This window comes from Mesorhizobium sp. M1334 (assembly GCF_040317995.1).
Classification (GTDB): domain Bacteria; phylum Pseudomonadota; class Alphaproteobacteria; order Rhizobiales; family Rhizobiaceae; genus Mesorhizobium.
This window is the reverse complement of sequence record NZ_JAMYLM010000005.1, coordinates 110422-164320: the sequence shown is the minus strand read 5'-3', so window position 1 is coordinate 164320 and position 53899 is coordinate 110422. Positions and strand designations below refer to the sequence as shown.

At 62.2% G+C, this 53899-nt stretch carries 61 protein-coding genes and 1 pseudogene (1 of these 62 cut by a window edge); 35 read left to right on the top strand and 27 right to left on the bottom strand.

Annotated features, from left to right (window positions below; genetic code table 11):
• Nucleotides 1–169 precede the first annotated feature (169 nt).
• The 8 genes from NKH17_RS12295 to sufA all read left to right on the top strand — a co-directional run bounded on the left by NKH17_RS12295 (nucleotide 170) and on the right by sufA (nucleotide 8117).
• Nucleotides 170–1348 (top strand): cysteine desulfurase family protein, encoded by a 1179-nt coding sequence (locus tag NKH17_RS12295; protein ID WP_352896654.1) that lies wholly within the window; start codon nucleotides 170–172, stop codon nucleotides 1346–1348.
• A 187-nt stretch (nucleotides 1349–1535) separates the two neighbouring features.
• Nucleotides 1536–3053: a Fe-S cluster assembly protein SufB gene (sufB, locus tag NKH17_RS12290; RefSeq protein ID WP_254817626.1), complete on the top strand. Its 1518-nt coding sequence runs from the start codon at nucleotides 1536–1538 to the stop codon at nucleotides 3051–3053.
• A 295-nt stretch (nucleotides 3054–3348) separates the two neighbouring features.
• Nucleotides 3349–3690, top strand: coding sequence for a GIY-YIG nuclease family protein (locus NKH17_RS12285; RefSeq protein ID WP_352703036.1), 342 nt, complete (start codon nucleotides 3349–3351; stop codon nucleotides 3688–3690).
• Nucleotides 3691–3792: 102 nt separating this feature from the next.
• Nucleotides 3793–4548, top strand: a complete 756-nt coding sequence (gene sufC / locus NKH17_RS12280) for a Fe-S cluster assembly ATPase SufC (protein WP_352896656.1) — start codon at nucleotides 3793–3795, stop codon at nucleotides 4546–4548.
• A gap of 43 nt (nucleotides 4549–4591) precedes the next feature.
• Nucleotides 4592–5860 (top strand): Fe-S cluster assembly protein SufD, encoded by a 1269-nt coding sequence (sufD, locus tag NKH17_RS12275; protein WP_352896658.1) that lies wholly within the window; start codon nucleotides 4592–4594, stop codon nucleotides 5858–5860.
• Between the two features lie 124 nt (nucleotides 5861–5984).
• The gene (locus NKH17_RS12270) at nucleotides 5985–7226 is read left to right on the top strand and encodes a cysteine desulfurase (protein WP_352477506.1); all 1242 of its coding nucleotides are present in this window, start codon (nucleotides 5985–5987) and stop codon (nucleotides 7224–7226) included.
• Between the two features lie 5 nt (nucleotides 7227–7231).
• Nucleotides 7232–7627, top strand: a complete 396-nt coding sequence (locus NKH17_RS12265; protein ID WP_352477345.1) for an SUF system Fe-S cluster assembly protein — start codon at nucleotides 7232–7234, stop codon at nucleotides 7625–7627.
• A gap of 109 nt (nucleotides 7628–7736) precedes the next feature.
• Nucleotides 7737–8117: a Fe-S cluster assembly scaffold SufA gene (gene sufA / locus NKH17_RS12260; protein ID WP_006206001.1), complete on the top strand. Its 381-nt coding sequence runs from the start codon at nucleotides 7737–7739 to the stop codon at nucleotides 8115–8117.
• 35 nt (nucleotides 8118–8152) lie between these two features.
• Here sufA and NKH17_RS12255 read toward each other — a convergent pair whose 3' ends face one another.
• Nucleotides 8153–8650, bottom strand: coding sequence for a GFA family protein (locus NKH17_RS12255; protein ID WP_352477346.1), 498 nt, complete (start codon nucleotides 8648–8650; stop codon nucleotides 8153–8155).
• A 90-nt stretch (nucleotides 8651–8740) separates the two neighbouring features.
• Between NKH17_RS12255 and NKH17_RS12250 the strand changes: the two genes are divergently transcribed.
• Nucleotides 8741–9064 carry a TfoX/Sxy family protein gene (locus NKH17_RS12250; protein WP_254817632.1) on the top strand — a complete coding sequence of 108 codons (324 nt, stop codon included), beginning with the start codon at nucleotides 8741–8743 and terminating at the stop codon, nucleotides 9062–9064.
• A 34-nt stretch (nucleotides 9065–9098) separates the two neighbouring features.
• On the opposite strand, the gene NKH17_RS12245 is transcribed toward NKH17_RS12250, so the two are convergent.
• A complete protein-coding gene (locus NKH17_RS12245) occupies nucleotides 9099–10031 on the bottom strand; it encodes a carbohydrate kinase family protein (RefSeq protein WP_352896660.1) in 933 nt (310 codons plus the stop codon).
• A 278-nt stretch (nucleotides 10032–10309) separates the two neighbouring features.
• Here NKH17_RS12245 and recA point away from each other — a divergent pair, with 278 nt between their 5' ends.
• The 3 genes from recA (at nucleotide 10310) to NKH17_RS12230 (ending at nucleotide 15171) form a co-directional block, all read left to right on the top strand.
• On the top strand, nucleotides 10310–11407 hold the full coding sequence (gene recA / locus NKH17_RS12240; RefSeq protein ID WP_023674696.1) for a recombinase RecA: 1098 nt from the start codon (nucleotides 10310–10312) through the stop codon (nucleotides 11405–11407).
• A gap of 259 nt (nucleotides 11408–11666) precedes the next feature.
• Nucleotides 11667–14333 (top strand): alanine--tRNA ligase, encoded by a 2667-nt coding sequence (gene alaS, locus NKH17_RS12235; RefSeq protein ID WP_352896662.1) that lies wholly within the window; start codon nucleotides 11667–11669, stop codon nucleotides 14331–14333.
• Between the two features lie 58 nt (nucleotides 14334–14391).
• On the top strand, nucleotides 14392–15171 hold the full coding sequence (locus NKH17_RS12230) for a PhzF family phenazine biosynthesis protein (RefSeq protein ID WP_352971114.1): 780 nt from the start codon (nucleotides 14392–14394) through the stop codon (nucleotides 15169–15171).
• 276 nt (nucleotides 15172–15447) lie between these two features.
• On the opposite strand, the gene NKH17_RS12225 is transcribed toward NKH17_RS12230, so the two are convergent.
• Nucleotides 15448–16074 carry a glutathione S-transferase family protein gene (locus tag NKH17_RS12225; protein WP_352896666.1) on the bottom strand — a complete coding sequence of 209 codons (627 nt, stop codon included), beginning with the start codon at nucleotides 16072–16074 and terminating at the stop codon, nucleotides 15448–15450.
• 9 nt (nucleotides 16075–16083) lie between these two features.
• Complete coding sequence (locus NKH17_RS12220) at nucleotides 16084–17295, bottom strand: NADP-dependent isocitrate dehydrogenase (protein ID WP_352896668.1); 1212 nt, start codon at nucleotides 17293–17295, stop codon at nucleotides 16084–16086.
• 205 nt (nucleotides 17296–17500) lie between these two features.
• On the opposite strand from NKH17_RS12220, the gene NKH17_RS12215 reads away from it, so the two are divergent.
• From NKH17_RS12215 to NKH17_RS12200, 4 genes are all read left to right on the top strand, one after another.
• Nucleotides 17501–18367, top strand: a complete 867-nt coding sequence (locus NKH17_RS12215; protein WP_352477353.1) for an RNA methyltransferase — start codon at nucleotides 17501–17503, stop codon at nucleotides 18365–18367.
• 45 nt (nucleotides 18368–18412) lie between these two features.
• The gene (locus NKH17_RS12210) at nucleotides 18413–19090 is read left to right on the top strand and encodes a hypothetical protein (RefSeq protein WP_352896672.1); all 678 of its coding nucleotides are present in this window, start codon (nucleotides 18413–18415) and stop codon (nucleotides 19088–19090) included.
• A 159-nt stretch (nucleotides 19091–19249) separates the two neighbouring features.
• A complete protein-coding gene (gene murI, locus NKH17_RS12205) occupies nucleotides 19250–20062 on the top strand; it encodes a glutamate racemase (protein ID WP_352477507.1) in 813 nt (270 codons plus the stop codon).
• A gap of 76 nt (nucleotides 20063–20138) precedes the next feature.
• Nucleotides 20139–20327 (top strand): DUF3008 family protein, encoded by a 189-nt coding sequence (locus NKH17_RS12200; protein ID WP_023674705.1) that lies wholly within the window; start codon nucleotides 20139–20141, stop codon nucleotides 20325–20327.
• A 90-nt stretch (nucleotides 20328–20417) separates the two neighbouring features.
• On the opposite strand, the gene NKH17_RS12195 is transcribed toward NKH17_RS12200, so the two are convergent.
• Nucleotides 20418–20630 carry a hypothetical protein gene (locus tag NKH17_RS12195; protein WP_023674706.1) on the bottom strand — a complete coding sequence of 71 codons (213 nt, stop codon included), beginning with the start codon at nucleotides 20628–20630 and terminating at the stop codon, nucleotides 20418–20420.
• A gap of 379 nt (nucleotides 20631–21009) precedes the next feature.
• On the opposite strand from NKH17_RS12195, the gene rpsD reads away from it, so the two are divergent.
• From rpsD to NKH17_RS33405, 4 genes are all read left to right on the top strand, one after another.
• Nucleotides 21010–21627 carry a 30S ribosomal protein S4 gene (rpsD, locus tag NKH17_RS12190; protein ID WP_254817640.1) on the top strand — a complete coding sequence of 206 codons (618 nt, stop codon included), beginning with the start codon at nucleotides 21010–21012 and terminating at the stop codon, nucleotides 21625–21627.
• A gap of 152 nt (nucleotides 21628–21779) precedes the next feature.
• Nucleotides 21780–22667, top strand: a complete 888-nt coding sequence (ttcA, locus tag NKH17_RS12185; protein WP_023674708.1) for a tRNA 2-thiocytidine(32) synthetase TtcA — start codon at nucleotides 21780–21782, stop codon at nucleotides 22665–22667.
• Nucleotides 22657–23484 carry an inositol monophosphatase family protein gene (locus NKH17_RS12180; RefSeq protein WP_352896675.1) on the top strand — a complete coding sequence of 276 codons (828 nt, stop codon included), beginning with the start codon at nucleotides 22657–22659 and terminating at the stop codon, nucleotides 23482–23484. Before ttcA ends, NKH17_RS12180 begins: the two co-directional genes overlap by 11 nt.
• Nucleotides 23369–23941, top strand: a complete 573-nt coding sequence (locus tag NKH17_RS33405; protein ID WP_502895581.1) for a UCP034077 family protein — start codon at nucleotides 23369–23371, stop codon at nucleotides 23939–23941. Before NKH17_RS12180 ends, NKH17_RS33405 begins: the two co-directional genes overlap by 116 nt.
• Before the next feature lie 18 nt (nucleotides 23942–23959).
• On the opposite strand, the gene NKH17_RS12170 is transcribed toward NKH17_RS33405, so the two are convergent.
• Both NKH17_RS12170 and grxD read right to left on the bottom strand, forming a co-directional pair.
• A complete protein-coding gene (locus tag NKH17_RS12170; RefSeq protein ID WP_254817732.1) occupies nucleotides 23960–25159 on the bottom strand; it encodes a multidrug effflux MFS transporter in 1200 nt (399 codons plus the stop codon).
• 207 nt (nucleotides 25160–25366) lie between these two features.
• A complete protein-coding gene (gene grxD / locus NKH17_RS12165; protein WP_023674712.1) occupies nucleotides 25367–25702 on the bottom strand; it encodes a Grx4 family monothiol glutaredoxin in 336 nt (111 codons plus the stop codon).
• Between the two features lie 162 nt (nucleotides 25703–25864).
• Between grxD and NKH17_RS12160 the strand changes: the two genes are divergently transcribed.
• Nucleotides 25865–26671, top strand: a complete 807-nt coding sequence (locus NKH17_RS12160; protein WP_352477360.1) for a phosphodiester glycosidase family protein — start codon at nucleotides 25865–25867, stop codon at nucleotides 26669–26671.
• Nucleotides 26672–26683: 12 nt separating this feature from the next.
• Here NKH17_RS12160 and NKH17_RS12155 read toward each other — a convergent pair whose 3' ends face one another.
• From NKH17_RS12155 to NKH17_RS12145, 3 genes are all read right to left on the bottom strand, one after another.
• Nucleotides 26684–26917: a BolA/IbaG family iron-sulfur metabolism protein gene (locus NKH17_RS12155; protein ID WP_023674714.1), complete on the bottom strand. Its 234-nt coding sequence runs from the start codon at nucleotides 26915–26917 to the stop codon at nucleotides 26684–26686.
• 86 nt (nucleotides 26918–27003) lie between these two features.
• Nucleotides 27004–29241, bottom strand: coding sequence for a phosphoribosylformylglycinamidine synthase subunit PurL (gene purL / locus NKH17_RS12150; protein WP_352804903.1), 2238 nt, complete (start codon nucleotides 29239–29241; stop codon nucleotides 27004–27006).
• Nucleotides 29242–29389: 148 nt separating this feature from the next.
• Nucleotides 29390–30802 (bottom strand): aminotransferase-like domain-containing protein, encoded by a 1413-nt coding sequence (locus NKH17_RS12145; RefSeq protein WP_352506428.1) that lies wholly within the window; start codon nucleotides 30800–30802, stop codon nucleotides 29390–29392.
• Nucleotides 30803–30894: 92 nt separating this feature from the next.
• Between NKH17_RS12145 and NKH17_RS12140 the strand changes: the two genes are divergently transcribed.
• Nucleotides 30895–31140: a DUF1127 domain-containing protein gene (locus tag NKH17_RS12140; protein WP_352738039.1), complete on the top strand. Its 246-nt coding sequence runs from the start codon at nucleotides 30895–30897 to the stop codon at nucleotides 31138–31140.
• Between the two features lie 14 nt (nucleotides 31141–31154).
• Here NKH17_RS12140 and NKH17_RS12135 read toward each other — a convergent pair whose 3' ends face one another.
• Genes NKH17_RS12135 through purC form a run of 6 tightly spaced genes read right to left on the bottom strand, consistent with a single transcriptional unit; the run spans nucleotide 31155 to nucleotide 34658 of the window.
• Entirely contained in the window at nucleotides 31155–31796 is a 642-nt protein-coding gene (locus tag NKH17_RS12135) for a Pr6Pr family membrane protein (protein ID WP_352738041.1), read from the bottom strand.
• 4 nt (nucleotides 31797–31800) lie between these two features.
• Nucleotides 31801–32211 (bottom strand): hypothetical protein, encoded by a 411-nt coding sequence (locus NKH17_RS12130; protein ID WP_352896679.1) that lies wholly within the window; start codon nucleotides 32209–32211, stop codon nucleotides 31801–31803.
• A 2-nt stretch (nucleotides 32212–32213) separates the two neighbouring features.
• Entirely contained in the window at nucleotides 32214–32879 is a 666-nt protein-coding gene (locus NKH17_RS12125; protein WP_352477367.1) for a glutathione S-transferase family protein, read from the bottom strand.
• Nucleotides 32880–32910: 31 nt separating this feature from the next.
• Nucleotides 32911–33579: a phosphoribosylformylglycinamidine synthase subunit PurQ gene (gene purQ / locus NKH17_RS12120; protein WP_023674723.1), complete on the bottom strand. Its 669-nt coding sequence runs from the start codon at nucleotides 33577–33579 to the stop codon at nucleotides 32911–32913.
• A 1-nt stretch (nucleotide 33580) separates the two neighbouring features.
• Nucleotides 33581–33823: a phosphoribosylformylglycinamidine synthase subunit PurS gene (purS, locus tag NKH17_RS12115; RefSeq protein WP_254817733.1), complete on the bottom strand. Its 243-nt coding sequence runs from the start codon at nucleotides 33821–33823 to the stop codon at nucleotides 33581–33583.
• 40 nt (nucleotides 33824–33863) lie between these two features.
• Nucleotides 33864–34658 (bottom strand): phosphoribosylaminoimidazolesuccinocarboxamide synthase, encoded by a 795-nt coding sequence (purC, locus tag NKH17_RS12110; protein WP_023674725.1) that lies wholly within the window; start codon nucleotides 34656–34658, stop codon nucleotides 33864–33866.
• A 270-nt stretch (nucleotides 34659–34928) separates the two neighbouring features.
• On the opposite strand from purC, the gene NKH17_RS12105 reads away from it, so the two are divergent.
• Entirely contained in the window at nucleotides 34929–35249 is a 321-nt protein-coding gene (locus NKH17_RS12105; protein ID WP_352506423.1) for a DUF1476 domain-containing protein, read from the top strand.
• 118 nt (nucleotides 35250–35367) lie between these two features.
• Nucleotides 35368–36141: an HpcH/HpaI aldolase family protein gene (locus NKH17_RS12100; RefSeq protein WP_352506422.1), complete on the top strand. Its 774-nt coding sequence runs from the start codon at nucleotides 35368–35370 to the stop codon at nucleotides 36139–36141.
• Here NKH17_RS12100 and NKH17_RS12095 read toward each other — a convergent pair.
• Nucleotides 36138–36686, bottom strand: a complete 549-nt coding sequence (locus NKH17_RS12095) for an RBBP9/YdeN family alpha/beta hydrolase (RefSeq protein WP_352649238.1) — start codon at nucleotides 36684–36686, stop codon at nucleotides 36138–36140. The two genes, NKH17_RS12100 and NKH17_RS12095, sit on opposite strands and share 4 nt — an antisense overlap.
• Nucleotides 36687–36957: 271 nt before the next feature.
• Between NKH17_RS12095 and NKH17_RS12090 the strand changes: the two genes are divergently transcribed.
• A complete protein-coding gene (locus tag NKH17_RS12090) occupies nucleotides 36958–37770 on the top strand; it encodes a VOC family protein (protein ID WP_352896682.1) in 813 nt (270 codons plus the stop codon).
• Between the two features lie 5 nt (nucleotides 37771–37775).
• Here NKH17_RS12090 and NKH17_RS12085 read toward each other — a convergent pair whose 3' ends face one another.
• Genes NKH17_RS12085 through NKH17_RS12070 form a run of 4 tightly spaced genes read right to left on the bottom strand, consistent with a single transcriptional unit; the run spans nucleotide 37776 to nucleotide 40952 of the window.
• Nucleotides 37776–38348 (bottom strand): RBBP9/YdeN family alpha/beta hydrolase, encoded by a 573-nt coding sequence (locus NKH17_RS12085; RefSeq protein WP_254817654.1) that lies wholly within the window; start codon nucleotides 38346–38348, stop codon nucleotides 37776–37778.
• On the bottom strand, nucleotides 38348–39655 hold the full coding sequence (purB, locus tag NKH17_RS12080; protein WP_352477371.1) for an adenylosuccinate lyase: 1308 nt from the start codon (nucleotides 39653–39655) through the stop codon (nucleotides 38348–38350). Before purB ends, NKH17_RS12085 begins: the two co-directional genes overlap by 1 nt.
• A 59-nt stretch (nucleotides 39656–39714) precedes the next feature.
• Entirely contained in the window at nucleotides 39715–40215 is a 501-nt protein-coding gene (locus NKH17_RS12075; protein ID WP_352477372.1) for a hypothetical protein, read from the bottom strand.
• 11 nt (nucleotides 40216–40226) lie between these two features.
• Entirely contained in the window at nucleotides 40227–40952 is a 726-nt protein-coding gene (locus NKH17_RS12070; RefSeq protein ID WP_352896684.1) for a DUF2259 domain-containing protein, read from the bottom strand.
• A gap of 245 nt (nucleotides 40953–41197) precedes the next feature.
• On the opposite strand from NKH17_RS12070, the gene NKH17_RS12065 reads away from it, so the two are divergent.
• On the top strand, nucleotides 41198–41452 hold the full coding sequence (locus NKH17_RS12065) for a DUF2171 domain-containing protein (RefSeq protein ID WP_254817658.1): 255 nt from the start codon (nucleotides 41198–41200) through the stop codon (nucleotides 41450–41452).
• Between the two features lie 47 nt (nucleotides 41453–41499).
• On the opposite strand, the gene NKH17_RS12060 is transcribed toward NKH17_RS12065, so the two are convergent.
• Both NKH17_RS12060 and NKH17_RS12055 read right to left on the bottom strand, forming a co-directional pair.
• Entirely contained in the window at nucleotides 41500–42519 is a 1020-nt protein-coding gene (locus NKH17_RS12060) for a P1 family peptidase (protein ID WP_352477511.1), read from the bottom strand.
• A gap of 14 nt (nucleotides 42520–42533) precedes the next feature.
• Nucleotides 42534–43607 (bottom strand): branched-chain amino acid ABC transporter substrate-binding protein, encoded by a 1074-nt coding sequence (locus NKH17_RS12055; RefSeq protein ID WP_352477374.1) that lies wholly within the window; start codon nucleotides 43605–43607, stop codon nucleotides 42534–42536.
• A 180-nt stretch (nucleotides 43608–43787) separates the two neighbouring features.
• Here NKH17_RS12055 and NKH17_RS12050 point away from each other — a divergent pair, with 180 nt between their 5' ends.
• The 6 genes and pseudogenes from NKH17_RS12050 to NKH17_RS12025 all read left to right on the top strand — a co-directional run bounded on the left by NKH17_RS12050 (nucleotide 43788) and on the right by NKH17_RS12025 (nucleotide 48114).
• Nucleotides 43788–44282, top strand: a complete 495-nt coding sequence (locus NKH17_RS12050) for a flavin reductase (RefSeq protein ID WP_254817660.1) — start codon at nucleotides 43788–43790, stop codon at nucleotides 44280–44282.
• A gap of 67 nt (nucleotides 44283–44349) precedes the next feature.
• Nucleotides 44350–44445: pseudogene (locus NKH17_RS12045) on the top strand (AAA family ATPase); the annotation flags it as partial.
• Between the two features lie 62 nt (nucleotides 44446–44507).
• Nucleotides 44508–44846, top strand: a complete 339-nt coding sequence (locus NKH17_RS12040) for an XdhC family protein (protein ID WP_352477376.1) — start codon at nucleotides 44508–44510, stop codon at nucleotides 44844–44846.
• 6 nt (nucleotides 44847–44852) lie between these two features.
• Nucleotides 44853–45557, top strand: a complete 705-nt coding sequence (locus NKH17_RS12035) for an XdhC family protein (protein WP_352477377.1) — start codon at nucleotides 44853–44855, stop codon at nucleotides 45555–45557.
• Nucleotides 45554–47164, top strand: a complete 1611-nt coding sequence (locus NKH17_RS12030) for an NTP transferase domain-containing protein (RefSeq protein WP_352896687.1) — start codon at nucleotides 45554–45556, stop codon at nucleotides 47162–47164. The genes NKH17_RS12035 and NKH17_RS12030 overlap by 4 nt, the downstream gene beginning before the upstream one ends.
• Nucleotides 47165–47256: 92 nt before the next feature.
• Entirely contained in the window at nucleotides 47257–48114 is an 858-nt protein-coding gene (locus NKH17_RS12025; RefSeq protein ID WP_352477380.1) for an alpha/beta hydrolase family protein, read from the top strand.
• Here the strand turns inward: NKH17_RS12025 and NKH17_RS12020 are convergent.
• Complete coding sequence (locus NKH17_RS12020) at nucleotides 48111–49148, bottom strand: DUF1176 domain-containing protein (RefSeq protein WP_352477381.1); 1038 nt, start codon at nucleotides 49146–49148, stop codon at nucleotides 48111–48113. The two genes, NKH17_RS12025 and NKH17_RS12020, sit on opposite strands and share 4 nt — an antisense overlap.
• Before the next feature lie 123 nt (nucleotides 49149–49271).
• On the opposite strand from NKH17_RS12020, the gene NKH17_RS12015 reads away from it, so the two are divergent.
• A complete protein-coding gene (locus NKH17_RS12015; RefSeq protein ID WP_352896689.1) occupies nucleotides 49272–49778 on the top strand; it encodes a DUF1993 domain-containing protein in 507 nt (168 codons plus the stop codon).
• Nucleotides 49779–49829: 51 nt separating this feature from the next.
• Here NKH17_RS12015 and NKH17_RS12010 read toward each other — a convergent pair whose 3' ends face one another.
• Nucleotides 49830–49994, bottom strand: a complete 165-nt coding sequence (locus tag NKH17_RS12010; RefSeq protein WP_023674744.1) for a hypothetical protein — start codon at nucleotides 49992–49994, stop codon at nucleotides 49830–49832.
• A 385-nt stretch (nucleotides 49995–50379) separates the two neighbouring features.
• Between NKH17_RS12010 and NKH17_RS12005 the strand changes: the two genes are divergently transcribed.
• Both NKH17_RS12005 and NKH17_RS12000 read left to right on the top strand, forming a co-directional pair.
• On the top strand, nucleotides 50380–51447 hold the full coding sequence (locus tag NKH17_RS12005; RefSeq protein ID WP_352477383.1) for an aldo/keto reductase: 1068 nt from the start codon (nucleotides 50380–50382) through the stop codon (nucleotides 51445–51447).
• Between the two features lie 48 nt (nucleotides 51448–51495).
• Nucleotides 51496–52761, top strand: a complete 1266-nt coding sequence (locus tag NKH17_RS12000) for a cysteine desulfurase-like protein (protein WP_352477384.1) — start codon at nucleotides 51496–51498, stop codon at nucleotides 52759–52761.
• An 18-nt stretch (nucleotides 52762–52779) separates the two neighbouring features.
• On the opposite strand, the gene NKH17_RS11995 is transcribed toward NKH17_RS12000, so the two are convergent.
• Nucleotides 52780–53811: a histone deacetylase family protein gene (locus NKH17_RS11995; RefSeq protein WP_352477385.1), complete on the bottom strand. Its 1032-nt coding sequence runs from the start codon at nucleotides 53809–53811 to the stop codon at nucleotides 52780–52782.
• Nucleotides 53808–53899, bottom strand: the 3' end of a protein-coding gene (locus tag NKH17_RS11990; RefSeq protein ID WP_352477386.1) for a GNAT family N-acetyltransferase. Its footprint extends 421 nt past the window's final position; the window shows 92 of its 513 coding nt (coding positions 422–513); the start codon falls outside the window, past its right edge; the stop codon is at nucleotides 53808–53810. Before NKH17_RS11990 ends, NKH17_RS11995 begins: the two co-directional genes overlap by 4 nt.

Below are 53899 nucleotides of genomic sequence, written 5' to 3'. Positions count from 1 at the left end.
GAGCGTCTTTCTAGAAGCTAGTTTAGAATTGTTCAAAACTGGGCTGCCAAAACTGTGGCTCGGCCACCCGCGCCGCAAGCCGCGTAAATAGGACGTCTTGCCTTGCAATTTCAAGGAAATAACGCGCTATCTTCGCGGAACGGCTTTTGAAGGGACCAGTTGGACGGAAATGGCCGGAGCACGCGCCTATCTCGACTACAATGCCAGCGCGCCGCTGCTTGCCGCCGCGCGCGCGGCGGTGGTCGCTGCGCTCGACGTCGCCGCCAACCCGTCCTCCGTGCATGCCGAGGGCCGCGCTGCGCGGCGGCTGATCGAGGATGCCAGGCGCAAAGTGGCGCGACTGGTCAACGCCAGGGCCGCGCATATCGTATTCACCTCCGGCGCGACGGAAGCGGCCTCGACGCTGCTGGCGCCGGACTGGCAGATGGGGCGCGGTGCTGTCCGTATGAGCCGGCTCTATGTGTCCGAGGCCGATCATCCTTGCCTGCTGAACGGCGGGCGTTTCCCAGCGGCACAGGTGACACGGATCGGCGTGGACGCCGACGGCGTCGTCAGGCTCGACGTTTTGGCCGAGGCTCTCGCCCAGCATGACAAGGCCGAAGGCTTGCCGCTGGTGGCCATCCACGCTGCCAACAATGAAACCGGCGTGATCCAGCCGGTCGGCCGCATCGCCGAAATCGTCAAGGCGGCGGGTGGCATCCTGGTTGTCGATGCCGTGCAGGCAGCCGGCCGCATTCCGCTCGATATCTCGGCGGGTTACGGTGATTATCTGATTCTTTCCTCGCACAAGATCGGCGGCCCCAAGGGCGTCGGCGCAATGGTCGCGGCGTCGGATCTGATGATGCCGAAGCCGCTGGTCAGCGGCGGTGGCCAGGAAAAAGGCCATCGCGGCGGCACCGAAAACCTGGCGGCGATTGCCGGGTTTGGTGCGGCCGCTAGCGAAGCGTCTGCCGGCTTGCAAACGATCGAAGCGGTGCGGCAGCGTCGCGACGAAATCGAGGCGATCGTTAAAACGCTTGTTCCGGACGCCGAAATCTTCGGGACCGGCGCTGCAAGGCTTGCCAATACCACATTCTTCGCTATTCCCGGCATCAAGGCCGAGACGGCGCAGATCGCCTTCGACCTTGCCGGTGTGGCGCTGTCGGCCGGATCGGCCTGTTCGTCGGGCAAAGTCGGGCCGAGTCACGTGCTGAAAGCCATGGGTTACGGCGATAGCGTTGGCGCGTTGCGCGTGTCCATCGGCCACGCGACCAGCGCCGAGGATATCGAGCTGTTTCGCGCGGCGCTGGCGACGATCGTTGCACGGCAAGCCGGTAGGGAAAAGGCGAACAGGGAAAAGGCCGCCTGAGCGCGGCGAAGGAATATTTGGGCCTTGTGGCCTGGTAGAGCCGTGCGTTCGAATTTGGCCGGGTGAATTTCCGGCATGAACGCACTATATGAAACTTACGCCGCCGCGGGTGCCCAAGGGTGCTCGTTCGCGGTGCCATAGTTTGAAAACTGCCGGGCCTTGACCCCGGCGTGGATGGAGAACGCTGATGCCTGCTGTGCAGGAGACGATCGATCGAGTTCGAAAGATCGATGTCGACCAGTATAAATACGGATTCCAGACCGAAATCGCGATGGACAAGGCCCCCAAGGGCCTGAGTGAAGACATTATCCGCTTCATTTCGGCCAAGAAGGACGAGCCGTCCTGGATGCTGGAATGGCGCCTGGAAGCCTATCGCCGCTGGCTGACGCTGGACGAGCCGAAATGGGCGCGCGTCCACTATCCCAAAATCGATTTCCAGGACATTTATTATTACGCGGCGCCCAAGAGCACGCCCGGCCCGACTTCGCTCAGCGAGGTCGATCCCGAACTGCTGAAGGTCTACGAGAAGCTCGGCATTCCGCTCAGGGAACAGGAAATTCTCGCCGGCGTGCAGAAGACCGATGCCTCGGAACTCGAGGAAGCCAGCGACAACGTCTACAAGTCCGGCCGCGTCGCCGTCGATGCGGTGTTCGATTCCGTCTCGGTCGTGACCACTTTCAAGAAGGAACTGGCGCAGGCCGGCGTCATCTTCTGCTCGATCTCGGAAGCGATCCGCGAGCATCCGGAGCTGGTGAAGAAATATCTCGGCTCGGTGGTGCCGACCACCGACAATTTTTACGCCACCCTGAATTCGGCCGTGTTCACCGACGGTTCGTTCGTCTTCGTGCCCAAGGGCGTGCGTTGCCCGATGGAATTGTCGACCTATTTCCGCATGAACGAGAAGAACACAGGCCAGTTCGAGCGCACGCTGATCATCGCCGAGGAGGGGGCTTACGTCTCCTATCTCGAAGGCTGCACGGCGCCGCAGCGCGACGAGAACCAGCTTCACGCCGCGGTGGTCGAACTGATCGCGCTCGACGATGCCGAGATCAAATATTCGACGGTGCAGAACTGGTATCCCGGCGACGCCGAGGGCAAGGGCGGCATCTATAATTTCGTCACCAAGCGCGGCGACTGCCGCGGCCATCGGTCGAAGATTTCGTGGACGCAGGTCGAGACCGGTTCGGCCATCACCTGGAAATATCCGAGCTGCATCCTGCGCGGCGACGATTCCAGCGGCGAGTTCTATTCGATCGCCGTCTCCAACGGCTACCAGCAGGTCGACAGCGGCACCAAGATGATCCATCTCGGCAAGAACACGTCGAGCCGCATCATCTCCAAGGGCATTGCCGCCGGCTTCTCGCAGAATACCTATCGCGGCCAGGTCTCGGCGCACCGCAAGGCGACCAACGCCCGCAACTTCACCAACTGTGACTCGCTCTTGATCGGCGACCAGTGCGGCGCGCACACCGTGCCCTACATGGAAGCCAAGAATTCGACCGCACAGTTCGAGCATGAGGCGACGACGTCGAAGATTTCCGAGGATCAGAAATTCTACGTCATGCAGCGTGGCATTCCGGAAGAAGAGGCGATCGCGCTGATCGTCAACGGTTTCGTCAAGGACGTCATCCAGCAGCTGCCGATGGAATTCGCCGTCGAGGCGCAGAAACTGATCGGCATCAGCCTCGAGGGGAGCGTTGGGTGATGAACTCTGGCTTTGCGTGGTCATCTGTGAGCTTGGCACCATCATCTCCGGATTTGGCGCCGTCATCCTCGGGCTTTGCGCCGACGTTACTGAGTTTCGCTCCGTCATCCTCGGGCTTGTCCCGAGGATCTACCGGCCTCTCAATACGGATCGCGCCACACCTCTGTTGGACAGCGGATCCTCGGGACAAGCCCGAGGATGACGGAGCGAAACTCAGTAACGTCGGCGCGAAGTTCAAAGATGACCGCACAAATTTTAAGGATGGCGGTGCCTTGCGTAGGTCGTCAGCAGGAAAATGACCGGCTTTGTTTACATGATGTCCGATAAGCCGCGTGGAGTTATCTACACTGGCGTAACCAGTGATTTGCATGCGCGAGTGTGGGAACACCGTAATGATGTGCACCGGGGTTTTACCTCGAAATACAAGGCAAAGAATCTGGTTTGGTTTGAGCGGCACCCGAACATCGTTCTCGCGATTCAGCGCGAAAAGTCTTTGAAGCGCTATCTCCGCGAATGGAAGACGAATCTGATTGAAGGTCTAAACCCGACTTGGCTGGATTTGTATGAGAGCATTGATGAGATTGAGAATGTCTATCAGCCTCATCCGAGCACGATGATGTGGAGTAACTACAATTAAAAGACCGGTGGATGTTTGAGTACTGCGGCCGGGCGCCGAAGCCTTGGGGCAGTTGTTAAATCGAGTTTAGCCGGGCAGACGGCTACGGATAGGACGAATGGAATGCTTGAAATCAGAAACCTCCATGCCCGTATCGTCGATGACGGCACCGAGATCATCCGCGGCCTGAATCTTTCGGTGAAGGCCGGTGAGGTCGCTGCCATCATGGGGCCGAACGGCTCGGGAAAATCGACGCTGTCCTATATCCTTGCCGGGCGCGAGGATTATGAGGTCACCGAGGGCGACATCCTCTACAACGGCCAGTCGATCCTCGACATGGATCCGGCCGAGCGCGCTACCGCCGGCATCTTTCTCGCCTTCCAGTACCCGATGGAGATACCGGGCGTGGCGACGATGGAATTCCTGAAAGCTGCGATGAACGAGCAGCGCAAGGGGCGCGGCGAGGAACCGCTGAAAATCCCGGAATTTCTGAAGCGCGTAAAGGAAGCTGCCGCCTCGCTCAACATGGACATGGCTATGCTGAAGCGGCCGCTCAATGTCGGCTTTTCCGGAGGCGAAAAGAAGCGCGCCGAGATCTTGCAGATGAAGCTGCTCGAGCCGAAGCTTTGCGTCCTCGACGAGACCGATTCCGGCCTCGATATCGACGCGCTGAAGATCGTCGCGGACGGCGTCAACACGCTGCGCTCGCCGGACCGCGCGATCGTCGTCATCACCCACTACCAGCGCCTGCTCCAATACATCGTGCCCGATACGGTGCACGTGCTCTACAGGGGACAGGTGATCAAGTCGGGCGACAAGTCGCTGGCGCTCGATCTCGAGGCCAATGGCTATGCCGGCGTGATCGGGCAAGCCGCGTGAGATGCCAGCAGGCCCGGAAGGCAAGCCAAACAAGGCGATACTGATGAATATGCACACGACACCCCAGCGGACACCGGCCGAAACGGCGCTGATCGACGCCTTTGGCGAGCGGCTGTCGCTGCTGCCCGGCGACGGCGCGGTGATGCTGAAGCGCGACGACGCCATCGAGGCGATCAAGAGCGGCCTGCCGACGCGCCGGGTCGAATCCTGGCACTATACGGACCTGCGCCGGCTGCTGATTTCGGTGCCGGACTTCGAGCCGGCAGCGGTCGCGAAAGCCATTGCGCCGATCGTCGAGGGCTCCAGCGTTTTGCCGGTGCTGAACGGCGTTTCGAGTATGAAACTGCCCGATATCGAAGGCGTTGCCGTGCAGCGCCTGTCGGAGAAGCTGACCGACGGCAGCGCAGCATCGGGGCTTGAGTCTTATGGCAGCGACGACGCCATCGGCGCGCTCAACACCGCCTTTGTCGCCGACGGCTATTTCGTCGACATCGCCGACGGTGCTCAACTGGATAAGCCGGTCGAATTGCAGAATTTGCAGGCCGGCGGACAGTCGCATGTGCGGCTGACCGTCCGCGTCGGCACCGGCGCCAAGGCTGTCGTCGTCGAGCGCCAGACGGGCGAGGGGGCGGCACTGGTCAGCTCGGTCAGCCAGCTTGTGGTTGGCGAGGGCGCCGAAGTGACATGGCTGGTCGTGCAGGAGCAGCCGGATACGGCGACGCATCTCGCCCAGTTCAAGGCGCATCTCGGCAAGAACGCGAAACTGACGCTGTTCGTCATGAATGCCGGCGGTAAGCTTGTCCGCCAGGAGGTCGTTGTGAAGACGACCGGCGAGGGCGCCGAATTCACGCTGCGCGGCATCAACCTTTTGGCCGGCGACACCCATACCGACGTCACCATGGTGCTCGACCATGCCGTGCCGCACACCGCCTCGACCGAAGTCATCCGCAACGTGGTGACCGGCAGAGCGCGCGGCGTTTTCCAGGGCCGCATCAATGTCCACCAATATGCGCAGAAGACCAACGCCAAGATGGCCTGCAACACGCTGCTTCTGTCGGATGACGGCGAGTTCTCGACCAAGCCGGAGCTTGAAATCTTCGCCGACGACGTCGTCTGCGGCCATGGCGCGACCGTCACCGAGATCGACCACGGCCATCTGTTCTATCTGATGGCGCGCGGCATCGACGAGAAGACCGCGCGCGGCCTGCTGGTCAAAGCCTTCGTCGCCGAAGTGATCGAGGAACTGGACGACGAGGCCATCGTCGAGGCGCTGGAAGCACGGCTCGACAACTGGTTCGTGGCGCACGGGTGAGTGGCTTAAGATTCCGGCGTCATCCTCGGGCTTGTCCCGAGGATCTGCCGCGTGGGACCAGGAACTGGCAAAATCCGAGGGCTAGTAGATCCTCGGAACAAGCCCAAGGATGACGGTCGAGACGATGGACCAGAAAGTCGAAAACATTCCTTACGACGTCGAGGCGATCCGCCGCGACTTCCCGATCCTGTCGCGGCAAGTCTACGGCAAACCGCTGGTCTATCTCGACAATGGCGCCTCGGCGCAGAAGCCGCAGGCCGTGCTCGACGCTATCCAGCACGCCTATTCCCAGGAATATGCCAACGTCCACCGCGGCCTGCATTTCCTGTCCAATGCCGCGACCGACGCCTATGAGAAGGCGCGCGAGACGGTGCGCCGTTTCCTCAACGCACCGAGCACCGACAACATCGTCTTCACCTCGAACACCACGGCGGCGATCAACACGGTCGCCTACGGTTTCGGCATGCCCAATATCGGCGAAGGCGACGAGATCGTGCTCTCGATCATGGAGCACCATTCCAACATCGTGCCGTGGCATTTCATCCGCGAACGGCAGGGCGCGAAACTGGTCTGGGTGCCGGTCGACGATCTCGGTGTCTTCCACATCGAGGAATTCGAGAAGCGGCTGACCGACCGCACAAAACTGGTTGCCATCACCCATATGTCGAACGCGCTGGGCACGGTGACGCCGATCAAGGAGATCGTGCGCATTGCCCATGCCCGCGGCATTCCGGTGCTGGTCGACGGCAGCCAGAGCGCCGTGCACATGCCGATCGACGTGCAGGACCTCGACTGTGATTTCTTCGTCCTCACCGGCCACAAGCTTTATGGCCCGTCGGGCATCGGCGTGCTCTACGGCAAGAAGGATATTCTGGAGCGCATGCGCCCGTTCATGGGCGGCGGCGAGATGATCGAGGAGGTGACGCAAGACATCGTCACCTACAACGACCCGCCGCACCGTTTCGAGGCCGGTACGCCGCCGATCGTGCAGGCGATCGGGCTTGGTGCTGCGCTGGAGTACATGGAAAAGATCGGCCGTGAGCGCATCGCAGCGCACGAGGCCGATTTGAAGGACTATGCGCATCAGCGACTGCGCGCCATCAACTCGCTGCGCATCTTCGGCGATGCGCCTGGCAAGGGCGCCATCATCTCGTTCGAGCTGCAGGGCATCCACGCTCATGACGTGTCGATGGTTATCGATCGGCAGGGCGTGGCGGTCCGCGCCGGCACGCATTGCGCCCAGCCGCTGTTGAAACGCTTCGGCGTAACATCCACATGCAGGGCATCGTTCGGCATGTATAATACCAGGGCCGAAGTCGACGCTTTGGCCGATGCGCTGGAGAAGGCGCGAAAGTTCTTCGGGTGACGATTATGGATGATGCCAGCCACACCGCCGAGAGCACAGTTCCGGATTCCACCACCAACGCGGCGGTTTCCGGGTCAACGATTCCTGCCGACGAACTGGCGCGGCTGACCGACGATATCGTCTCGGCGCTGAAGACGGTCTACGACCCGGAAATCCCGGCCGACATCTATGAGCTCGGCCTCGTCTACAAGATCGACATCGAGGACGACCGCTCGGTCAAGATCGACATGACGTTGACTGCACCCGGCTGCCCGGTGGCCGGCGAAATGCCGGGTTGGGTGGAAAATGCCGTCGGCGCCGTCGAAGGCGTTTCCGGTGTCGAGGTCAACATGACCTTCGACCCGCCCTGGTCGCCTGACCGCATGTCGGAAGAGGCACAGGTGGCGGTTGGCTGGTACTAGCATCCGACCAGACAGAGACTGGCGCACTTGCGCCGGGTACAAAACTTCACCATTTTAGGTGAGGAATCATTCGGCAGGCCTTGAACCTGCAAGAATGGAGAAGGAAAACATGGGACGCTTTGCCGTCATCACGATGACCGAAAAGGCCGCCGACCGGGTGCGCGAGATCGTCGCCACGCGTGAAAACGCGCATGGCATTCGCCTTGGCATCAAGAAGGGCGGCTGTGCCGGCATGGAATATACGGTCGACCTGGTGACCGAACCCAACACCAAGGACGATCACATCGAGCGCGACGGCGCCCATGTCTATGTCGCGCCCGAAGCAGCACTTTTCCTTTTCGGCACCGAGATGGATTTCGAGCAGACGACGCTGCGCACCGGCTTCACCTTCCGCAACCCAAACCAGAGTTCGGCCTGTGGCTGCGGCGAATCGGTCGAACTGAAGCCGGCCGATTTGAAGGCCTTGGCTGAAGCGCGCGCTTCGGCCTGATTTTTCCTTCTCCCCCGTTCACGGGGAGAAAGGACCTAATCCACCCACATTCCTGTTCGTTTGTGCCAGTCGGCAATCGATTCTTCCGGGTAGACGTCGAAGACCTTGTCCCCTTTGCCGATCTCCGGCTCGACCCAGTTCGCCTTGTATTTCAGCATGAGATGCACCTTCTCCGGCGGCTTTGGCAGGTCTGTGTCGATCGCCGAGGCGAAGGGGTGCACCAGCTCCGGCCAGGTCGGGTCGTAGAGCCAGAGCGCCGTCCCGCATTTCGTGCAGAAGTTCCGCTCGCCCGTCGAGGTTTCGCGGTGCGGGTGCTCGTCGTCCTCGATCTCGGCGCGGTAGACGCCGAGATGGCGCTTGCCCCGGATTTTCAACGTCTTGTAATCGGCGCCGAGATTGATGGCGAAACCGCCACCGCCCTGCTGCTTGCGGCAGATCGAGCAGTAGCACAGCATGAACGGCACCGGCGTGTGGCTTTCCACCTCGAAACGCACGGCATTGCACCGGCAGGACCCTTTGAGCAGAAGCGGCATGAGAAACTCCGACGAAACTGGTTCCGAACTTGTCAGGATGGTGCCGGTTGCGGCGATGACAAGGGGAAATCCGGATGACATGATCGCCGCATGGACAATGAGCGCATCGAAGAGCTTTTCGAAGGCCTTGGCCCGGTTAGCATCCGCAAGATGTTCGGCGGCAAGGGCATCTATTTCGACGGCGTGATCGTCGCCGTCGTCATCCGTGACGAATTGATGCTGAAGGCCGACGCGGAAAGCGCGCCTGAATTCGAAGCGGCCGGCTGCCGGCAATGGACCTATACCGGCTCACGGCACGGCAAGCTGGTGTCTATGCCGTATTGGAGCGTTCCCGACAGTGCCTTCGATGATCCGGATGAGATGGCGATCTGGGCACGCCGCGCCTACGAGGCAGGACGGCGCGCCGGAAAATAGGCTGCGTTATGCTTCGGCAATTCCGCGCCGCACTTCATGCCAGGTCCCGCGCCTCGGGCACGAGCGCCAGCGCCTCGACAAAGCTGGCACTGGTGAAGGCGGCGCTCTCGATGGCGAGCGCCGCGGCGGCGACGCCTTCACGCAACGCTTCGCGCAGCTTCAGGCCACGCAGCAGGGCAGCGATCGTGGCGCCGGCCAATGCGTCGCCCGCGCCTGTGGCATCGGTCAGCTTTTGCAGCGGCGGCGGCAGGATCGAAAATGCGCCGGTTTGGTCGAAACCGAGTACCGGACCGTCGCCGGCGGTGATCACGCCACCTTTCAGGCCGGCGCGCCTCAGCCCGTCGACGACGCCTTGATCGTCAGCATCGATGTCAATGCCGGCGATCACGCCGGCCTCGTGCCGGTTCATGAAGGCCAACGCTAGAAGTCCGAGCACCGGCGCCAGCCGCGCCGCTCTGTTGGGCGAGACGGCAAGCGCAAACACCGCCTTGCCGGCGGCGAGTGCCGCCAGCCGCTCCAGCGCGGTCGACGGCAGGTTGGCGTCGCACAGGATCGCATCGGCCGAACCGATAGCTTCGCGCACCTTGGCGCGGCGGATTTGCTTGGGAAGCGCCAGCTCGTAGAGCACCATGTCGGCAAGGCCGGCGATCAGCCCGCCATCGCTATCGATCAGCATCGTTTGGCTTGGCGTTGCCCGGTCGAGGAACACCGCCGACAGGTCGGCAATGCCGGCCTCGGTGAGGGCGCGTAAAACCGTGTCGCCAAGGGCATCGCCGCCGCGCACCGAAAGCAGCGAGGCCGAGGCGCCGCGTCGCACCGCAAAGCGCAAGGCGTTGAAGACGGCGCCGCCAACATGCTCGCGCATCGTGCCGGGGTTCAAGGCGGCTGGCACGAAGGCGCCGGCAACCCGGCCGCGCCGCTCGATATAGGCGCCGCCCACGGCCAGGATCGTCGGGGAGTTCATCATGCCGGCAAAATGCCCTTTGCTGTTGCCCGGGAGGAGACTAGGTCGCTGGGCGGAACCCTGCAATCGCGGGTGCGATTCGGTTGGTGACGGCAGCGGCGCCGCTTTGCGAGGCGGGATACATCCGGAAGCAAAATTACGAAACAAAAATAGAACAAATATGGATATCCGTTATTTTTCAAATCCTTGCCGCTCATTGACAAATGAGAACAAACAAGGTACATTCTTTTAAGGATTGCGGGATTGTCCGGCCTCCATTGACGACCACGGGGTGATGTATCATGGCTCAGAATTCTTTGCGGCTTGTAGAGGACAAAGCGGTGGACAAATCAAAGGCTCTGGATGCGGCGCTGTCGCAAATCGAGCGTGCCTTCGGCAAGGGCTCGATCATGCGGCTCGGCGCAAACGAGCAGGTCGTCGAGATCGAAACGGTGCCGACCGGCTCGCTTGGGTTGGACATCGCGCTTGGCGTCGGTGGCCTGCCGCGCGGCCGCATCGTCGAGATTTACGGGCCGGAAAGCTCGGGCAAGACGACGCTGGCGCTGCACACGGTGGCCGAAGCCCAGAAGAAGGGCGGCATCTGCGCCTTCGTGGATGCCGAGCACGCGCTCGACCCGGTCTATGCCCGCAAGCTCGGCGTCGATCTCGAAAACCTATTGATCTCGCAGCCCGATACCGGCGAGCAGGCGCTGGAGATCTGCGACACGCTGGTGCGCTCCGGCGCCATCGACGTGCTGGTGGTCGATTCGGTGGCGGCGCTGACGCCGCGGGCGGAAATCGAAGGCGAGATGGGCGATTCGCTGCCCGGCCTGCAGGCGCGCCTGATGAGCCAGGCACTGCGCAAGCTCACCGCCTCGATCTCGCGCTCCAATACCATGGTCATCTTCATCAACCAGATCCGCATGAAGATCGGCGTCATGTTCGGGTCGCCCGAGACGACGACCGGCGGCAATGCGCTGAAATTCTATGCTTCGGTCCGCCTCGACATCCGCCGCATCGGCTCGGTCAAGGATCGCGACGAGGTTGTCGGCAACCAGACCCGCGTCAAGGTGGTCAAGAACAAGCTGGCGCCGCCCTTCAAGGTGGTCGAGTTCGACATCATGTATGGCGAGGGCGTCTCCAAGACCGGCGAGCTGGTCGATCTCGGCGTCAAGGCCGGCGTGGTCGAAAAGTCGGGCGCCTGGTTCTCCTACAATTCGCAGCGTCTTGGCCAGGGCCGCGAAAACGCAAAACTGTTCCTGCGCGATAATCCCGACACGGCGCGCGAGATCGAGCTGGCGCTGCGACAGAATGCCGGGCTGATCGCCGAGAAATTCCTTGAAAACGGCGGCTCCGAAAGCAGCGACGACGGTTTCGAGGACGACGCTGGGGTGATGTAGGGCAGGCGACGCCTCGCGGAGCCTCAGCCGGGTTTCGATTTGATGTTTTGATTTTGAGTTTGCGTAATCGATGCGTTTCGAACCGCCGGCCCCGTGCCGGCGGTTTGCGTTTGACGGCGGGGCAGAAGCCATTTCAAAGCGCTGGTAAAGCAGGAATTTGAGCCCGTTTGGTGTTTCTGGACAGGCTGCGGTGCGACCGCTAAAAGGCCATGTCTATTTTCCGCCGGCAGCCGGCGGTTCTCTCGAAAAGGCAGTATTCATGAGTGGCGTCAACGAGATCCGGTCGGCATTTCTCGACTATTTTCGCAAGGAAGGTCACGAGGTCGTCGCGTCAAGCCCGCTGGTGCCGCGCAACGACCCGACGCTGATGTTCACCAATGCCGGCATGGTGCAGTTCAAGAACGTTTTCACCGGTCTGGAGAAGCGGCCCTATTCGCGCGCCACGACTGCCCAGAAGAGTGTTCGCGCCGGCGGCAAGCACAACGACCTCGACAATGTCGGCTACACTGCGCGCCACCTGACCTTCTTCGAGATGCTCGGCAATTTCTCCTTCGGCGACTATTTCAAGGAGCGCGCCATAGAGCTTGCCTGGAACCTGATCACCAGGGAGTTCGGGCTGAAGAAGGAGAAGCTGCTGGTCACCGTCTACCACACCGACGACGAGGCGGCCTCGTACTGGAAGAAGATCGCCGGCCTTTCGGACGATCGCATCATCCGCATCGCGACTTCGGACAACTTCTGGGCAATGGGTGACACCGGGCCTTGCGGGCCGTGTTCGGAGATATTCATCGACCGTGGCGAGCATATCTGGGGCGGCCCCCCCGGCAGCCCCGAGGAGGATGGCGACCGGTTCCTCGAATTCTGGAACCTGGTGTTCATGCAGTATGAACAGGTGACGAAGGAACAGCGCGTCGACCTGCCGCGTCCGTCGATCGACACGGGCATGGGCCTCGAGCGCATGGCCTCCATCCTGCAAGGGGTTGAAAGCGTCTTCGAAACCGACCTGTTCCGCCACCTGATCGACGCTGCATCGTCGGCGCTCGGCAAAGGTCCGGATGCGGACACCGTCGCATCGTTCCGGGTCATCGCCGACCATTTGCGTTCGTCCTGCTTCCTGGTCGCCGACGGCGTGCTGCCGTCCAACGAAGGACGCGGCTACGTGCTTCGTCGCATCATGCGCCGCGCCATGCGCCACGCGCAGTTGCTCGGCGCCCGCGATCCGCTGATGTGGCGCCTGGTGCCGGCGCTGGTCCGCGAGATGGGCCAAGCCTACCCGGAACTGGTGCGCGGCGAACAGATGATCACCGAGACGCTGAAGCTTGAGGAAACTCGTTTCCGCAAGACGCTGGTGCGCGGCTTGGGCTTGCTTTCGGAGGCGACGGAGAAGCTGGCCTCCGGCGACATGCTGGATGGCGAGACAGCGTTCAAGCTCTACGACACCTATGGCTTTCCGCTCGATCTGACGCAGGACGCGCTGCGCCGGCGCAACATCTCGGTCAACCTTGCCGGCTTCACCGAGGCAATGGAGCGGCAGAAGGCGGAGGCACGCAAAAGCTGGGCTGGTTCCGGTGAGGCCGCAACCGAGACGGTATGGTTCGCGGTGCGTGAGGAGACCGGCGCCACCGAATTCCTGGGTTATGAGACCGAGCAGGCCGAAGGCCTTATCCAGGCGCTGGTCAAGGACGGCAAGACCGTCGACAGTGCCGGCAAAGGCGACGCCGTTGCCGTGGTTGTCAACCAGACGCCGTTCTATGGCGAGTCCGGTGGCCAGATGGGCGATACCGGCGTCATTTCGGGCGACGGGTTCTCGATCGAGATATCCGATACCCAGAAGAAGGCCGATGGGCTTTTCGTCCATCTCGGCAAGGTGGCCAATGGCACTGTCAAGACGGGCGCGACCGTCGAGCTGAAGGTGGACCACGCGCGGCGCTCCAGGCTGCGCGCGAACCATTCCGCCACACATCTGATCCATGAGGCGCTGCGCGAGGTGCTGGGTACCCATGTGGCGCAGAAGGGCTCGCTGGTCGCGCCCGAGCGTCTGCGCTTCGACATTTCGCACAACAAGCCGATCTCGCCGGACGAGCTCGAAGAGGTCGAGCGCATGGCAAACGAGATCGTCGTTCAGAACGGCCCGGTGATCACGCGACTGATGTCTGTCGACGACGCCATCGCCGAGGGCGCCATGGCGCTGTTTGGCGAGAAGTATGGCGATGAAGTGCGCGTCGTTTCGATGGGCACGGGCTTGCATGGCGCCAAGGCCAACCGGCCTTATTCGGTCGAGCTATGCGGCGGCACGCATGTCAGGGCGACCGGCGATATCGGCCTGGTGCGCATCGTGTCCGACAGCGCGGTCGCTGCCGGCGTGCGCCGCATCGAGGCGTTGACCGGCGAGGCCGCCAGAAAGCATCTCGACGAACAGGACAAGCGGTTGAAGGCGGCCGCCGCCGCGCTGAGGATTTCGGCGGCCGATGTGCCGGCCCGCGTCGAGGCGCTGCTCGACGAGCGCAAGAAGCTCGAAAAGGAGCTGACAGAGACGCGCAAGAAGCTGGCGCTGGGCGATCGCTCGCCAGCTGGTGTGCCTGCGGAAAACGAAACCATTGCCGGTGTCGGTTTTCTCGGCAAGGCGGTATCGGGCGTCTCGCCAAAGGATCTGAAACCACTGGCCGATGCCGGCAAGAAGTCCCTCGGCTCCGGCGTGGTCGTCTTTGTCGGCGCCGGCGAGGACAACAAGGCGAGCGTCGTCGTCGCCGTCACCGATGATTTGACCGGCCGCTTCAGCGCCATCGATCTGGTGCGCGTCGCGTCCGCGGCATTGGGCGGGCAGGGCGGCGGGGGGCGACCCGATATGGCCCAGGCCGGCGGCCCGGACGCGTCGAAGGCCGAAGACGCGATCGCTGCGGTGAAGGCGGCGCTGGAAGCTGCGTGAATCTGCACCAGTAAGGACAGGCCGAAGTGGCAGCGGGGATGATGTGGCAACGTTGACTATGTATCAAGTCGACGCTTTTGCCGAACGGGCTTTCCAGGGCAACCCTGCTGCCGTTCTCATTTTGGAGGACTGGCTATCGGACGACGTGATGCAGGCCATCGCAAACGAGAACAATCTTGCTGAAACCGCGTTTGCGCGGCCGAGTGGCGAGGGTTGGGATTTGCGCTGGTTCACGCCGATTCATGAAGTCGACTTCTGTGGCCATGCTACACTTGCGGCCGCCCATGTGCTGACTACGGAATACAATGGTCAGGGCGAAATGGCCTTCGCCACCTGGGTGGGCGCGCTGCGGGTTTCCCGGCGGGAAGGCGCCTATCAGCTCGATCTGCCGTGTTTTCCGCCGCAGCCCGTCGAGGACGAGCTGAACTCGGCGCTGCAAGCGATATTGCCTCAGCGGCCGGCTGCGAGCTTCCGCAATTTCGAGAACCTGTTTGTCGAGCTTGCCGACGAGACAACCGTGCGATCTTTCGTTCCCGATCTGCTCAGGATCGGACGTTTTCATCCTCTCGGCCTGGTCATTACCGCGCCTGGGCAAGCCCATGATTTCGTCTCGCGTTATTTCGTACCCGGAGCTGGCATTCCCGAGGACCCGGTGACTGGCTCCATTCATGCGACATTGGTGCCGTACTGGGCTGAAAAGCTCGGCAAGACGCATGTGTCGGCATTCCAATGCTCGCAGCGCGGCGGGCATTTGCTATGCGAACTGGCCGGAGATCGCGTGCTGATCACAGGCCGTGCGAAGACCTTCATGAAGGCGGAGATTTACCTTCCCGATTGAGCGGTATTTCGCAGTGGGTCGCCTTCGGCGAAGCTGCCGATCTCCCCCCTTGCGGGGGAGATGCCCGGCAGGGCAGAGGGGGTGCTGTCCCTCCGACTGCCAGCCCAATCGGAGCCACGTTCTCAGGCCGTTCCCAATTGGAAAGGATCAGTCGAAGGTTAGAGATCCTTCACACCCCCTCTGTCCTGCCGGACATCTCCCCCGCAAGGGGGGAGATTGGATGTCACTTCGGCTTTCGCTAATCACCAGAAGGCCTATTGCCGAATGCTTGTCTCCTCACTCTGCCTTTTCGGTCTTCGCAAAACCCGCACGCGCCGCGATGCGCACATACCAATCCTGGATATCGGCAAACTCCGCCAGCAGTTTTCGCCCCTCGGCGACCTTGACGAAATAGCTGATGATTGGCGCAGCGTGCAGATCGGCCAGCGTCAGGTCCGTCCCCAACAGCCAAGGCCCTTCGGCTTTCAGCGACGACAGCGCCTGCAATGCCGTTCTCGCCTGCCGCAACCCGTTGGCGATCACGGCTTCGTCGGGTGGCGTTTTCTCCAGCCGCTCGACCGCGACATCCCAGACCATGGCCCTGTAGGCGTAGGCGTCGAGCATGCCGGTGATCTGGTTCATGCGTGCTCGAGGCCGGGCTTCGACCGGCTGCAGCGCCGGGCCGTCAAAGGCTTCGTCGACATAACGGGCAATCGCGCCGGTCTCGTAGAGGCGAAAGCCGTCATGTTCGAAGGCCGGGATGCGGCCGAACGGCTGGTGCTCGAAGTACCAGCCGGGAATGCCGTCCGCGGCAAAGACGTCGACGGGCACCAGCTCGTAGCCGACGCCCTTTTCCTCGAGCACCAGCCGCACGATGCGCACATAGACGCTGTAGTCCGCGCCGTAGACGACGGGCTTGCCCATGTCGCGGGCTCAGGCCATCGCCTTCTGCAAATTCTCGTCGATCTTGTCGAGGAAGCCGGTGGTCGAAAGCCATGGCTGGTCGGGGCCGATCAGCAGCGACAGATCCTTTGTCATGAAGCCGGACTCGACCGTCTGGATGCAGACCTTTTCCAGGGTCTCGGCAAAGCGCTTCAGTTCGGCATTGTCGTCGAGCTTGGCGCGATGCGCGAGGCCGCGCGTCCAGGCGAAGATCGAGGCGATCGAATTGGTCGAGGTCTCCTCGCCCTTCTGGTGCTGGCGATAGTGGCGGGTAACGGTGCCGTGCGCGGCTTCCGCCTCGACGGTCTTGCCGTCCGGCGTCATCAGCACCGAGGTCATCAGGCCGAGCGAGCCGAAGCCTTGCGCCACCGTGTCGGACTGAACGTCGCCGTCATAGTTCTTGCAGGCCCAGACATAGCCGCCGGACCATTTCAGGCTGGAGGCCACCATGTCGTCGATCAGCCGGTGCTCGTACCAGAGCTTCTTCGCTTTGAATTCTGCTTCGAACTCCGCCTCGTAGACCTCCTGGAAGATGTCCTTGAAGCGGCCGTCATAGGCCTTAAGGATTGTGTTCTTGGTCGAGAGGTAGACGGGGTAATTACGCAGCAGGCCATAGTTCAGCGAGGCGCGGGCGAATTCGCGGATAGATTCGTCGAGATTGTACATGGCCATGGCGACGCCGGCGCTGGGTGCGTCGAACACATCGTGCTCGATCACCTGGCCGTCCTCGCCGACGAATTTGATCGTCAGCTTGCCCTTGCCGGGAAAGCGGAAGTCGGTGGCGCGGTACTGGTCGCCGAAGGCGTGGCGGCCGACGATGATCGGCTTGGTCCAGCCGGGCACCAGCCGCGGCACGTTCTTCATGATGATCGGCTCGCGGAAGATAGTGCCGCCGAGGATGTTGCGGATGGTGCCGTTCGGCGACTTCCACATCTTCTTCAGCTTGAATTCCTCGACGCGCTGCTCGTCTGGCGTGATCGTCGCGCATTTCACGCCGACGCCGTATTTCTTGATGGCGTTGGCCGAATCGATGGTCACCTGGTCGTTGGTGGCGTCGCGGTGCTCGATACCGAGGTCGTAATATTCGAGCTTGAGGTCGAGATAAGGGTGGATCAGCTTGTCCTTGATGAACTGCCAGATGATGCGGGTCATCTCGTCGCCGTCGAGTTCGACGACCGGGTTCGCCACCTTGATCTTCGCCATGAAAGAATGCCTCGCTTTTGGGGAACGGAACGGCCTTGCCCGCACGGCTGCCGGCCCTGGGATGCGGCCCGTATATCAAAGGCTTTTTGGCCGCGCAAACGGCGAACCGCGCCGTAGTGTCGGCATTCCTTGCCAAAGCTTCATTTTCGCCGCCAAATGTGGCAGGGGACTGCGAAATGCCGCAAACAGCAGTTCACTGACAACCATGGCCGCTACCCAGGATCCCGACACCCCTCTTGCCTCCGGAACGCCTGCGTCCGGACCGGCGATCATCCTGGTCGAGCCGCAGCTCGGCGAGAATATCGGCATGGTTGCGCGCGCCATGGCCAATTTCGGGCTTGCCGAGCTGCGGCTCGTCAATCCGCGCGACGGCTGGCCGAGCGACAAGGCGCGTGCCGCCGCAAGCCGCGCCGACCACGTCATCGATGCCGTCACGGTGTTCGACGACCTGGCCTCGGCGGTCGGCGATTTGAACTTCGTCTTCGCCACCACGGCGCGCGCGCGCGACAATTTCAAGCCGGTGCGCGGTCCGGTCGAGGCGGGCAGGGCGCTGCGGGCGCGGCAGCGGGCCGGCCAGCGCACCGGTATCCTGTTCGGCCGCGAGCGCTTCGGCCTCTATAATGACGAGGTCGGCCTTGCCGACGAGATCGTCACCTTCCCCGTCGATCCAGCCTTCTCCTCGCTCAACATCGCCCAGGCGGCCCTGCTGATGTCCTATGAATGGATGAAGTCCGGCCTGGAACACGAGACCATGACCAACTTTTCCGGCCCTGAAATGCCGCCGGCTGCCAAGGAAGAATTGCACGGCCTGTTTGCGTATCTGGAAGGTGCACTGGAGGCGCGCGGCTATTTCCGCCCGGCAGCGAAGAAGCCGAAGATGGTCGACAATTTGCGCGCGGTGCTGACCCGCCCCGGCTTTGCCGAGCCGGAGCTCAAGGTGCTGCGCGGTATAATATCATCGCTGGACAGGTTCTCGCCGGCCATGCCGCGCGGCGACGGATCGCCCGGCGACGATCCAAGGCGGCTCCCGGCGGCCGCGGCACGCGCTGCGAGGGCGAAAGACAAAGACTAGGCGCGCAAATGCAGCTGTCTTACCAGTAACCGAATTTTATTTGGTTTGATCCATGGTTTTCAAAACGATGGATCTCGGATGTTTAGCTCAAATATCGGTCGTCTTCGCTTTTTCTTCTATTCCGTGGCTCTGCTGGTTGCGGAAATCGGGACCTTTGTGCTGTGTGTCGTGCTGACCATCGGCATCGAGGGCTTGGCCAATTCGAAACCAGGTCCTTCCAGGGAAGGTCTGGCCGCGGCCGTTCTCGTCGCTTCGCTGGTGATCGTTCTGTTCCGCGCGAATTTCGCCTGGCGTCGAAGCCGCGACGCGCAAGGGTCGGGTTGGATCCTTTGGTCGTATATCGTGTTCTCGACCCTGTTTGCGATTCTGCAGGCCGGCACTGTTCTTGTCGTAAAATTCGACGGCGAAGATTCGCATTCCGGCCTTAACCTGCTGGGATTAGCTCTTGTCGGGCTGTGGGCCGTTATCTTGGCGGCCAAGCCGGCGGGCGGTGGCTCTTCGGATATGGCATCATCCCTGAGTTTCGACGATTTCGACCCGCCCGGGCCGCTGCGCCGCACCGCGGCGCCCCGTTCAGCGTCAGCCGCGGGCGTGACGGCCCTGGCTCCAGCCTACGCCATGCGCGCCGCGCCGGTGCCGTCGAACCATGCTGCATCTCAACCTGCATCTCCGGCAACCGGCCGGCCGCGGGCCGGCGGCTTCGGCAAGCGGGGCCTTGTGTGACCCGTCTCGCCGCATCAAGGCCATGATGGTTCCACATAGAAGCGGCCGGGACAAAGCATCATTGGCCGAAGCAAAATGCATAGGCCGGCCTTCTCTCGTGATCTCGTTTTGTAATTCCCCAGCCCTTAGTGATTCCCAGCCCTTAGTGACTCAATGACCATGACCGATCCGTCGAGCGCCCGTCCGATCCTGATGTTCGATTCCGGCATTGGCGGCCTCACCGTGCTGCGTGAGGCGCGCGTCCTGATGCCTGACCGCCGCTTCATCTATGTCGCCGACGACGCGGCGTTCCCCTTCGGCGCCTGGGAGGAAACGGCGCTGAGAACACATATTCTGGAGTTGTTCGCCAGGCTGCTCGAACGGTTTTCGCCGGCCATTTCGGTCATCGCCTGCAACACCGCCTCGACACTGGTCATCGATGCGTTGCGCGAGCGGTTTCCCGGCCACCCTTTCGTCGGCACCGTGCCGGCCATCAAGCCGGCGGCGGAACGCACGCGCTCAGGCCTGGTTTCGGTGCTGGCGACGCCCGGCACCGTCAAGCGCCAGTACACGCGCGACCTGATCAGCAAGTGGGCGCAGAAATGCCACGTCCGCCTGGTCGGCAGCGACAGGCTGGCTGGATTGGCCGAAGCCTATATGCGCGATGGTTTTGTCGACGAGGACGCCGTGCGCGCCGAGATCGCGCCGTGCTTCGTTGAGCATGACGGGCTGCGCACCGACATCGTCGTGCTTGCCTGCACCCATTATCCTTTTTTGGCCAACCGCATGCGCAAGACAGCACCTTGGCCGGTCGACTGGCTCGACCCGGCCGAGGCGATCGCACGCCGCGCGCTGTCGCTGCTTGCCGATACCGAGGCCGCTTATCGCAGAGAGGCACTGCCGGAAGGCGCCGACCTTGCGTTCTTCACCTCGAACAGCGCCGATTTTCCGACGCGCCGGCTGATGCAGGGATTTGGCCTGGCGATATCCTGACCGCAAGCAATTTTCGCTTTGGGAACATCACACCAGACAATGCGTTTTCCTCTCATCGGAAACGGGAGAAACCATCATGCCAGCCACCTCAAAAGCCCAGCAGAAAGCGGCCGGCGCGGCATTGTCAGCCAAGCGCGGCGAGACCAAGAAGGGCGCGCTCAAAGGTGCGTCGAAGGGAATGTATAAATCCATGAGCGAAAAACAGCTCGAGGAATTCGCCGAGACCAAGCGCAAAGGCCTGCCGGAAAAGAAGTCGAAACACTGATCGACTGACCATTCTGGCGGCGGATGCCGGTCAATAAAAGGCCCGCGGCTGAGCCGCGGGCCATGAAGTCTCAACGGGCGAGGGCGAAAATTACCAGTTCCAGCCCCAACCGCAGCGCCGCACTTTGTAGCGGATAACCTTGCGATGACCGTGGCGCCACACCACCTTTTTCTTGACCACGATGCGGCAGACCTGGTGATGCCTGTGCCCATGCCAATGCCGGGCCTGCGCCGGCTCGGGCGCGACCGCCATCGTGCCGGCCATCACCGCGGCTCCTACCAACGTAAGGAAGAACTTTTTCATGCGAATTCCTGCTCCTCTGACTTCAGTCCCTTCCTGATGCCGCTGGCGCAACCTCCCGCCACATCCGGCACGTTCTACAACCGTAACACTATCCGGTTCGGCGAGTCGCGCCAGCCAGAAGCTTGACAGCGGTTAAATCTCCGTTTAACCAGCCCACCAACACCGGGCCGCAATGTCCGGTGGTTTTCTTTATGTGTGCAAGACGTTGGGAAGCCGGTTTTACTTTCCTTGTGTCTTGTCTGAAATGACGTGTCCCGTGGGTTTTCCGTCGCGTTGCGTGGAAAACCCTGTCAGGTCTCGAAAACGGAGGCCAGAGGAGGGCGCGTTTCCTTCACACGGACCATAAGGTTCCGGGTGTGTTGTTTTGAAAGGGAATGCGATGAGCAAGCGCGAATCCGCGAAGTACAAGATCGACCGCCGTCTTGGCGAAAACATCTGGGGCCGCCCGAAGTCCCCGGTCAACAAGCGTGAATACGGCCCCGGCCAGCATGGCCAGCGCCGCAAGGGCAAGCTTTCCGATTTCGGCCTGCAGCTGCGCGCCAAGCAGAAGCTGAAGGGCCACTATGGCGATGTTTCGGAGAAGCAGTTCCGCAAGGTCTATGAAGAGGCGGACCGCCGCAAGGGCGACACCTCGGAGAACCTGATCGGCCTGCTCGAATCGCGCCTCGACGCCGTCGTCTACCGCTCCAAATTCGTGCCGACCATCTTTGCGGCGCGCCAGTTCGTCAATCACGGCCACGTCAACGTCAATGGCAAGCGCGTCAACATCGGCTCGTACCGTTGCAAGCCGGGCGATGTCATCGAAGTGCGCGAGAAGTCGAAGCAGCTGGTCATCGTGCTGGAATCGGTGGGCCTGGCCGAGCGCGACGTGCCCGATTACATCGAGGCCGACCACAACAAGATGACCGCGACTTTCACGCGCATCCCCGGCTTGGCGGACGTTCCGTTTGCCGTGCAGATGGAACCGAATCTGGTCGTCGAATTCTATTCGCGCTGATCGGCGCGTTCGTCACGACAAAACCGAAGGCCGCCCCTCCAGGCGGCCTTTTCTTTCTTCGTCCTTTTCAGGGACGTGAGTCGGAAATCGATTTCGATTTTCGATCCGATGCGCTACTGCGGGCGGCAACAGGACTTTAGGGCCGACGCGCCGTGAACATGCAGCCAGACGCCAAAACGCTTGACCCGATCGCCGACGCCGAAGGCGGCTTTCATCCGCTGTTTGCCGATGTGCCGTCCTCCGTCGAGTTCAACAAGCTGCGCAAGCGGCTGTTGCGGCTTGCCCGCCAGGCGATCGACGATTTCGCCATGGTGAGACCCGGCGACCGTTGGCTGATCGCTCTGTCGGGCGGCAAGGATTCCTACGGCTTGCTTGCCGTGCTGCTTGATCTCAAATGGCGCGGGCTGCTGCCGGTCGAGCTGTTGGCCTGCAATCTCGACCAGGGCCAGCCGAACTTTCCCAAGCACATATTGCCCGATTATCTCGACAGCTATGCCATTCCGCATCGCATCGAATATCAGGACACCTATTCGGTGGTCACCGACAAGCTGGCCGAGGGCAGCACTTATTGCTCGCTGTGCTCGCGGCTGCGGCGCGGCCATCTCTATCGCATTGCCCGCGAGGAGGGCTGCTCGGCGCTGGTGCTCGGCCATCACCGCGAGGACATACTGGAAACCTTCTTCATGAACCTGTTCCATGGCGGGCGCCTGGCCGCCATGCCGCCGAAGCTGCTCAATGACGAAGGCGATGTCATGGTGCTGCGGCCGCTCGCCTATTGTGCGGAAGCCGATCTCGAGAAATTCGCCGGCGCCATGAAATTCCCGATCATTCCGTGCGATCTGTGCGGTAGCCAGGAAGGTCTGCAGCGCAACGCCATGAAGGCGATGCTCGACGACATCGAGAAGCGCATGCCCGGCCGCAAGGACACGATGATCCGCGCCATGACCAATGTGCGGCGTTCGCATCTGCTCGACAGGAAACTGTTCGATTTCGCCGCCCTCAACGAAACCCTCACCACTAGGCGTCCCGATGACATTTGAAGATAGCGCGATCGACTGGCTTGCCGCCCTTCTGTCGGAAGCCGCCGTCGCCGAGATCATGCCGCGCTTTCGCCGGTTGAGCGAGGGCGACGTCCGTCACAAGACCTCGGCCGCCGATCTCGTCACCGAGGCCGACGTCAATGCCGAACGGCTCATCACCACCATGCTGCGCCAGCGTTATCCCCACGCAATGATCGTCGGCGAGGAGGCCTGCTCCGACGACCCGACGCTGCTCGACGGTCTCGGCGATGCCGAACTCGCCTTCGTCATCGACCCGGTCGACGGCACTTTCAACTTCGCCTCCGGCGTGCCGCTGTTCGGCGTCATGCTTGGCGTCGTGGTCAAGGGCGAGACGGTCGCCGGCATCATTCACGACCCCGTCGGCAAGGATTGGCTGATCGGCGTTAGTGGCGCCGGCAGCCATATCCGCCATGCCCATGGCAATCTGGAAAAGGTCCATGTCGCCAAACCGGCGCCGATGTCGGAAATGACCGGTGCGGTCTCATGGCACTATGTGCCGGAGCCGGACCGCTCACGTTTGGCGCGCAACCAGACCAAGTCGCTATCGCAGTTCAATTATCGCTGCGCCGCCCACGAATACCGCCTGCTGGCCAGCGGCCACGGCCATTTCGTCGTCTACAACAAGCTGATGCCTTGGGACCACTTGGCCGGCGTGCTGATCCATGCGGAGGCCGGCGGCCATGCCGCGCGCTTCGACGGCAGCGCCTATCTGCCGTCGCATGTCGGGGGTGGCCTGCTGGTCGCGCCGGACCGTGAGAGCTGGCGGGAGCTGCGCCGCGAGCTCTGGGCGGAATAGCTCTTCGCTGCCAAAGGTGTCCAATCTTGTGCGAAACCGGAGATCTCGAATGAAACCTCGGTCCGCAATTGTTGCAACGGCCTTTGCCCTTGCCTTGGTTGCCGGTGTCAATGAAGCAAGAGCTGGGGAACGCGCATGTCGCAGTCCCGACTCCGTCGACACCATAGACGAGATGTTCTCCGCGATCTTCGCCTGTTGGAAGCCGCCGCCCGGAACCGCGGGCATGACCCTGACGCTGCAGTTCTCAATTCGCCGAAACGGCACGCTTATTGGCAAGCCGCGCGCCACTTTCTCCCATCTAGGGGACGATGGTCCGCTCAACCGGGCCTTCGTGGCTTCCGTCCTCGAGGCGCTCGACAAGGCTCTTCCACTGCCCGTTTCCGACAGCATGGGTGGAGCAATCGCAGGACGTACGCTGTTCCCTCGCTTCACCGCGGTCAATGAGGGTGCATCCTAGGCGCACGCGCAATGTGCATTAAACCGGCGGGTTATGCGGCTGGAATAGTCTGCCGCGCTCGGCCAGCAGGATCATCAGCAGCGCCGCCACCGACACGCTGCAGAACCCGGCGGCCAGCGGCGTCACCGTGCCGTTGAAGGCTTGGCCGATCAGCGTGCCGAGAATGCCGCCAAGAAATGTCTGCATGAACCCAAGGATCGACGACGCAGTGCCGGCCAGGTGCCCCAGCGGCTCCATAGCGAGCGCGTTGAAGTTCGCGCCGAGCGCGCCGAACGGGACCATGGCGCAGGCAAAGAAGGCAATGAAGAGCCATAGCGGCATCTTCATTTCGATGGAAACGACCAGCCAGGCAAGGCTGATTGCCAGAAACAGCAGCAGCGCGCTTTGCGACAGGCGGCGCATGCCGATACGGCCGACGAGGCGCGAATTGAGGTAGTTCGAAAACGCAAGCACGCCGGCAACCCCCGCGAAGATGACCGGGAACATCTCACCGACATTGAACACGCTGACATAGATCTGCTGGGCCGAGGCGATGAAGCCGAACATGGCGCCGAAGATGAAGGTGCTGGCGAAGGCGTAGCAGAGCGCGATGCGGTTGGTGAGAACGATGCGGAAGCCGCCGATGATGGAGGACAGCGTCAGCGGCCGGCGATATTCGGGATGTAATGTCTCGGGCAGGCGCAGCAGCGACCAGGCGGACACGATCAGCGCGCCGGCTGCCATGGTGACGAAGATCACATGCCAGGTCGCAAACAGCATGATGAACTGGCCGATACCGGGCGCGACCACCGGAATGGCCATGAACACCATGAAGATCAAGGACATGACTTCGGCCATGCGCCTTCCGTCGAACGTATCGCGCACGATCGAGACGGCAATGACGCGCGTCGCCGCCGCGCCGATGCCTTGCACGGCCCGGCATAGCAGAAGCGTGGCGAATGACGGGGCGATTGCCGCAGCGCCGGCCGCGACGACGTAGATCACCAGCCCTGCGACAAGAGGCGCGCGGCGCCCGAAACGGTCCGAGATCGGCCCGAAGAACAGCTGTCCGCCCCCAAAGCCAAGGATATAGGCGGTGACCACATATTGCCGGTGGTTTTCATTTTCGACGCCAAGCGAAGCGCCGATCTGCTGCAGCGCCGGCAAAATAATGTCGATGGCCAGCGAATTGAGCGCCATCAGCGCCGCGCACAGCGCAATGAATTCCCAGCGCGGAATGGGCAAGGTGCTTGCCTTTTGCTGCGCTTGTGCTTGCTGATCCACGGCCAGTCCGATCCTCAACGAAAATGCGCCGGCTGGCCGACGCATCCATTCGTTGATTGCCCCGATGTCGGGCAGAACTTTTTGCCAAGGTGGGGGCTGCCCCGGCGCTTATCGCTTGACCCCCGAAAATCGCAGTCGGAAGGTCATACGCAGAAACAGAAGTCAGGCGGCGCCTTTGACGCTGACGCCTTTTTCGACGAGGAAGGTCTGCAATTCGCCCGCCTGGAACATCTCGCGGATGATGTCGCAGCCGCCGACGAACTCGCCCTTGACGTAGAGCTGCGGGATGGTTGGCCAGTTGGAGTAGTCCTTGATGCCTTGCCGCAGTTCGGCCGACGTCAGCACGTCGACGCCCTTATAGTCGGCGCCGATATAGTCGAGGATCTGCACGACCTGGCCGGAAAATCCGCATTGCGGAAAGCCGGGGGTGCCCTTCATGAAGAGAACGACGTCGTTGCCCTTCACCTCATTGTCAATGTAATCGTTGATGCCGCTCATGGAATACCCTTTCATGCCTGTGGGAGTCAGGCTCGAACATTACCCTTCAAATAAACCCATGGGTTGCGCGAAACAAGATGTTTGCCGCCTTGCCATGCAAATGGCGCAAAGGAAGGTCTGATCTTGGGCCAAGCCGTTGGCCACCATTTGTCCCGAGGCGTGATGAAAAGACGGTATCTCGCCGGGGTCGTCCTCGCCGTTCTGTTCGCCGCACTGTCCTTGATCTGGTGGGCCAAGTCGCCGAGGCAGCCACCTCTCGTCGTCGGCGGTGGATTACCGGCGCCGTGCCGCGACGCGAGCTTCGAGGCGGTCGCCTATGTCGTCTGCGAAATCGATCTGCGCCGCTATGACATCGGTGTGTTCCACGCAGGCATTGACGGCAAGGCTTTCGGTTCACTGGACAAATTCGACAAGGCGATGGCGGATCAGGGCCGGCCGGTGCTGCTCGCCATGAACGCCGGCATGTATCACCAAGACCTGACTCCGGTCGGCCTTCTCGTCGAGGACGGCCGGGAGAAGGCGCCGATCAACCTCGCCGACAGCGAAGGCAATTTCTTCCTGAAACCGAACGGCGTCTTCCTGGTCCGGAAGGATGGCAAGGCGGCGGTCATCGAGACAAGCGCCTATGTTGCGACCAGACTGGACGTGATGTTTGCCACGCAATCCGGCCCGATGCTGGTGATCGACGGCCGGCTTCATCCCCGCTTCGAGCAAAACGGCACATCGCGCTATATCCGCAATGGCGTCGGCGTGCGTGACGAAAACACTGTCGTGCTGGCGATCTCGCGCTCTGAGGTCAGCCTCGGCAGCTTCGCCCGACTGTTTCGAGACGCGCTCGATTGTCCCAGCGCGCTTTTCTTCGACGGGGCCGTTTCGGCGCTGTCGAACGGCGAGCGGATGATTGTGGGTGGAAACTATCCAGCCGGGCCGATCATCGCCGTGACCGGTAAGAAGCTTGCGAGCCGGTAACTGCAAGAGAGCTCAGTCCGGCACGCTGGTCTGCAGGGCAAGCGCGTGCAGCACGCCGCCCATGTTGCCCTTCAGCGCGTCATAGACCATCTGGTGCTGCTGGACGCGGCTTTTCCCGCGAAAGCTTTCGGCCACAACCTCAGCCGCATAATGGTCGCCGTCGCCGGCCAGGTCGCGAATGGTCACCTTGGCGTCCGGAATGCCTTCCTTGATCAGCCGTTCGATGTCGTGGGCGTCCATTGCCATATGAGGATTCCTTGTTCAGGTCGTGATCTCATAGATATGGTCGAAAAGGCGGATGAACCACACCGAAACGGCCCCGCTTGATCACATCACGGGTCCACGACCTCATTTGCCATGAAGCGAGGGAACCAGGATTCGTGGGCGGCGGTCAATTCGCTGACCGGTATCGCACGCGCCTCGCCCAGCTTCAATTCGCTGCCGCCGGTCGAGCCGATCCACGGTGCAAAAATGCCGAGTTTGCTTTGTTGTTCGCGAATGGCGTCCCATTCCTCGCTCTGCGGATCGATCGACAGCGTCAGCAGGTAGCGGCCCTGATCCTCGCCGAACCAGACGGGGATCGGATCCGTACCGATCAGGCCGGGAATGGTCGCGCCGATGCTGGAGGCCATCGCCATCTCGGCCAGCGCCACCGCGATGCCGCCGTCGGAAACGTCATGCGCCGCGGTAACGACACCGGAGCCGATCAGCGCCCGCACATGGTCGCCGACCCGCTTCTCGTGATCGAGATCGACCGGCGGCGGCGGGCCGTCGGCGCGGCCATGGATGTCGCGCATATAGGCGGACTGGCCAAGATGCGTGCCCCACATGGTCGGCGCGCCGACCAGCACGATCATCTGGCCTTCGGCGGCAAAGCCGATCCGCACCATTTTCGACCAGTCGGCAATCAGCCCGACGCCGCCGATGGTTGGTGTCGGCAGGATGCCTTGGCCGTTGGTCTCATTGTAGAGAGAGACGTTGCCGGAGACGATCGGAAAGCCAAGCGCCCGGCAGGCATCGCCGATGCCTTTCACGGCACCAACCAGCTGGCCCATGATCTCCGGCCGCTCCGGATTGCCGAAATTGAGGTTGTCGGTGGCCGCGAGCGGCAGAGCGCCGGTGGCGGTAAGATTGCGCCAGCATTCGGCAACGGCCTGTTTGCCGCCCTCGTAAGGGTCCGCCTCGCAATAGCGCGGCGTCACGTCGGAGGAGAAGGCGAGCGCTTTGGTCGGGTGGCCATCGACGCGCACCACACCGGCGTCGCCGCCGGGAAGCTGCAGGGAATTGCCCTGGATCAGCGTGTCGTACTGCTCCCACACCCAGCGGCGCGAGGAAAGGTCCGGTCCCCCCAGCAGCTTGAGCAGTGCGTCGGCCACATCGGCTTGAGGTGCATCGCCGGCCAGCGGCGCCGGCTTCTTCGGTTCGACCCAGGGACGGTCATATTCCGGCGCCTGGTCGCCGAGATCCTTGATCGGCAGGTTGGCAACCTCGTCGCCCTGGTGCAGCACGCGGAAGCGCAGATCGTCGGTGGTCTTGCCGACGATGGCAAAGTCTAGGCCCCATTTGTGGAAGATCGCCTCGGCCTGTTTTTCCTTTTCGGGGCGCAGCACCATCAGCATGCGCTCCTGGCTCTCCGAAAGCATCATCTCATAGGCGCTCATGCGCTCTTCACGCACCGGCACCTTGTCGAGATCGAGCTCGATGCCGAGGTCGCCCTTGGCGCCCATCTCGACCGCCGAGCAGGTGAGGCCGGCCGCACCCATATCCTGGATGGCGATAACGGCGCCGGACGCCATTAGTTCGAGGCAGGCTTCGAGCAGGCATTTTTCGGTGAACGGATCGCCAACCTGCACGGTGGGGCGCTTCTCGTCGATCTTGTCGTCGAACTCAGCCGAGGCCATTGTGGCGCCGCCGACGCCGTCGCGGCCGGTCTTGGCGCCGAGATAGACCACCGGTAGGCCGACGCCCTTGGCCTCGGACAGAAAGATTGCGTCTGTCTTCGCGAGGCCCGCGGCAAACGCATTGACCAGGATATTGCCATTGTAGCGGGCGTCGAAATTGACCTCGCCGCCGACCGTCGGCACGCCGAAGGAATTGCCATAGCCGCCGACGCCGGAAACGACGCCGGCAACGAGGTGCCTTGTCTTGGGATGATCCGGCGCGCCGAAGCGCAGCGCGTTCATCGCCGCGATCGGTCGCGCGCCCATGGTGAAGACATCGCGCAGGATGCCGCCGACGCCGGTCGCAGCGCCCTGATAAGGCTCGATATAGGAGGGGTGGTTATGGCTCTCCATCTTGAAGACGACGCAGGCGCCGTCGCCGATGTCGACCACACCGGCATTCTCACCCGGGCCCTGGATGACTTGCGGCCCGGTGGTCGGCAGCGTGCGCAGCCACTTCTTCGAGGATTTGTAGGAACAATGCTCGTTCCACATCGCCGAAAAAATACCAAGTTCGGTAAAGCTCGGTTCGCGCCCGACCAGGTCGAGGATGCGCTGGTACTCGTCGGGCTTCAGCCCGTGCGCGGCAATGAGTTCAGGAGTAATCGGCACGGAATTGGAAATGGTCATGATCGGCAATTGTGTCCTTGAGATCGAGTCCCGTCTTATCGCAAGCTTTGCAGCCGATACACCCCGTCGGATGACTAAAACGATGGAAAGCAACAGCTGACGGCAAGTAGCGAAAGATCGCCACTCGACCCGCCGGTTTCAAGCCGGTTCAGGAAAAGCTGTCGTAGCCGGCGCGGCCCTCGTCCAGAAGCCGCCGGATCACCGCGACGCCGTGCGCGATATCGTCCCGCTGTCGCGGCTGCGAGATGCCAAACCGCACGCCATGAAAGGCCTGTTCGGAACGCCCTGCCTTGAACTCATCCTCGTCGTCGATGAGCACGCCATGTTCGAGGCAAGCCTGTTTGAAGGTGCCGGACAGCCACGGGTCGGGCAAAGTGAGCCAGACGAACGGCACATTGTCCAGCGCCTTGAAGTCGAAGCCGTCGAGTGTCTCGCGCACGATCGCGATGCGCGCACCGATCTCGGCAATGCTGCGCTTGCGCATCTCGGCGGCCTGACCGGACAGCACCAGCCGGCTGCCCACCTCCGCCAGCAGAAAGGGCAGGCCGCCCGTCATCATCTTATGGGCGACCCGGATGCGGTGACGGTAGGCCGGCGGGCAAGCGAGCCAACCGCCGCGAACACCCGCCGCGACCGATTTCGACAGGCCGCCGGCAACGATGGTCCGTTCGGGAGCATATTCGGCCATTAAAGGCGTTGGGTCATCGGTCAGTCCACCATAGAGATCGTCCTCGATCAGGACGACGTTATATTGACGGGCGACATGCGCGATTGCCTCGCGGCGCGATGCCGACAGCGTTGTCAGCGTCGGGTTCTTCGCCGTCGGCATCAAAAAAATCATCTTCGGATGCTTTTGTGCGCAGACGCGCTCGAAATCCTGGGGATCTATGCCCTCGTCGTCAGCCGCCACCAGCGCGGTCCGGCGACCGATCAGGCCGGCACTGCGGGAGATCTGCGAATAGGTGAGGTGCTCGAAGACGACATAGTCGCCGGGGGCGGTGAGTCCCGCAATGGTTGCCATTACCGCGGCGTGGGTGCCGAGCGTGGGAACGATTGCATCCGCCGCCGGGCGATAGGAATTGCGCGACAACCAGCGCCTCCCCGCTTCCAACCAGCGGTCCGGGAAATCACGAGTATAGCTTGAAATCTCATGCGGATGGTCTTGCGCCGTGCGTGTCAACACGTCGGCGACGATGGCACCCTGGCCGACATCCGGTGCGGCCGTGCTATCGAAGCGCAGCTTGTCGCCGGGCGCATCCATATAGCGTGTGCCTTGTTCGACCGGCCCCAGGAAATCCGGCTTTGCGCTCTCCGACTGTTGAGCGATAACATAGGTTCCGCGGCCGACCTCGCCGCTGACCAGTCCCCGCTCGCGCAGCAATTGATAGGCCCTGCCGACCGTGCCGACGGTCGTGCCGATGTCGTATGCCAGATCGCGCTGCGGCGGCAGCTTTGCCCCTGCACCGATCAGGCCGCGGTCGATGTCCGTCTCGATGGAATCGGCAAGCCGCTGATAGAGCGGGCCGGTGCGGGCGGTCAGGTCCGGAAGCCAAGTTGTCATGGTGACAATTTTTTACATTGCACCGAAATGGGAGTCAATACATATGAAGCGGGCCGCACGAAAGGCACAATTGCAATCTTGGCAGAAAGACAATGGGTACAATAGAGACAATCCGCTACGCGGCAGTTGAATTGACCGGAAGCCGCTCGTCGGGCCGGAGATCCTATGTTCGCCGGATCGTGCAAGTGGTCACGTCATTCGTCCGATGGATCGATGGTCTGCTGGAGCGCCGGCGCAGTCGGCTGGTCCTGCTCGAGATGACCGACGATCAGCTCAAGGACATCGGTATCTCGCGCTGCGATGCCCATCGTGAAGGTCTAAGGCCGTTCTGGGACTGATGCGTTCGAGCGCTTCAGCGGACGCTCGCCGTCCTGAGCCGCGCGACGCCGCGGTCCACAAGCACCGCCACAATACATAGCACGAGAAAAAGCCCCGTGATGGCCACGGCCGAGACGGCGACGCTGGTCGCGCCGTTCTTGGCGACGTTGAGGAACGGGTAGGGCACTTCGCCCGATATTGGCGCCCGCGCCAGTACATAGGCCAGATACGCGATCGGATAGATCATCCACCAGGAGATGTCACGCCACCGCGTCGAGCCGTCGGCGCCCGCCACAAGCCACCACAGCACGAACAACACCGGCGTCACATAGTGCAAGAGCACATCGCAGAGCAGGAACAGCCCTCGCGGCTGCCAAAGCTGCGCCAAGACCGTTGCATAAACGATGAGAACCAGCGTTATGGCGACGGCTACGCCCGCCCGCATCCGTGGGGCGGCAAAAGCCGGAAACCAGGCATAACCCGTTGACGACAGCAACGAGGCATGGACGAGCACCGCGCCGATATTGGTCAGGATGGTGAAGAAGCTGAAATAGAAGACCAGCGAGCCGACAAAGCCGCGGCCGGCTTCCATTGATGCCGGGACGGTGATGCAGAGCTGCAGGACGAGCCCGGCCAGGCCGACGACCAGACCGGTGATCTGCAGCAAGCGACCCATTGGGCTAGGCAGCAGCGCCACAGGCCGGATTGCCCGTCTGCCAGCGGGCAATGTCCGAGCCGATGCGGGCGCCGAGCGGTTCCGCCATCAATGGGCCGAATACGTCGACGCGGCTCGAATTGCCTTGCGCCTGCACGACCAGCAACGGCTTTCCGCCATAGTGTTTGGCCGGCACCAGCAGGAAGCGCGGTGTGCCGCTGAACGAATTCAGTTCGTTGGCCATCTGATAGGATTTGAACGCAGGGTCCTTGCTGGCGATCCAGCATTTGTGGGCAGCTATTGCCACCTGCTCCATGGCAAGCAGTGACGCGCTCTTGCCCGCCGGCGCTGGCGTGCTCTTCGGGCCTGACTGGCAGGAGGCGAGTACAAGACCGGCGGAAGCGGCGAGGGCGAGGCGGGCTAGTGTCGATCGCATGGTCAAGCGGCGCCCATCTCGAGTTCGGACAGAAAGATCTTCAGACCGTCCGTCATCTCACCCCAGACGCGCGACAGCGCCGGATGCTGCAAGGCGATTTGCTCATAGGCATCGAATTTCGGATAGGCATCAAGCAGGTCGGGGCGGCCGATCGTCGCCCTAAAATTGTTGAAGACGAAGCGGGTCGGCGTCAGCCACGCATCGGCGAAGGAGATGTCGTCGCCGAGCGCGAACGGGCCATGCGCCATGCGGGCCTCGATTGCTGCAAGCCCGTGATGCAATCGGGCGAACTGTGCCTTGATCTCGGCCTCGTTGCGCTGCGGCACGAAATAGAGCTCAAACAGCTTCATGGTGGGGGCGAGCACGTCAAGGTCGGTGATGCGAGCGAACATGCGCACCAGTGCCCGGTCCTTCGAATCCTTGGGCAGCAGCGCTGGCTCGGGAAAGCGCTCCTCCAGATATTCGGCAATCACCACCGATTCGACGATCGTTTCGCCCGAGCCGGTGATCAGCACCGGAATCCGGTTCAGCGGCGAGATGGCACGAAATGCCTCGGGGATGGGAAACCCAGGCGGCGGTGCAATGACCTTGAGCGGCACGTTCTTGATGTAGGCCAGCGCCCGCACGATCGACGAATAGGGCGACAACGGCCGCGAATACAGTTTCATGACCGTCGCTCCAGGAGGAAAATTGAAGGCTTCAAGCGGCGATGCCCAAGGCGCTTTCGAACAGCGCCCGGCCGTCGCTGCCGCCATGCGCCGCTTCGATCAGGTTCTCGGGATGCGGCATCAGGCCGAGCACGTTGCCCCGCCCGTTGACGATGCCGGCAATGTCGTTGATCGAGCCGTTGGGATTGGTGCCTTCGGCATAGCGGAACACCACCTGGCCTTCGCCTTCGAGGCGGGCCAAAGTTTCGGCGTCGGCAAAATAATTGCCGTCATGGTGCGCCACCGGCGCACGGATGATCTGGCCCGGCTGGTAGCGGCGGGTGAACATCGTGTTGGCATTGGCGATCTGCAGCTTCACCTGGCGGCAGACGAATTTCAGCGAGGTGTTGCGCATCAATGCGCCCGGCAGCAGGCCGGCCTCGACCAGGATCTGGAAGCCATTGCAGACGCCGATGACCGTGACGCCCTTGGCCGCCTTTTCGGCGACAGCCCGCATTACCGGCATGCGCGCGGCAATGGCGCCGCAGCGCAGATAATCGCCAAAGGAAAAGCCGCCGGGAATGGCGATCAGGTCGACATCGGGAATTTCGGTGTCCGTCTGCCAGACGGTGACCGGCGGCGTGCCGGAAATCTTGGTCAGCGCCGCGATCATGTCGCGGTCGCGATTGAGGCCGGGGAGCAGGACGACGGCTGATTTCACCTCAGGCGATCTCCACCGCGTAATTCTCGATCACCGTATTCGCCAGAAGCTTGTCGCACATGGCTTTCAGATCGGCCTCAGCCTTGGCCCTGTCGCCCTCGGCAAGCTCGACATCGAAAACCTTGCCTTGCCGCACCTGGCCGATGCCGCCGAAACCCATTGCGGACAGCGCATGCTCGATTGCCTTGCCTTGTGGGTCTAGCACGCCGTTCTTGAGAGTTACGGTAATGCGGGCCTTGATCACGCTGGACATGCTCCTGTTCATCTGTTGAGCTGGCAAGCTGTCAGTGCGGCTTGCCTTTGACACCGTCGGTCGATGCGACCAGCACCGGCCCGGCCGGACGCGGCGGTTCGTTCTCGTTCATGATGCCGAGGCGGCGGGCAACTTCCTGATAGGCTTCGACCAGCCCGCCCATGTCGCGGCGGAAGCGGTCCTTGTCGAGCTTGTCCTGGGTCGCCACGTCCCACAGCCGGCAGGAATCCGGCGAGATCTCGTCGGCGACGACGATGCGCATCATATCGCCTTCGAACAGGCGGCCGCATTCGATTTTGAAATCGACGAGCTGAATGCCGACGCCCATGAACAGTCCGGAAAGGAAGTCGTTGACGCGAATGGCCAGCGCCATGACATCGTCGATCTCCTGCGGGCTCGCCCAGCCGAAGGCGGTGATGTGCTCTTCCGAGACCATCGGATCGTCGAGCGCATCGGCCTTGTAATAGAATTCGATGATCGAGCGCGGCAGCACGGTGCCTTCCTCGATGCCGAGACGCTTGGCCAGCGAGCCGGCGGCGACGTTGCGCACCACCACTTCGAGTGGGATGATCTCGACTTCCTTGATCAGCTGCTCGCGCATGTTGAGCCGGCGGATGAAGTGGGTCGGAATGCCCATCCGGTTGAGATGATTGAAGATGTGCTCGGAAATGCGGTTGTTGAGCACGCCTTTGCCATCGACGATTTCATGCTTCTTCTTGTTGAAAGCGGTAGCGTCGTCCTTGAAGAACTGGATCAGCGTGCCAGGCTCCGGTCCCTCATAAAGGATCTTGGCCTTGCCTTCATAAATGCGGCGGCGATTTTTCATCTGATTTTTCTCTGGATTTGCGGGCAGGCGGCAAGCGACCAGTTCCTGTCCGTCTGCCTAAAATAAGATGGCGACGGTGGGGTTCAATGCCGGTGTCTATCCCAATCGCACTGTTTGCTCAATCGGCAAATCCTTTCAATCAACCGCTTTCGGGGACCGAAATGCCGCAGCGCAGCAAGCAATGTAGCATATTGACCGGCCGGCGCCCTTTTGGTTTGTGCTCCGGCAACACATATTGGCACGACGAATCGGATTTCACGGAGGGATGCCATGAGCAGCATGAAAGACCGCGAAGAGGGCTTTGAGCGCAAATTCGCATTCGACGAGGAACTTCGGTTCAAGGCAGCGGCACGCCGCAACAGAGCGCTCGGCCTGTGGGCTGCCGAAAAGCTCGGCAAGTCAGGCACCGATGCCGACGCTTATGCCAGGGAAGTGGTCGTCAGCGACATTGAGGAAGCCGGCGATCACGACGTTTTCCGCAAGATACGCAAGGATTTCGATGCGGCCGGCATTGAGCAGTCGGACCATCAGATCCGCCGCACCATGGATGAATTGATGGCGCAGGCGATCGAGCAGATCAAGAACACCTGATCCTTTTCGATACCGATCGAATGCTGGACCAATCGACCGCCCGGCCCAACCGGGCGGTTTTTCTTTGCCTTTGCGGTCATTTCCGGCTGAATTGTTGCAACCAAAGAGGAAATCGCCAATGTCCCTGAAGTCACGCCTTGCGGCCGACGAGACACTGTTCACCGCATGGTCAGGCGTGCCGGATGCTTTGACGGTCGAGATACTGGCCAGACAAGGATTCGACGCGGTTACGCTCGACATGCAGCATGGTGGCCATCACGAGGACAGCGTGCTGCGCGGGCTTGTGCCGGTGCTGGCCGCCAACAAGCCGGCTTTGGTGCGCATCCCGGTCGGCCGCTTCGACATGGCCAGCCGCGCGCTCGACTTCGGCGCCGAGGCTGTGATTGCGCCGATGGTGAATTCAGTGGCGGACGCAAGGCTGTTTGCCGCCGCCATGAAATACCCGCCGCTCGGCGAGCGCTCCTGGGGCCCCACCTATGCCTTTCCGCGCCATGGCAAGGGCGATCATGCCGACTGGCTGCGCGACAGCAACCAGCGCACCATGGCGTTCGCCATGGTCGAAACGCGCGCCGCGCTTGCTGCACTCGACGGCATTCTCGACACGCCGGGTATCGACGGCATCTTCCTCGGCCCGTCGGATTTCTCGATCGCCTGGTCGAAGGGGACCACCGTCAGTTCGACGCTGGAGAGCATGATGGAGACCGTCGCCTCGATCGCCGAGCGCACCCGCAAGGCCGGCAAGCATGCGGCGATCTATGTGATGGAACCGGCCATTGCCGGTCGTGTGGTGTCGATGGGTTACCGGCTGCTGGCGATGGGTTCGGAGCATTCGCTGATTTCGCTTGGGGCAAAGACCCTGCTGAGCAGCGTCAGGGATTCGATCGCTTCCTAGAGATCCGTCAGGAATTTCGCGAAGGTCATCGAACCTTCGGGCCAGGGGCCGAAGCCGGAATCCGCGTTGAGATGACCGGCATCGCCGGCGTCGATGAACAGCGAGCCCCAGGCCGCGGCAATGTCCTCGGCGACGCCAAAGGCGCAGAACGGGTCGTTGCGGCTGGCGATCACCACCGACGGAAATGGCAGAGGATCGCGCGGATAGGGACCGAAGGTCATCAGGTGCCTCGGCTTTATCTTTGGATTGGCGACATCGGGCGGCGCCACGAAGAAAGCGCCGGCGACCGGTCGCTCGAACCGAGACAATGCCTGAATGACCGCGGCGACGCCAAGCGAGTGAGCGACAATGACGACCGGCCGCTCGGCCTCGTTAACCGCCTTGGCGACACCGGCCGTCCAATCCTCGCGCACCGGCTTCGACCATTCCGTCTGTTCGACGCGGCGCGCTGTCGATAGTTTCGCCTGCCAGCGGCTCTGCCAATGATCGGGGCCGGAATTGGTGTAGCCCGGCACGATGAGAATATCTGCTTCCCTGACTTTCATGGCGCGCATGTAGCGAGAGGCGCTGTCGGGTGCAACCGGGTATAAACTCAACAGCGACATGCAAACGCACCTCTCATGAGCCCGGTCTGCTCGCTATTGTGAACACCTTGTTCGCTTCTTGCGCTCTTGTGTGAACGATAGCGATCGACGATCTGTCGCCAGGAAAGAATGGCTGTTCCGAGATTTTGGCACGGACACGGCGTAGAATGATTGATGGCGCCGGGTTCCTCCGTTGGAAGCTTGTCGAGCGCCGGCTGAACGGAGCACTTTGATGAGCGAACTGCCTTATGCCGCAACGACCCCGGTCAGCGTTGCCCGCGTCGGCCTGCGGGCGCGCGATGCAGAAAATCTCGCTGCCTACTATCGCAAAGTCGTCGGTTTGCAGGAACTGAGCCGCGCCGGCGGCACGATTACGCTCGGCGCAGTCAATCGCCCTTTGCTCGACATCGAAGCGGATCCGGCTGCGAAACCCGATGACCCGCGCAGCGCCGGTCTTTTCCACACCGCCTTCCTGCTCCCTAGCCGGGTCGATCTCGGCCGCTGGATCAACCACGCCATCGCCGGCAAGATTGGCATCAAGGGCGCGTCCGATCATCTGGTCAGCGAGGCGCTTTATCTTACCGACCCGGAAGGCAACGGCATCGAGATCTATGCCGACCGCCGCCCCCAGGATTGGAAATGGAATGGCGACAAGATCGCGATGGCGACGGAGCGGCTGAACATTCCGTCGGTCATTGCCGAAGTGCCGGCCGGTGACGTCGGCTGGCAGGGCGCGCCGGAAAACAGCATTATCGGCCACGTCCATCTGCGGGTCGGCCGGCCGGAAGAAGCCGAAGCATGGTGGCATCAGGAGTTCGGTTTCGACACCGTGGCAAAATACGGTGGCGCGGCGGTGTTCCTGTCGTCCGGCGGCTATCATCACCACATTGGCGCAAATGCGTGGCAGAGCGCGAGCGCCGGTCGCCGCGATCCCGCCCGCTCCGGCTTGGCCTGGGTCGAGATGCGTTCGGACAATGTGGCTGATGCAACGACCCGCGAGGATCCGTGGGGCACGGTGATCAGGACCGTTCCCGGCAAGGCGTAGTTCGGTTAGAGCTTGGCCTTTTCAAGCAAGCGGCCAAGCATCAGCAGGCCCGCCGGCCATAGGCCGAGGCCGGCCTCGTTTCCCATGTGGCCGAGATCGCCGGCATCGGCGATATCCGCGCCCCAGGCTGCGGCAAAAGCGGTCGCCTTGTCGAAAGTGACGCGCGGGTCGCTGCGACTCGCCACCACCAATGCCGGGAAGGGCAGGCGCTTCAGCGGCATCGGCGCGAACGGGCGCACCGCGTCGAATGAGGGATCGGTATCCTCGACATTGGTCGCGGCAACCAGGAATGCCGCCGCGACCTTGTCGAGTTGGCTTTGACTGGCACTAGCAGCCCACTTCACCGCCGTCGCCACCGCCAGCGAATGCGCAAGTAGCACGACGCGGCGCGGTGCGGCGGCCACCGCCGCATCCACCTGGCCGATCCAGTCCCCGGGCTTAGGCCGGTCCCACTCGGCCTGCAGCACGCGGCTCGAATTGGGGAACACCCGGCACCAATGCGACATCCAATGATCCGGCCCGGAGTTGCCGCGCCCGGGCAGGGCAAGGAAATCGAAATCTCCGGCCGACGAAATCATCAGGCCTCTCCGAACACTCGGCTGAAGATCGTATCGACGTGCTTGGTATGATAGCCCAAGTCGAATTTCTCGCGGATCTCGGCCTCGGGCAGGGCAGCGACAACGTCCTTGTCGGCCAAAAGTTCCTCAAGAAAATCAGCGCCTTGCTCCCACACCTTCATCGCGTTGCGCTGCACCAGCCGGTAGGCGTCCTCGCGCGAAACGCCAGCTTGCGTCAGCGCCAGCAGCACGCGCTGCGAATGCACAAGGCCACGGAATTTGTTCATGTTCTTCAGCATGTTGTCGGGGTAGACGAGCAGTTTGTCGACAACGCTGGTCAGCCGTGAGAGCGCGAAATCGAGCGTCACCGTCGCGTCGGGCCCGATCATGCGCTCGACCGAGGAATGCGAGATGTCGCGCTCGTGCCACAGCGCCACATTCTCCATTGCCGGCAATGCGAACGAGCGCACCATGCGGGCAAGGCCGGTTAGATTCTCGGTCAGCACCGGGTTGCGCTTGTGCGGCATCGCCGACGAACCCTTCTGGCCGGGTGAAAAGTACTCTTCTGCTTCGAGTACCTCCGTGCGCTGCAGATGGCGCACCTCGATCGCCAGCCGCTCGATCGACGAGGCGATCACGCCGAGCGTGGCGAAGAACATCGCGTGGCGGTCGCGCGGGATCACCTGCGTCGACACCGGCTCCGGCTTCAGTCCGAGTTTCTTGGCCACGTATTCTTCGACATATGGGTCGATATTGGCAAAGGTGCCGACCGCACCGGATATGGCGCAGGTGGCGATGTCCTCGCGCGCGTGCACCAGCCTCTCGCGGCAACGCGAGAATTCGGCATAGGCCTGCGCCAGCTTGACGCCGAAGGTGGTCGGCTCGGCATGGATGCCGTGGCTGCGGCCGATGGTAATCGTATCCTTGTGCTCGAAGGCGCGGCGCTTGAGCGCCGCAAGCAGCCCGTCAATATCGGCCAGGAGGATATCGCTGGCCCTGGTGAGTTGCACGGCAAAACAGGTGTCGAGAACGTCGGAGGATGTCATGCCCTGGTGGATGAAGCGGGCATCCGGGCCGACGAATTCGGCAAGATGGGTGAGGAAGGCGATGACGTCATGCTTGGTGACGCGCTCGATCTCGTCGATGGCTTCGACATCGAATTTCGCCGCCCCGCCTTTCTCCCAGATGGTCTTAGCGGCCTCCTTCGGGATGACGCCGAGCTCGGCCAATGCGTCGCAGGCGTAGGCCTCGATCTCGAACCAGATGCGGAACCGGGTTTCGGGCGACCAGATGGCCACCATTTCCGGCCGGGAGTAGCGAGGGATCATCAGTCGGTCCTGACTTGCGAGAGCATTTGCCCGCGTCCTAACAGAGGCAGGCAAAATGCTCAACGTTGCTGGCGCGCAAACCAGACACTGGCGACAGCGAGCGCAATGAAACCGAGCGGAAAATACAGCCGGATGCCAAGGACGACGAACTGGTAGAGTGCCGTCAACATCGTGAACACGAACTGGAAAACCCAGGTGATGGTGAACGCGGGCGCATGCCATTGGACATAGTAGGAGCGGTATTGCAGCCCAAAGAGGCCGCCGGTGAAGACAATCGTCGCTGCGAGAAGGCAGACGAAGGCGGCGGCGAGGGCGATCTCCCAGTGGCGTCCGAGCGAGACGAGCCGCGCCAGGAACAGCCCAATCGGGAAAGCGAGCGCACCGCCGGCTGCATAAAGCAGCGAGACGAAGCGGATCTTTGCCGGGGTCTCCCAATTGTACTGCAGCAAATTGAGCAGCGCGCTGGCGCCCATCGCCATGGCCCACAGCAAGGCACCGGCAAATGCCGTGCGCAGCGACGGCAGAGCGCGGCGGAGACGATACAGGGCGCGATAGCGCATGGCGGGGAACGTCACAGGCGACCGGTTACCGCGATCCAGCGATAGTCCGGCCCCTCGAACCCGTATTGGCGCACTGCGATCAGCACGGCATAGGCGCTGAGGCTATCCAGTGAAAATGTCTGAACCGCGCCGATCTGGTAGCCATTCGGACAGCCTCTGCTTTGCGGGATCGATTTGTCCTCGTGAATAATGCTCGTCTGACCGCCGTCCTTCGCATCGATGCGCAGCAGGCGAAAGCCATTGATCTCGCCCTGGCTCTGGCAGCGCTCGGTGTCATTCATGCCGATCTGGTCGAGCCGGAACTCGAGCGGCTCGTCGATCGGCGAAAAGATCGGGCGCGGATTGACCACCATGCGGAAGGGATCGGCGGAAAGCTCGGTCACCGGGTTGAAGCCGGCGGTGATGCCGCGATTTGCCTTCAGTTCCGCTTGACTGACGATCGCTTCGCCCTTTTGCCGGGCCTGCAGCCGCGCCGCGTCCACCGGGGCATTCTCGTCGTCGAGCCGGACACGGATCGGCGAGCCCTTCAGGAAACTGTCGTCGGCCGTGTCGATATAATAGCGGTTTGCATAGGGAAATCCCGATCCGTCCTGGACGCCGTATTCCTCGAAGGCAAAGACCCCGCCATCGCGGCTGAAGCCGAGGATCTCAAGCTCGGCGACATCGCCTGCGTGGGCGGCGGCCAAAGTTGCAAGCTGGGCAAGCAGGCAGACGGCAAACAGAGCAAGATTTCGCATGGGGAATTCCATTCAGGCGGTGGACGCCGTTAAATTCCTATCACGATGCCGTCAAAAGATCGTGCTGACTGAAACACAAAGTCGATGCATCCAATCCGGCTGTCGTTTGTTATTGTCGGCAGCTTCACCGCATCGTGCCTTCCGAAAATCAGGATCGATTTCGGAAGGTACGGCGCATTGATTCAAAATGTTTTAGAGCGTCCTTTGCGCGTCCAAAAGCGCGCGGCGCTATAAGGGAGACCCCCATGACAGATGCAGCCAAGATTCGCGAACGTATGGAAGTGATCGGCGCCGACGGGGTCCATGTCGGTACCGTCGACAAGGTTGACGGAGATCGCATCAAGCTGACCAAGCGCGACAGCGGTGAGGGCGCTCACAGGGGTCATCACCACTTCATTCCTCTCAGCCTTGTCGCCGAGGTCGAGGGCCAGAAGGTGCGGCTGTCGGCAAACTCGGACGTTGCGGTCACGTTCGAGGAAGAAAAATCCGACCCCACTTGATCATAAGTCCAGTCCGGTTACGGCAAATCCGAATGAGCCCTGCGCGGTCAGCGCGACGACCAGACCGGGAACAGATCGCTCTCGGCCGGCGTCGCGGCAAAGACGCCGCGGCTGATGGCGCGCGCCATCGTGGCGCCGGCGGCGGCGTAGAGATCGATCGCATCGTTGGGCCTGAGCTCGATGCCACTCTTGCCCGTTGCCAGCGCGAAGACCAGATCGCCGTCTGCGGGCGTGTGCGTCGGCCAAATGGCACGGACAAAGCCGTCATGCGCTGATATCGCCAGGCGTTTGGCGGCGGCCTTCGTGAGTACCGCGTCGGTGGCGATCACGGCGATGGTCGTATTGGCGCCGGTTTCCGCCTGCTCTGCGGCATGCTTGTCACGGAACTTCAGCAGGATCTTTCTGGCATCGTCAGGCATTGGGTGGGGAAAGCCTAAGCCGCCGAACTCGTCGCCGATCTCGAACGGCGCCGCCCAGAAATGGCGGGTCCCGGCGACCGTCACCGAGCCCGTCGGGTTGACGGCGGCGAGCGCGCCGATGGTGACGCCGCTGTCCAGCACTGTCGAGGCCGAGCCGAGCCCGCCCTTCAGGCCGGAGCTCAAAGCCCCACTACCAGCGCCGGCAGTGCCGAGCGCAAAGTCGATCGCGGCGGCTTGCGCGGCTTCGTAGCCAAGGTCGCGGTAAGGCGGATACCGGCCCCAATCCTTGTCACCGCCATTGCGCAGGTCGAACAGGATCGCCGCCGGCACGATCGGCACCCGAAAGCCGCCGACCTCGACGCCGATGCCTCTTTCGCGCAAGGCCGCCTGCACCCCCGACGCGGCGTCAAGGCCAAAAGCCGAGCCGCCCGAAAGCACCACGGCATGGATGGCGTGAATCGAATTGTGCGGCTCGAGCAGGTCGGTTTCGCGGGTGCCTGGCGCACCGCCCAGGATTTGCACGCCGGCCACGGCCGGTTCGTCGCAGATGACGGTGGTCACACCGGATTTCAGCTTCGCATTCGCCGCATTGCCGACACGCAGGCCGGCGACGTCGGTGATGAGATTGCGCGGACCCGTACGGAACATCCCCGTGCTGGACATCATTGGCTCTCCGCCGGCACGAAACGGCCGCCGTCGAAACGGTAGGCTCGATAAGGATTTTGCGTCAGGTCACCTTTTTCGTCAAAGCGGATCGGTCCGATCGCCGTGGCGAAGTCATGCGCGGTCAGCACGTTGGCCAGTCTCTCGCCGGAGCTTTGCGTCAATGCCGAAGCCGACTTGGCGATCTCGACCGCGGCATAGGCGGGCAGGGTGTAACCTTCCGGCACGATGTTTTGCCCGGCAAAGCTCTGCAGCACCTTGGGGTCGGCGACATCGGCCCATTCGGGCGGCGCGATCATCAGCGTGCCGATGGCATAAGGCACATCGCCGAGCGGCGCGCGCAACGCTTCGCCGCCCGCAAACACCATGCCGGTATTTAGCTGGCCAGCATCCCGGCCCATAATGGCGACATCATCGCCGTCGCCGCCGGCAAAGACATGCGTTGCGCCGGCTTTCTTAAGTCGGCCGATCAGGCCGATCTGGTTGTCGAGCTGCGGCCGGAACGTGTCGACGAACACCGGCTTCAGGGCCGCTTGCTCGGCGGCTGCCCGAAACGTCTCGGCCATTTCGCGGCCATAGATCGTGCCGTCGTCGACGATGGCGAACAGCTCGGTCTGCCATAGGCGGGTGAGGATGGCAGCGACGGCATTGCGCTCGTCGTCGCCGCGCGGCCCGAGACGATAGATCGGCCATCCCGTCTTGGCGCGCCGGTCGGTCAGGCTTTCCGTGCGAACGCCGACTGTGATCACCGGTATGCCGGCATCCTTGAGGATCGGCAGAGCCGCCTCGATTGCGTCGGTGCACAAAAACCCGATGACGACGTTGACCTTGGCCGCGGCGAACTCCCGCGCGGCGGCGGCGCCACCATCGGCCGTGCAGGCGTCATCGATCGTCGTGATTTCGGCGTCGTTCGCTTCAGCCGCCATTGTCGCGCCTGCCTCGATCTGTTTGCCGAGGATCGCCGACGGCCCCGACAGCGGTGCCGCGACGCCGACCAGCAGCCTCTCGGCGCTCGCACCCCCGGCGACCGAGAGCCAGGCCAGCACCGCTATTGTGGTTGTCCAAGGTCGCATGCGAGCGAAGAATTCCTCCGCGCCGGTCGCGTGTTCTGCCGGCGCCAATGCCGTCAAGACCTAAAGGCTGGCCAGCTTTGGCGCAACACGGGAATCCAGGATATACGTCAAGCACTTCGCTTGTGGGCTGCAATATCCCCCCATATATAACGGTTGGTTCTGACTAGTGGAAAATCATCGGTGCTGAAGAAGAATGACATCGGGCCGCAGGCCTACCGCGACGCGATGGCCCATTTTGCCGGTCATGTGCATGTAGTCACCACCGATGGCCCCGCCGGCAGGCGCGGCGCGACGGTGATCGCGGCCTGCTCGGTGTCGGACACGCCGCCAACCATCCTGGTCTGCCTCAATCGCGAAAATCCCAAGAATGAGCCGTTCGTGGAAAACGGCAAATTTGCCCTGAACACGCTGGCTTCGGATCAGGAGCCGCTGTCGATCGGCTTTTCCGGCATGACCGGCCTGCCGGTCGAGGAGCGTTTCGCGTTGGCCGAATGGGATGTGATCTCGACTGGTGCGCCGACGCTGAAGGGCGCGCTCGCCGTCTTCGACTGCGAACTGATCGACTCCAAGGATCTGGCCACCCACCGTGTGCTTTTTGGCAAGGTTACAGGTTTGCGTATGGGCGATAACTTGCGGCCGCTGATCTATCACAACCGCGGCTACCACGCTTTGTAGAGGCTTTCAGGTGGCCGCGCCCGCGGAGACAGAATGACCGAGTGGAAAACCGCGTCCGGCGCCGCGGATGATCGACGAGACGCTCGATCTGTTGACCCGTGCGGATTATGTGGCGGACCGGTCGCTGGCAACCGTGCTGTTTTTATGGGTTCGGTCGACCCGCGCCGATGGATCGAGGCTGGCGTGAAGCGCGTCGCGTAACCACATGTCTCCCAAGGAGGAATCATGGAACGCAGTATCTATCTCGATGAGGCTCGCGACCCGCTAATCATCGCGGAGGGCTGGATGAAGGACGGCAAGGATGTCGCCATTGCCACCGTGGTCGAGACCTGGGGCTCCGCGCCGCGCCCGGTCGGCAGCCACCTGGTCATCGACGCCCAAGGCAATTTCCACGGCTCCGTCTCTGGCGGCTGCGTCGAAGGCGCCGTAGTCACCGAGGCGGTCGAGGTTATCGACAGCGGCAAGGCCAAAATGCTCGAATTCGGCGTCGCAGACGAGACCGCCTGGCAAGTCGGCCTGTCATGCGGCGGCCGCATCAAGGTCTATGTAGAAAGATTGGGTTGATCTCGAATGGATCCCTATGCGCTGAAGACACTCAACGCCGAACGCCGCGCCCGCCGCGCGGCAATCCTGGTCACCGATCTCGGCGACGGCCGCGACCGTGTCGTGCGCGAGGGAGACCGGGTAGCCGGTGAACTCGGGGCGGCCGTCGCCAAGGCATTTCGCACGGGCAATTCCGGTTCGGTCGAAGCTGAGGGGCGCACGTTCTTCCTCAACGCACATCTGCCGCAGCCGCGCCTGGTGGTGATCGGCGCCGTCCACATCAGCCAGGCGCTGGCACCGATGGCTAGGATCGCCGGCTATCCTGTCGAGATCATCGATCCGCGCACGGCCTTTGCCACGCCCAATCGTTTTCCCGATATCGCGCTGCATGCCGAATGGCCAGAGGATGTGCTGACGCGTCAGCCGCTCGATAACTATACGGCGCTGGCTGCTCTCACCCACGATCCGAAGATCGACGATTTCGCGTTGAAGGCGGCGCTCGACGCCGGCTGCTTTTATGTCGGCGCGCTCGGCAGCCGCAAGACCCACGCCAAACGTGTGGAACGCCTGCTGGCTTCGGGGGCGACAGCCGACCAGATCGCCCGCATTCATGCGCCGATCGGCCTCGACATTGGAGCTGCCAGCCCGGCCGAGATAGCCGTCGCGGTGTTGGCGCAAGCGATCCACGCCTTTCGCTCCCGCGGCCTCGAATCCAAAGGCGCAGTCGCGTGAAATTTGGTCCCGTTGCGATCGATGCGGCCGAAGGGGCAGTGCTTGCGCACGCCACTACAGCCGGAGAGCGCCGCTTCCGCAAGGCGCACCGGTTAAGCGCCGGAGATGTGTCCCTGTTGAAGGCCGCTGGCATTTCCGAGGTCGTCGCGGCGGTGCTGGCGCCCGATGATCTCAGCGAGGACGTCGCCGCTGAAAAGATCGCCGCATGTATGATCCATCGCAACATCGAGGCGAAGCCTGCCGCGACAGGTAGGGTCAACCTCCACGCGCAGGCTGCCGGCATGTTCACCGTCGACGCGGCGATGATCGACGCCATCAACGCCGTCGATCCGACGATCACCATCGCCACGCTCGCGCAGCATGCGCCGGTCGAAAAAGGTCAGATGGTAGCAACGGTGAAGATCATTCCGTTTGCGGCCGCCTCCGCTTTGGTCGATGCGGTGGCAAGGATCTGCGCGGGCGGCGAGATCTTTGCGGTCAACGCCTATCAGCCGGTGCGCGTCGGCGTCATCCAGACGGTGCTGCCCGGCATCAAACCCAGCGTGCTCGACAAGACGCTGCGCGTCACCGAAGCACGCCTGGCGCGTTCGGGCGGCAGGCTGACGGCGGAGCGTCGAACGCCGCATGAAATTATCCCCGTCGCCGAGGCTGCGGCCTCGCTGATCCGCGACAACGATATGGTGGTGATCTTCGGCGCTTCGGCGATGGCCGATTTCGGCGACGTCGTTCCTGCTGCGATCGAAAGGGCGGGCGGCACTGTCGTCCGCGCCGGTATGCCGGTCGATCCCGGCAATCTGCTGGTGCTCGGCACACTCGGCGGCAAGCGCATCATCGGTGCGCCGGGCTGCGCCCGCAGTCCCAAGGAGAACGGCTTCGACTGGGTGCTCGACCGGCTGATCGCCGGTCTCGACGTGACCGCCAGGGATATTGCCGGCATGGGTGTCGGCGGTCTGTTGATGGAAATTCCGACGCGGCCGCAACCGCGCGAGCCGTTGCCGGCCAAAGCCGAACCAAAGGTCGAGATTGTGCTTCTGGCCGCCGGCCGCTCCAGCCGCATGGGCGGGCCGAACAAGCTCTTGGCACTGTTCGATGGCAAGCCTCTGGTCCGCCGCACCGCCGAACGCGCGGTCGGTTCGAAAGCCGCGGCCACCATCGTAGTCACCGGCCACCAGAGCGAGCGCGTGCGCAGTGCACTGTCTGGCCTCGATGTGACCTTCGCCGACAATCCGGATTTCGCCGAGGGTCTGTCTTCGTCGCTAAAGGCCGGCATCGCCAAGATTTCCGGCGACGCCGCCGGCGCCATGATTGTCCTCGGCGATATGCCCGGCGTCGCCTCGGCCGACCTCGACAGGCTGATCGAGGCGTTCCGCAGGTCAGAAGGCCGATCGGTGGTGCGGGCCTCGCACGCTGGGCGGCGCGGCAATCCGGTGCTGCTGCCGCGTCCGCTGTTTGCCGCGATCGCTCACCTCCAAGGCGATACCGGCGCCCGCCATCTGGTCGAGGCCGAAGGGCTCGACGTCATCGATGTCGAGATCGGCGAAGGGGCAGCGATCGATGTCGACACGCGCGAGGCGCTGGAAGGCGCCGGCGGCGTGCTGCAGGATTGACAAACCGAAGCCGAAAAACGCATGGCTGAGGGATGGCCTTTCGTTCCTGCTTCCGGTTCCGCTTGCCCCCCTCGGGCCTCCCGGCCCTGCTGATGGCGATTCTTTTGCAGCTCTTTTGTGTCGCCTATGCCAACGCTCTCGAACTCAAACCCTTCAAGGACGATCTGTTCGCCTATCCGGTCACCCTCTCGTCCGAGAGCAACGGCGCCTATACGGTGGTCGATTATCGTGAGCTGCGCGACATCAACGCTCGTGACGAAGTGCCTGAGCGTCGTGTGCACGCGCAATACACCGAAACCGGCGTGCGCAAGGTGCAGCAGGATCTCTTGCTGAAGACCGACGCCGGCGATGTCCGCCACATTGCCGTCGGCAAGACCGGGGGCGCCAGCATCATCGTGCTTTATCTGCACGGGCAGGGCGGCAGCCGTAAGCAGGGCACCGACGACTTCACCTTCGGCGGTAATTTCAACCGCATCAAGAACCTGATGGCGGGCAATGGCGGTCTCTATCTATCGCCGGACTTTTCCGATTTCGGCGACACAGGTGCCGCCCAGATCGCCGCGCTGATCGACCACTATGCCGAACAATCGCCGAGCGCAAAAATCTTCGTCGCCTGCGGCTCGATGGGCGGCTCATTATGCTGGAAGCTGGCCGCCCGCAATGATACCGGCCGGCGCATCGACGGGCTGCTGCTGCTCGGCTCGCTATGGGACGAGAGTTTCTTCTCAAGCCCCGCCTTCAAGCGTCGTGTGCCGGTCTTCTTCGGCCAAGGCAGCAAGGACCCGGTGTTTCCAATCGAGAAACAGGAAGCCTTCTTCCGCTCCATCCTGGCCAAATCGAAGAGCTATCCCACACGCTTCGTCCGCTTCGAGACCGGCACGCACGGCACGCCCATCCGCATGACCGACTGGCGCGGCACGCTCAACTGGATGTTGTCGGAGGCCCCTTAAGGCGCGGTATTGTAGTCGACGACCGTCTGCGGATTTTCCTCGCCGTCATAAGACGCGTCGACGTCGTACTGGACCAGGGAAAAATCGCCGTTGCGAAACAGATAGGTCCCCGACGAAGAGGCATCGCCGATGCCGCGCCATTTGTTGAAGGTGGTGATCGTCTTGGTCTCTTCGTCGTAATCGGAATTGGTTGCCCAGCCGGAGGTCTGGAAGCCAACTATGGTCATGCCCAGCAATTTGCCGTCGCTGTCATTGTTCTCGTAGCGGATGTCCATTTCAGGTTCGGCGAACTGCAATTGTCTTACGCCAAGCACGTCGTCGCTCATGTAATAGATCGAGTTTTCGTTGTAGGCTGCGGCCGAGCAGGCGAAATGGAAAAGCCGCGTTTCGCTTTCGGGATCGCTGGTAGCCGCATCCTTGTCCTTATAGTGGATCGAGAAAATATCCGGCTTCTGCGCCAAAAGATCCTTGTCGCACTGGTCGCCATAGGTCGCGGCAAACGCCTTGTTGGCCTGCTCAAGCGCTGCGTCCTTCTTCGGCGGCGGCGGTCCTTCGCCGCAGCTTGCCGGCACGGCATCCTCGAAATCGGCCTTTGAGGGTTTCAGCGCACCCTTGTCGATGAAGATCGAGCGAAATGGCGGTTCCTGGATCGAGGCGTTGATCTGGCGCAGCGTATAGCAGCCGGCAAAGACATTCTCGCTGCCGTCCTTGGCCGTCGCCCGGATGGCGACCGGAACGCTGTAGTAGATGCTGCCGGCAGCCCCGTCTTCGGATACGCCACCGGTTTTGACTTCGACCGTGTCCGTGCCGTCATAGCCTTTGACGAAGGAATTGAAATCCTTGGCCGGCTTGGTGTCGCCGAAATAGTCCCAGGCGCGCGCGAATTCGTGCCGGCTGATGGCACTATAAAGCGACCGGATCACCGCTTCGGCATTCGACCTGTCGTCGATATAAGGCGCGTCTGCGGCGAGCGCCGATTGGCCGGCAACGGCAAGAGAGATAAAGGCGGTCGCTGCAAAAAGGGCGCGTCTCATGGGGAACCTCCACTCGATAAAAAATCCTATCATATCGATTGCGGCGACGTGGTGACGCTTGAACAATCGCCTGCGAAAGCGCTACCTCTCGCCATAGGCAGTAGGGCTGCGTGGAGATTTCTTGTGACCATATCAATGTATGAAGCATCCGTGCCGGTATTTTCGGCGAGGCTGAAGTCACTGGCCAATGTGCTGAACATTGCCGAGCAAAATGCGGCTGATCGCAAGATCGATCCGCAGGTGTATCTGACGGCGAGGCTGGCGCCGGACATGTTTGGGCTGACCAGGCAGGTACAGATTGCCACCGATCACGCCAAGGGCGCGCCATCGCGGCTTGCCGGGCGTGAGGTGCCAAAATACGAGGATAATGAGACGAGCTTCGTTGATCTGCAGGCCCGCCTTACCAAGACGCTCGACTATCTCGCGACATTTTCGGCGGCCGAATTCGATGGTTCAGATGACAGGATGGTCGAACTGCGGCTTGCGGGGCGCGAGGTTTCGATGCCGGGAATGCAGTATCTGCTGCATGCCGCCATGCCCAATTTCTACTTCCACCTGACCACCGCCTACGACATCCTGCGCCACAACGGCGTGCCATTGGGCAAGTCGATCTTCCTCGGATTGCGTTGAGATCAGCTTGTGAGATATCCTGCTGCGGCGGGATATCTCACGGCGCGCTGTTTAGCGCAGGGACATTTCCCGGGCGATGCGCGGGAAATCGGCCGGCTTGACGCCGATATCGGCGCGATCGGCATTGCTCATCGAATGGAGCAGCGCCAGTGCCGCACGATAACGCAGCTGTTCCCGCGGACGCGGACGGGCGAACATTTCAGTGAAGAATCCCACGATTCAAGCCCCTTATGGAACCTCCACGGCCGTCAATATAGGCAGATCATGACAATTGTGCAGTGCAGCATTCGCATGGCAGCCATGCTGCCCTGATCTTTTTTGACATAATTCGGCTGTTCCGGCGAAACTTCTGCGGTGCTTCGACCGTAGGCCTCAGTGCCGGCACTTGGCCGGTTTTTCCTCGCCATTCCTGGCGAACTTCCGGACTGCATTCACATGCAGTCCGGTCTTTTTTGTTAGCTGCGGCGAAAAACTCCGTTCGCCGGCATCCTGGGAAAGTCGCCTGGCCTGCCGTCGGTGGGCTTGGAAGCGGGCGGCGCTTTCCTGTATGCTATTGCTTCCTCCTCGCGCAGCCGCGCAAAATTCCCGCCGGAGAAACTCCATGCACAAACGCCGTCTCGGCCAGACCGAGCTTTTCGTGTCGCAAATCTGCCTCGGATCGATGACTTGGGGCCAGCAGAACACCGAGGCGGACGGTCACGCCCAGATGGATCTGGCGTTTGCTCGCGGCGTCAATTTCATCGACACCGCCGAACTCTATCCGATCCCGCCCAAGGCGGAGACACAAGGCCGTACCGAGACAATCATCGGCAATTGGATGAAGGAGAAGCGCAATCGGGACCAAGTGATCATCGCCTCGAAGGTAGTTGGTCGCACCGCCAACACTTGGTTTCGCGGCGACCGCCCGTCTAAACTGGTGCGCGCCGATATCTTCGACGCTATTGATAAGTCACTCGCTAGGCTCAACACCGATTACATCGACCTATATCAGATCCATTGGCCGGAACGCGACGTGCCGTGGGGTGCCAATCCGAACCGCATCGGCACCTTGCCGCGACGCTCCGATGCCACCGGCGTGCCGGAAGGCGAGACGCCGATCGCCGAGACGCTTGCCGTATTCGATGAACTGGTGAAGGCCGGCAAGATCCGCCATTTCGGCCTGTCGAACGAGAATTCCTGGGGCGTCATGCGTTTCATTGCCGAAGCCGACAAGGGCCTCGGCCCGCGCGTCGCCTCGCTGCAGAACGCCTATAATTTCGTCAATCGCACCTTCGAAGTGAACCTTGCCGAAGTCTGCGAGCGCGAGCAGGTGTCGCTGCTTGCCTATTCACCGCTGGCGCAAGGCTATTTGACCGGCAAATACGATCATGGCGCGCGGCCGCAGGGCTCGCGCTCGCAGTTGTTCAACCGCGGCCAGCGCTACGAGACGCCGAATGCTGCCGAGGTGCAGCTCGAATACAACCGGTTGGCGCGCACCTTCGGCATGGAGCCGGCGCTGTTTGCCAATGCCTATGTCTCGAACCGGCCCTTGGTCACCTCGAACATCATCGGCACCACCACCATTTCGCAACTCGAAATGGCGCTCTCTTCCGCCGACGTGGTCTGGACCGAGGAGATGCAGAAGGCCGTTGATGCGATCCATCAGCGCGTCGGCAATCCGTGCCCTTGATGCGTCGGGACGTGGTTGTCCGATCGTCATAAGGAGAGGGGGACAGCCATGGGCTTCCGGATCGATGCGGTGCGCGCGAAATTTCCGGCCTTGTCGTTGACCGATAAGGGCCGCCGGCGCATTTATCTCGACAATCCTGCCGGCACGCAGGTGCCGCAGGCGGTGGCGGACGCGGTGTCACGCTGTCTGCTGACCACCAATGCCAATCTCGGCGGCTTCTTCGAGACCAGTATTGCGGCACAGGACATTGTCGACGAGGCCCATCTGGCGATGGCGGATTTCCTCGGCGCTGCGAGCCCGCAGGAAATTATCATCGGTGCCAACATGACGACATTGACCTACCACATGTCGCGAACGCTCGGCCGCACGATGAAGCCCGGGGACGAGATCATCCTCACCCGCATGGACCATGAGGGCAACGTCTCACCCTGGCTGCAGCTGGCTGAAGACCTTGGCCTTGTCGTGCGCTGGCTGCCTTTCGACCAGCAGAGCTGGCAGATCGAGGAGGCGGCGCTCGCCGCGTTGCTTTCCGAGAGGACGCGGCTCGTCGCGCTCAACTACGCCAGCAATCTCACCGGGTCGATCAACCGGGTGAAGGCGTTGACCGGCATCGCCAGGCGGGCTGGTGCGTTGGTCTACGTCGATGCCGTCCAGTTCGCGCCGCATGGTCTCATCGACGTCCAAAACCTCGGCTGCGATTTCCTGATCTGCTCGGCGTACAAGTTCTTCGGCCCGCATATGGGAATTTTGTGGGGCAGGCTGGACGTTATCGATGCGCTTAAGCCGTATAAATGCCGTTGCTCGTCCAATGCCTTGCCGGAGCGCTTCGAGCTCGGCACGCCGCAAATTGAATTGATGGCCGGCCTGTCGGCGGCTGTCGATTATTTTGCCGAGTTGGGAGCGGCAGCTGGTGCGCAAGGGTCGCGTCGGCGGAAAATCGCCAAGGCCTTCGAAGTCTCAATCGCTTACGAGAACCCGCTAACGCAACAGTTGATCGACGGTCTGTCGGATATTGCCGGCCTGACCATCCACGGCATCACCGATCCGAAGCGGATCAATGAGCGTGTGCCGACGGTGTCGTTCACTGTCGAAGGCATAGCGCCGGAGACGATCGTGCGGCAGATGAATGCGGAAAACATCTTCCTGTGGTCCGGCCACAACTACGCCTGGGAGATCGTCCACCAGCTCGGCATCCCGGCCGAGCAGGGCGTGGTGCGCATCGGCATCGCCCATTACAACACTGCAGCCGAGATCGACGAGACGCTGGAGAGCGTGCACCGCGTTGTCGCCATGCTGAGGCACGAGCGATCCTGAGCGGGCCACGCCGACGGATCATCGCTTGTGGGCCCCGCCAAAACCGGTGAGGAAGGCGGTGAGATTGTCGCCGAGCTCGTCGCAGAGATAGCCGCCTTCCTGGACGATGACCGTCGGCAGCCCGAGCCCGGCGATCGCCTCGCCGATGCGCGAAAAACCAGGCGTGCTCACCGACAGCCCGCCGAACGGATCACCTTCGAAGGCGTCCAGCCCCAGCGCGACCACAAGCGCATCGGGCGAGAAGGCGTTGATGCGCTGGAACGCTGCCGCCAGTGCTTCGAGGAAAGCCGCATCGCCGGATTTGCGCGGCAGCGGCAGGTTGAGATTGTAGCCGAGGCCGGCGCCTTCGCCGCGCTCGTCCGCATAGCCCCAGAAAAACGGATAGAACCGCACCGGGTCGGCATGCAGCGACACGGTGAGCACGTCCGGCCGGGCATAGAAGATGCCTTGCGTCCCGTTGCCGTGATGCAGGTCGACATCGAGGATCGCCACCCGCGCTGCCTGCTTGCGTAGAGCCTGTGCGGCGACCGCCGAATTGTTGATGAAGCAGAAGCCGCCGGCGACGTCGGCAAAGGCGTGATGGCCGGGCGGCCGGCATAGCGCGTAGGCGGCCGGCGCTCCCAACATCACCGCCTCGGCGGTTTCAACCGCGCTCCAGGCGCTCCAAAGCGCGCTCTGCCACGTCTCGCCGGAGATCGGGCAGGCTGTGTCGGCCATGTGGTAGCCGGCTTGGCCGACCGCCGAGGCCGGATAGGAGCCGTTCCGCGCGATCGGGTGGATGTTGGGGATGACCTCGGCCGAGGCGCCCTCGATGCGCTGCCAGCGCGCGAAGATATGGTGAAGGAAATCGAGATATTCCGGCGTATGTACCGCGGCAATAGGGCCGAGTCCGTGATCCCGCGGCCGTTCGATCGTGCAGCCGGCAGCCTTTGCGCCGGCCAACAATCGCTCGACCCGTTCCGGCTTTTCCGGATTGGGCTGCGGCGTGCCGCTGGAGAGGAACGCCTTCGGGTCGTGGCGCTTCTGTTCTTCGGCATAGAAGGCTTTCATGTTGGCTCCTCCGGTGCATCGGCGAAAGCAAAAAAGGCGTCGCCGACGATCTTCTGCACCTGCTCGTAGCTGGACCAGGCAATGCCCA

Bases quoted from the DNA above. Each gene is read 5' to 3' on its own strand.
- NKH17_RS12250 (WP_254817632.1), top strand. From the start codon at position 8,741: ATGGACAATGAGCGCATCGAAGAGCTTTTCGAAGGCCTTGGCCCGGTT.
- NKH17_RS11995 (WP_352477385.1), bottom strand. From the start codon at position 53,811: ATGAAAGCCTTCTATGCCGAAGAACAGAAGCGCCACGACCCGAAGGCG.
- grxD (WP_023674712.1), bottom strand. From the start codon at position 25,702: ATGAGCGGCATCAACGATTACATTGACAATGAGGTGAAGGGCAACGAC.
- NKH17_RS12245 (WP_352896660.1), bottom strand. From the start codon at position 10,031: ATGATGAACTCCCCGACGATCCTGGCCGTGGGCGGCGCCTATATCGAG.
- NKH17_RS12220 (WP_352896668.1), bottom strand. From the start codon at position 17,295: ATGGCGAAGATCAAGGTGGCGAACCCGGTCGTCGAACTCGACGGCGAC.
- NKH17_RS12065 (WP_254817658.1), top strand. From the start codon at position 41,198: ATGACAGATGCAGCCAAGATTCGCGAACGTATGGAAGTGATCGGCGCC.
- NKH17_RS12225 (WP_352896666.1), bottom strand. From the start codon at position 16,074: ATGGGCAAGCCCGTCGTCTACGGCGCGGACTACAGCGTCTATGTGCGC.
- NKH17_RS12255 (WP_352477346.1), bottom strand. From the start codon at position 8,650: ATGCCGCTTCTGCTCAAAGGGTCCTGCCGGTGCAATGCCGTGCGTTTC.
- purB (WP_352477371.1), bottom strand. From the start codon at position 39,655: ATGATCCCTCGCTACTCCCGGCCGGAAATGGTGGCCATCTGGTCGCCC.
- purL (WP_352804903.1), bottom strand. From the start codon at position 29,241: ATGACCATTTCCAATTCCGTGCCGATTACTCCTGAACTCATTGCCGCG.
- NKH17_RS12025 (WP_352477380.1), top strand. From the start codon at position 47,257: ATGGCGATTCTTTTGCAGCTCTTTTGTGTCGCCTATGCCAACGCTCTC.
- NKH17_RS12075 (WP_352477372.1), bottom strand. From the start codon at position 40,215: ATGCGCTATCGCGCCCTGTATCGTCTCCGCCGCGCTCTGCCGTCGCTG.
- NKH17_RS12100 (WP_352506422.1), top strand. From the start codon at position 35,368: ATGTCCCTGAAGTCACGCCTTGCGGCCGACGAGACACTGTTCACCGCA.
- NKH17_RS12195 (WP_023674706.1), bottom strand. From the start codon at position 20,630: ATGAAAAAGTTCTTCCTTACGTTGGTAGGAGCCGCGGTGATGGCCGGC.
- NKH17_RS12270 (WP_352477506.1), top strand. From the start codon at position 5,985: ATGGACCAGAAAGTCGAAAACATTCCTTACGACGTCGAGGCGATCCGC.
- murI (WP_352477507.1), top strand. From the start codon at position 19,250: ATGACCGATCCGTCGAGCGCCCGTCCGATCCTGATGTTCGATTCCGGC.
- NKH17_RS12215 (WP_352477353.1), top strand. From the start codon at position 17,501: ATGGCCGCTACCCAGGATCCCGACACCCCTCTTGCCTCCGGAACGCCT.
- NKH17_RS12135 (WP_352738041.1), bottom strand. From the start codon at position 31,796: ATGGGTCGCTTGCTGCAGATCACCGGTCTGGTCGTCGGCCTGGCCGGG.
- alaS (WP_352896662.1), top strand. From the start codon at position 11,667: ATGAGTGGCGTCAACGAGATCCGGTCGGCATTTCTCGACTATTTTCGC.
- NKH17_RS12090 (WP_352896682.1), top strand. From the start codon at position 36,958: ATGAGCGAACTGCCTTATGCCGCAACGACCCCGGTCAGCGTTGCCCGC.
- NKH17_RS12085 (WP_254817654.1), bottom strand. From the start codon at position 38,348: ATGATTTCGTCGGCCGGAGATTTCGATTTCCTTGCCCTGCCCGGGCGC.
- purC (WP_023674725.1), bottom strand. From the start codon at position 34,658: ATGAAAAATCGCCGCCGCATTTATGAAGGCAAGGCCAAGATCCTTTAT.
- NKH17_RS12035 (WP_352477377.1), top strand. From the start codon at position 44,853: ATGGATCCCTATGCGCTGAAGACACTCAACGCCGAACGCCGCGCCCGC.
- NKH17_RS12125 (WP_352477367.1), bottom strand. From the start codon at position 32,879: ATGAAACTGTATTCGCGGCCGTTGTCGCCCTATTCGTCGATCGTGCGG.
- NKH17_RS12020 (WP_352477381.1), bottom strand. From the start codon at position 49,148: ATGAGACGCGCCCTTTTTGCAGCGACCGCCTTTATCTCTCTTGCCGTT.
- NKH17_RS12180 (WP_352896675.1), top strand. From the start codon at position 22,657: ATGACATTTGAAGATAGCGCGATCGACTGGCTTGCCGCCCTTCTGTCG.
- NKH17_RS12265 (WP_352477345.1), top strand. From the start codon at position 7,232: ATGGATGATGCCAGCCACACCGCCGAGAGCACAGTTCCGGATTCCACC.
- sufB (WP_254817626.1), top strand. From the start codon at position 1,536: ATGCCTGCTGTGCAGGAGACGATCGATCGAGTTCGAAAGATCGATGTC.
- NKH17_RS12130 (WP_352896679.1), bottom strand. From the start codon at position 32,211: ATGCGATCGACACTAGCCCGCCTCGCCCTCGCCGCTTCCGCCGGTCTT.
- NKH17_RS12070 (WP_352896684.1), bottom strand. From the start codon at position 40,952: ATGCGAAATCTTGCTCTGTTTGCCGTCTGCCTGCTTGCCCAGCTTGCA.
- NKH17_RS12295 (WP_352896654.1), top strand. From the start codon at position 170: ATGGCCGGAGCACGCGCCTATCTCGACTACAATGCCAGCGCGCCGCTG.
- NKH17_RS12160 (WP_352477360.1), top strand. From the start codon at position 25,865: ATGAAAAGACGGTATCTCGCCGGGGTCGTCCTCGCCGTTCTGTTCGCC.
- NKH17_RS12000 (WP_352477384.1), top strand. From the start codon at position 51,496: ATGGGCTTCCGGATCGATGCGGTGCGCGCGAAATTTCCGGCCTTGTCG.
- NKH17_RS12060 (WP_352477511.1), bottom strand. From the start codon at position 42,519: ATGTTCCGTACGGGTCCGCGCAATCTCATCACCGACGTCGCCGGCCTG.
- NKH17_RS12200 (WP_023674705.1), top strand. From the start codon at position 20,139: ATGCCAGCCACCTCAAAAGCCCAGCAGAAAGCGGCCGGCGCGGCATTG.
- NKH17_RS12005 (WP_352477383.1), top strand. From the start codon at position 50,380: ATGCACAAACGCCGTCTCGGCCAGACCGAGCTTTTCGTGTCGCAAATC.
- NKH17_RS12095 (WP_352649238.1), bottom strand. From the start codon at position 36,686: ATGAAAGTCAGGGAAGCAGATATTCTCATCGTGCCGGGCTACACCAAT.
- NKH17_RS12230 (WP_352971114.1), top strand. From the start codon at position 14,392: ATGTATCAAGTCGACGCTTTTGCCGAACGGGCTTTCCAGGGCAACCCT.
- NKH17_RS12285 (WP_352703036.1), top strand. From the start codon at position 3,349: ATGACCGGCTTTGTTTACATGATGTCCGATAAGCCGCGTGGAGTTATC.
- NKH17_RS12155 (WP_023674714.1), bottom strand. From the start codon at position 26,917: ATGGCAATGGACGCCCACGACATCGAACGGCTGATCAAGGAAGGCATT.
- NKH17_RS12040 (WP_352477376.1), top strand. From the start codon at position 44,508: ATGGAACGCAGTATCTATCTCGATGAGGCTCGCGACCCGCTAATCATC.
- sufA (WP_006206001.1), top strand. From the start codon at position 7,737: ATGGGACGCTTTGCCGTCATCACGATGACCGAAAAGGCCGCCGACCGG.
- recA (WP_023674696.1), top strand. From the start codon at position 10,310: ATGGCTCAGAATTCTTTGCGGCTTGTAGAGGACAAAGCGGTGGACAAA.
- rpsD (WP_254817640.1), top strand. From the start codon at position 21,010: ATGAGCAAGCGCGAATCCGCGAAGTACAAGATCGACCGCCGTCTTGGC.
- NKH17_RS12140 (WP_352738039.1), top strand. From the start codon at position 30,895: ATGGGTACAATAGAGACAATCCGCTACGCGGCAGTTGAATTGACCGGA.
- sufC (WP_352896656.1), top strand. From the start codon at position 3,793: ATGCTTGAAATCAGAAACCTCCATGCCCGTATCGTCGATGACGGCACC.
- sufD (WP_352896658.1), top strand. From the start codon at position 4,592: ATGAATATGCACACGACACCCCAGCGGACACCGGCCGAAACGGCGCTG.
- NKH17_RS33405 (WP_502895581.1), top strand. From the start codon at position 23,369: ATGCCGCGCGCTTCGACGGCAGCGCCTATCTGCCGTCGCATGTCGGGG.
- NKH17_RS12145 (WP_352506428.1), bottom strand. From the start codon at position 30,802: ATGACAACTTGGCTTCCGGACCTGACCGCCCGCACCGGCCCGCTCTAT.
- NKH17_RS12055 (WP_352477374.1), bottom strand. From the start codon at position 43,607: ATGCGACCTTGGACAACCACAATAGCGGTGCTGGCCTGGCTCTCGGTC.
- NKH17_RS12105 (WP_352506423.1), top strand. From the start codon at position 34,929: ATGAGCAGCATGAAAGACCGCGAAGAGGGCTTTGAGCGCAAATTCGCA.